This window comes from Streptomyces sp. NPDC028298 (assembly GCF_055565895.1).
On record NZ_JBVHTL010000008.1, the window covers coordinates 113,593 to 171,263 of the forward strand.

General features: G+C 71.1%; 47 protein-coding genes (2 of these 47 only partly in view). 28 read left to right on the top strand and 19 right to left on the bottom strand.

Going from position 1 to position 57,671, the window contains the following annotated elements; all coding sequences use genetic code 11:
• Positions 1 to 154 carry the 5' end (the start) of a beta-L-arabinofuranosidase domain-containing protein gene (locus tag ACZ4TO_RS31170; protein ID WP_468025960.1) on the bottom strand. 2,246 nt of this gene lie to the left of the window's left edge, so the window shows 154 of its 2,400 coding nt (coding positions 1-154); the start codon lies at positions 152 to 154; its stop codon lies off the left edge, out of view.
• Between the two features lie 249 nt (positions 155 to 403).
• Positions 404 to 1,270 carry a LamG domain-containing protein gene (locus ACZ4TO_RS31175; protein ID WP_468025961.1) on the bottom strand — a complete coding sequence of 289 codons (867 nt, stop codon included), beginning with the start codon at positions 1,268 to 1,270 and terminating at the stop codon, positions 404 to 406.
• Between the two features lie 635 nt (positions 1,271 to 1,905).
• Between ACZ4TO_RS31175 and ACZ4TO_RS31180 the strand changes: the two genes are divergently transcribed.
• The 3 genes from ACZ4TO_RS31180 to ACZ4TO_RS31190 all read left to right on the top strand — a co-directional run bounded on the left by ACZ4TO_RS31180 (position 1,906) and on the right by ACZ4TO_RS31190 (position 6,666).
• Positions 1,906 to 3,249 (top strand): nucleotide sugar dehydrogenase, encoded by a 1,344-nt coding sequence (locus ACZ4TO_RS31180; RefSeq protein WP_382778573.1) that lies wholly within the window; start codon positions 1,906 to 1,908, stop codon positions 3,247 to 3,249.
• On the top strand, positions 3,246 to 4,901 hold the full coding sequence (locus ACZ4TO_RS31185; RefSeq protein WP_468025962.1) for a glycosyltransferase family 2 protein: 1,656 nt from the start codon (positions 3,246 to 3,248) through the stop codon (positions 4,899 to 4,901). The genes ACZ4TO_RS31180 and ACZ4TO_RS31185 overlap by 4 nt, the downstream gene beginning before the upstream one ends.
• Before the next feature lie 109 nt (positions 4,902 to 5,010).
• Positions 5,011 to 6,666, top strand: coding sequence for a polysaccharide deacetylase family protein (locus tag ACZ4TO_RS31190; RefSeq protein ID WP_468025963.1), 1,656 nt, complete (start codon positions 5,011 to 5,013; stop codon positions 6,664 to 6,666).
• 84 nt (positions 6,667 to 6,750) lie between these two features.
• Here the strand turns inward: ACZ4TO_RS31190 and ACZ4TO_RS31195 are convergent, their stop codons facing one another.
• Positions 6,751 to 7,656, bottom strand: coding sequence for an ABC transporter substrate-binding protein (locus ACZ4TO_RS31195; RefSeq protein ID WP_468025964.1), 906 nt, complete (start codon positions 7,654 to 7,656; stop codon positions 6,751 to 6,753).
• A 131-nt stretch (positions 7,657 to 7,787) separates the two neighbouring features.
• A complete protein-coding gene (locus ACZ4TO_RS31200) occupies positions 7,788 to 8,594 on the bottom strand; it encodes an inositol monophosphatase family protein (RefSeq protein ID WP_468025965.1) in 807 nt (268 codons plus the stop codon).
• A 182-nt stretch (positions 8,595 to 8,776) separates the two neighbouring features.
• On the opposite strand from ACZ4TO_RS31200, the gene ACZ4TO_RS31205 reads away from it, so the two are divergent.
• From ACZ4TO_RS31205 to ACZ4TO_RS31225, 5 genes are all read left to right on the top strand, one after another.
• The gene (locus ACZ4TO_RS31205) at positions 8,777 to 9,643 is read left to right on the top strand and encodes a DUF4132 domain-containing protein (RefSeq protein WP_385041445.1); all 867 of its coding nucleotides are present in this window, start codon (positions 8,777 to 8,779) and stop codon (positions 9,641 to 9,643) included.
• The gene (locus tag ACZ4TO_RS31210; protein ID WP_468025966.1) at positions 9,640 to 14,541 is read left to right on the top strand and encodes a DNA-binding protein; all 4,902 of its coding nucleotides are present in this window, start codon (positions 9,640 to 9,642) and stop codon (positions 14,539 to 14,541) included. The genes ACZ4TO_RS31205 and ACZ4TO_RS31210 overlap by 4 nt, the downstream gene beginning before the upstream one ends.
• Positions 14,542 to 14,802: 261 nt before the next feature.
• Positions 14,803 to 15,963 carry an ATP-binding protein gene (locus ACZ4TO_RS31215; RefSeq protein WP_382778579.1) on the top strand — a complete coding sequence of 387 codons (1,161 nt, stop codon included), beginning with the start codon at positions 14,803 to 14,805 and terminating at the stop codon, positions 15,961 to 15,963.
• Positions 15,960 to 19,910 carry a vWA domain-containing protein gene (locus ACZ4TO_RS31220; RefSeq protein WP_468025967.1) on the top strand — a complete coding sequence of 1,317 codons (3,951 nt, stop codon included), beginning with the start codon at positions 15,960 to 15,962 and terminating at the stop codon, positions 19,908 to 19,910. The genes ACZ4TO_RS31215 and ACZ4TO_RS31220 overlap by 4 nt, the downstream gene beginning before the upstream one ends.
• Positions 19,907 to 21,982 (top strand): hypothetical protein, encoded by a 2,076-nt coding sequence (locus tag ACZ4TO_RS31225; protein ID WP_468025968.1) that lies wholly within the window; start codon positions 19,907 to 19,909, stop codon positions 21,980 to 21,982. Before ACZ4TO_RS31220 ends, ACZ4TO_RS31225 begins: the two co-directional genes overlap by 4 nt.
• Here ACZ4TO_RS31225 and ACZ4TO_RS31230 read toward each other — a convergent pair whose 3' ends face one another.
• The 3 genes from ACZ4TO_RS31230 to ACZ4TO_RS31240 are packed head-to-tail and all read right to left on the bottom strand — an operon-like array spanning position 21,983 to position 25,310.
• Complete coding sequence (locus tag ACZ4TO_RS31230) at positions 21,983 to 22,432, bottom strand: response regulator (protein ID WP_382778582.1); 450 nt, start codon at positions 22,430 to 22,432, stop codon at positions 21,983 to 21,985.
• Positions 22,429 to 24,039, bottom strand: coding sequence for a sensor histidine kinase (locus ACZ4TO_RS31235; protein ID WP_468025969.1), 1,611 nt, complete (start codon positions 24,037 to 24,039; stop codon positions 22,429 to 22,431). The genes ACZ4TO_RS31230 and ACZ4TO_RS31235 overlap by 4 nt, the downstream gene beginning before the upstream one ends.
• A gap of 53 nt (positions 24,040 to 24,092) precedes the next feature.
• Entirely contained in the window at positions 24,093 to 25,310 is a 1,218-nt protein-coding gene (locus ACZ4TO_RS31240; protein WP_382778879.1) for a PP2C family protein-serine/threonine phosphatase, read from the bottom strand.
• A 177-nt stretch (positions 25,311 to 25,487) separates the two neighbouring features.
• On the opposite strand from ACZ4TO_RS31240, the gene ACZ4TO_RS31245 reads away from it, so the two are divergent.
• The 5 genes from ACZ4TO_RS31245 (at position 25,488) to ACZ4TO_RS31265 (ending at position 29,545) form a co-directional block, all read left to right on the top strand.
• Entirely contained in the window at positions 25,488 to 26,225 is a 738-nt protein-coding gene (locus ACZ4TO_RS31245; protein ID WP_468025970.1) for a TOPRIM nucleotidyl transferase/hydrolase domain-containing protein, read from the top strand.
• Between the two features lie 171 nt (positions 26,226 to 26,396).
• Positions 26,397 to 26,831 (top strand): hypothetical protein, encoded by a 435-nt coding sequence (locus ACZ4TO_RS31250; protein WP_468025971.1) that lies wholly within the window; start codon positions 26,397 to 26,399, stop codon positions 26,829 to 26,831.
• 105 nt (positions 26,832 to 26,936) lie between these two features.
• Entirely contained in the window at positions 26,937 to 27,902 is a 966-nt protein-coding gene (locus ACZ4TO_RS31255) for an NAD(P)H-dependent flavin oxidoreductase (RefSeq protein WP_468025972.1), read from the top strand.
• Between the two features lie 376 nt (positions 27,903 to 28,278).
• Positions 28,279 to 28,884: a hypothetical protein gene (locus tag ACZ4TO_RS31260; RefSeq protein ID WP_385041417.1), complete on the top strand. Its 606-nt coding sequence runs from the start codon at positions 28,279 to 28,281 to the stop codon at positions 28,882 to 28,884.
• Between the two features lie 124 nt (positions 28,885 to 29,008).
• The gene (locus ACZ4TO_RS31265; protein WP_468025973.1) at positions 29,009 to 29,545 is read left to right on the top strand and encodes a 2'-5' RNA ligase family protein; all 537 of its coding nucleotides are present in this window, start codon (positions 29,009 to 29,011) and stop codon (positions 29,543 to 29,545) included.
• Between the two features lie 57 nt (positions 29,546 to 29,602).
• On the opposite strand, the gene ACZ4TO_RS31270 is transcribed toward ACZ4TO_RS31265, so the two are convergent.
• Both ACZ4TO_RS31270 and ACZ4TO_RS31275 read right to left on the bottom strand, forming a co-directional pair.
• Positions 29,603 to 31,015: a serine/threonine-protein kinase gene (locus ACZ4TO_RS31270; protein ID WP_468025974.1), complete on the bottom strand. Its 1,413-nt coding sequence runs from the start codon at positions 31,013 to 31,015 to the stop codon at positions 29,603 to 29,605.
• Positions 31,016 to 31,136: 121 nt separating this feature from the next.
• The gene (locus ACZ4TO_RS31275) at positions 31,137 to 31,403 is read right to left on the bottom strand and encodes a PadR family transcriptional regulator (protein ID WP_468025975.1); all 267 of its coding nucleotides are present in this window, start codon (positions 31,401 to 31,403) and stop codon (positions 31,137 to 31,139) included.
• A gap of 107 nt (positions 31,404 to 31,510) precedes the next feature.
• Here ACZ4TO_RS31275 and ACZ4TO_RS31280 point away from each other — a divergent pair, with 107 nt between their 5' ends.
• From ACZ4TO_RS31280 to ACZ4TO_RS31290, 3 genes are all read left to right on the top strand, one after another.
• Positions 31,511 to 31,984, top strand: a complete 474-nt coding sequence (locus tag ACZ4TO_RS31280) for a carboxymuconolactone decarboxylase family protein (RefSeq protein ID WP_382778591.1) — start codon at positions 31,511 to 31,513, stop codon at positions 31,982 to 31,984.
• A gap of 44 nt (positions 31,985 to 32,028) precedes the next feature.
• Positions 32,029 to 32,952, top strand: a complete 924-nt coding sequence (locus ACZ4TO_RS31285) for an RNA polymerase sigma-70 factor (protein ID WP_385041405.1) — start codon at positions 32,029 to 32,031, stop codon at positions 32,950 to 32,952.
• 147 nt (positions 32,953 to 33,099) lie between these two features.
• Positions 33,100 to 34,386 carry an MFS transporter gene (locus ACZ4TO_RS31290; RefSeq protein ID WP_468025976.1) on the top strand — a complete coding sequence of 429 codons (1,287 nt, stop codon included), beginning with the start codon at positions 33,100 to 33,102 and terminating at the stop codon, positions 34,384 to 34,386.
• Here the strand turns inward: ACZ4TO_RS31290 and ACZ4TO_RS31295 are convergent.
• Positions 34,381 to 35,226: a virginiamycin B lyase family protein gene (locus ACZ4TO_RS31295; RefSeq protein WP_468025977.1), complete on the bottom strand. Its 846-nt coding sequence runs from the start codon at positions 35,224 to 35,226 to the stop codon at positions 34,381 to 34,383. The genes ACZ4TO_RS31290 and ACZ4TO_RS31295 overlap by 6 nt on opposite strands.
• Positions 35,227 to 35,634: 408 nt before the next feature.
• On the opposite strand from ACZ4TO_RS31295, the gene ACZ4TO_RS31300 reads away from it, so the two are divergent.
• Positions 35,635 to 35,892, top strand: coding sequence for a hypothetical protein (locus tag ACZ4TO_RS31300; RefSeq protein ID WP_382778595.1), 258 nt, complete (start codon positions 35,635 to 35,637; stop codon positions 35,890 to 35,892).
• A 99-nt stretch (positions 35,893 to 35,991) separates the two neighbouring features.
• A complete protein-coding gene (locus ACZ4TO_RS31305; RefSeq protein ID WP_468025978.1) occupies positions 35,992 to 36,549 on the top strand; it encodes a pyridoxamine 5'-phosphate oxidase family protein in 558 nt (185 codons plus the stop codon).
• Positions 36,550 to 36,580: 31 nt separating this feature from the next.
• On the opposite strand, the gene ACZ4TO_RS31310 is transcribed toward ACZ4TO_RS31305, so the two are convergent.
• Complete coding sequence (locus ACZ4TO_RS31310) at positions 36,581 to 37,855, bottom strand: outer membrane protein assembly factor BamB family protein (protein ID WP_468025979.1); 1,275 nt, start codon at positions 37,853 to 37,855, stop codon at positions 36,581 to 36,583.
• 107 nt (positions 37,856 to 37,962) lie between these two features.
• On the bottom strand, positions 37,963 to 38,874 hold the full coding sequence (locus ACZ4TO_RS31315; RefSeq protein ID WP_468025980.1) for a helix-turn-helix domain-containing protein: 912 nt from the start codon (positions 38,872 to 38,874) through the stop codon (positions 37,963 to 37,965).
• 95 nt (positions 38,875 to 38,969) lie between these two features.
• On the opposite strand from ACZ4TO_RS31315, the gene ACZ4TO_RS31320 reads away from it, so the two are divergent.
• Complete coding sequence (locus ACZ4TO_RS31320; RefSeq protein WP_468025981.1) at positions 38,970 to 40,505, top strand: alpha/beta fold hydrolase; 1,536 nt, start codon at positions 38,970 to 38,972, stop codon at positions 40,503 to 40,505.
• 97 nt (positions 40,506 to 40,602) lie between these two features.
• On the opposite strand, the gene ACZ4TO_RS31325 is transcribed toward ACZ4TO_RS31320, so the two are convergent.
• Positions 40,603 to 40,956: a hypothetical protein gene (locus tag ACZ4TO_RS31325; protein ID WP_382778600.1), complete on the bottom strand. Its 354-nt coding sequence runs from the start codon at positions 40,954 to 40,956 to the stop codon at positions 40,603 to 40,605.
• 121 nt (positions 40,957 to 41,077) lie between these two features.
• Positions 41,078 to 41,893, bottom strand: coding sequence for a DUF427 domain-containing protein (locus ACZ4TO_RS31330; protein ID WP_468025982.1), 816 nt, complete (start codon positions 41,891 to 41,893; stop codon positions 41,078 to 41,080).
• A 404-nt stretch (positions 41,894 to 42,297) separates the two neighbouring features.
• Here ACZ4TO_RS31330 and ACZ4TO_RS31335 point away from each other — a divergent pair, with 404 nt between their 5' ends.
• The 6 genes from ACZ4TO_RS31335 to ACZ4TO_RS31360 all read left to right on the top strand — a co-directional run bounded on the left by ACZ4TO_RS31335 (position 42,298) and on the right by ACZ4TO_RS31360 (position 48,125).
• Positions 42,298 to 42,837: a toxin-antitoxin system, toxin component gene (locus ACZ4TO_RS31335; protein ID WP_468025983.1), complete on the top strand. Its 540-nt coding sequence runs from the start codon at positions 42,298 to 42,300 to the stop codon at positions 42,835 to 42,837.
• Between the two features lie 4 nt (positions 42,838 to 42,841).
• Positions 42,842 to 44,053 (top strand): MAB_1171c family putative transporter, encoded by a 1,212-nt coding sequence (locus ACZ4TO_RS31340; RefSeq protein ID WP_385041384.1) that lies wholly within the window; start codon positions 42,842 to 42,844, stop codon positions 44,051 to 44,053.
• Positions 44,054 to 44,135: 82 nt separating this feature from the next.
• Positions 44,136 to 45,371 carry an MAB_1171c family putative transporter gene (locus ACZ4TO_RS31345; protein WP_468025984.1) on the top strand — a complete coding sequence of 412 codons (1,236 nt, stop codon included), beginning with the start codon at positions 44,136 to 44,138 and terminating at the stop codon, positions 45,369 to 45,371.
• 103 nt (positions 45,372 to 45,474) lie between these two features.
• The gene (locus ACZ4TO_RS31350; protein WP_468025985.1) at positions 45,475 to 46,872 is read left to right on the top strand and encodes an FAD-dependent oxidoreductase; all 1,398 of its coding nucleotides are present in this window, start codon (positions 45,475 to 45,477) and stop codon (positions 46,870 to 46,872) included.
• A gap of 27 nt (positions 46,873 to 46,899) precedes the next feature.
• Positions 46,900 to 47,349 carry a GNAT family N-acetyltransferase gene (locus tag ACZ4TO_RS31355; protein WP_468025986.1) on the top strand — a complete coding sequence of 150 codons (450 nt, stop codon included), beginning with the start codon at positions 46,900 to 46,902 and terminating at the stop codon, positions 47,347 to 47,349.
• A gap of 362 nt (positions 47,350 to 47,711) precedes the next feature.
• Positions 47,712 to 48,125: a pyridoxamine 5'-phosphate oxidase family protein gene (locus ACZ4TO_RS31360; RefSeq protein WP_468025987.1), complete on the top strand. Its 414-nt coding sequence runs from the start codon at positions 47,712 to 47,714 to the stop codon at positions 48,123 to 48,125.
• A gap of 103 nt (positions 48,126 to 48,228) precedes the next feature.
• Here the strand turns inward: ACZ4TO_RS31360 and ACZ4TO_RS31365 are convergent, their stop codons facing one another.
• Positions 48,229 to 49,059, bottom strand: a complete 831-nt coding sequence (locus tag ACZ4TO_RS31365; protein ID WP_468025988.1) for a transglutaminase-like domain-containing protein — start codon at positions 49,057 to 49,059, stop codon at positions 48,229 to 48,231.
• Positions 49,060 to 49,388: 329 nt separating this feature from the next.
• Between ACZ4TO_RS31365 and ACZ4TO_RS31370 the strand changes: the two genes are divergently transcribed.
• Positions 49,389 to 49,802, top strand: a complete 414-nt coding sequence (locus tag ACZ4TO_RS31370; protein ID WP_468025989.1) for a hypothetical protein — start codon at positions 49,389 to 49,391, stop codon at positions 49,800 to 49,802.
• 207 nt (positions 49,803 to 50,009) lie between these two features.
• On the opposite strand, the gene ACZ4TO_RS31375 is transcribed toward ACZ4TO_RS31370, so the two are convergent.
• Both ACZ4TO_RS31375 and ACZ4TO_RS31380 read right to left on the bottom strand, forming a co-directional pair.
• On the bottom strand, positions 50,010 to 51,116 hold the full coding sequence (locus ACZ4TO_RS31375; RefSeq protein WP_468025990.1) for a UDP-galactopyranose mutase: 1,107 nt from the start codon (positions 51,114 to 51,116) through the stop codon (positions 50,010 to 50,012).
• Between the two features lie 9 nt (positions 51,117 to 51,125).
• Positions 51,126 to 51,518, bottom strand: a complete 393-nt coding sequence (locus tag ACZ4TO_RS31380; protein WP_468025991.1) for a hypothetical protein — start codon at positions 51,516 to 51,518, stop codon at positions 51,126 to 51,128.
• Positions 51,519 to 52,029: 511 nt separating this feature from the next.
• Between ACZ4TO_RS31380 and ACZ4TO_RS31385 the strand changes: the two genes are divergently transcribed.
• Positions 52,030 to 54,618: a tetratricopeptide repeat protein gene (locus tag ACZ4TO_RS31385; protein ID WP_468025992.1), complete on the top strand. Its 2,589-nt coding sequence runs from the start codon at positions 52,030 to 52,032 to the stop codon at positions 54,616 to 54,618.
• Here the strand turns inward: ACZ4TO_RS31385 and ACZ4TO_RS31390 are convergent.
• The gene (locus ACZ4TO_RS31390; protein ID WP_468025993.1) at positions 54,615 to 55,562 is read right to left on the bottom strand and encodes a phosphotransferase; all 948 of its coding nucleotides are present in this window, start codon (positions 55,560 to 55,562) and stop codon (positions 54,615 to 54,617) included. The two genes, ACZ4TO_RS31385 and ACZ4TO_RS31390, sit on opposite strands and share 4 nt — an antisense overlap.
• 177 nt (positions 55,563 to 55,739) lie before the next feature.
• Positions 55,740 to 56,993 (bottom strand): glycosyltransferase family protein, encoded by a 1,254-nt coding sequence (locus tag ACZ4TO_RS31395; RefSeq protein ID WP_468025994.1) that lies wholly within the window; start codon positions 56,991 to 56,993, stop codon positions 55,740 to 55,742.
• A 537-nt stretch (positions 56,994 to 57,530) separates the two neighbouring features.
• On the opposite strand from ACZ4TO_RS31395, the gene ACZ4TO_RS31400 reads away from it, so the two are divergent.
• Positions 57,531 to 57,671: the start of a hypothetical protein gene (locus ACZ4TO_RS31400; RefSeq protein WP_468025995.1), read on the top strand. The gene runs 741 nt beyond the window's last position; only the first 141 of its 882 coding nucleotides appear in the window; it begins with the start codon at positions 57,531 to 57,533; the stop codon falls past the right edge of the window.

Sequence of the window (57,671 nt, forward strand, 5' to 3'; positions counted from 1 at the left end):
TTCCGGGCGGCAGCTTCTGGAACGCGTCGGCCGGCGCCGTCCCCGCCGCCGGCCGGGTCGCCGCGGCAGCGGCCCCCGTGTACGTGCCGCCGAGCGCCGCGGCGCCCAGTGCGCCGGAGCCCAGGGCGAGGATTCTCCGTCTGCTCACTGACATGCAGGTGACCTGCCTTCCGAAAGGGGTCCGCTCGCAGTGCGACAACGTTGTCCGACTTCTACAACGTTGGAAATTGCGCCGCGGACATGACAGCACGCCGGGGTCCGGCTGTCCAGGCGTCGTCACGGACGATCCCGGACCGCTCGACCGAAGGCCCCGCCAGAGGCCGTCGGGGTCCGTCAGGCTCCGTCAGGCTCCGTCAGGCTCCGTCAGGCTCCGTCAGGCTCCGTCAGGCTCCGTCAGGCTCCGTCAGGCTCCGACGGCCGATTCCCGGGGATGCGCCTTCATGGCCCGATGGTGGGCGGCGAGCCGGGACTGGGGCACCTCGGAGTCGTACACGGCCACCTTGCCGATCGCACCCTTGAAGTAGGACTTGGTGCCGGCGGTGCCGATCCGCATCGGGGCGTCGGTGTTGCTCGGGGTGATGTCGTACTCGTCGAGGGCGTCCTGGTCGCGGAGCACCCCGTCCTTGTAGACCTTGACGTATCCCGTCGGGTAGGCGCGGCTCTTCTCACGGGTGTTGACGACCAGCGCGTAGTGGATCCACCGGCCGGGGCTGACCCGGTCCTCGAAGTACGAGCCGGCGCCGAGTCCGCCGCCCCGGTTGAAGACGTATCCACTGATGCGGTTGGCACGGGCTTCGGTGTTGTCCCGCGAGTACATACGGGCCAGCCACTCGGTCCGGGCATCCGAACTCGACACCTTGCCGAGCCAGTTGACGTACCCGGCGCCCGCCGTCCTGGTGAACGTCAGCGTGTCGGGCCGGATCCAGGCCTCCACGGTCAGTTCACCGGTCGTGGTGACGGAGAGCCGGTCGTCGTCCGGGATCTCCACGTACTGGGAGGTTCCGTCGAACAGGGAGGCCCTGTCTCCGTTGGGCATGGAGGTGACGCCGGGCGCGTGGTGGTACGCGGGCTCGAGGGCGGCTCCGGACTCGCGGGCCCCTTTCCCGGCGCCGAGCGACAGATAGAAGGCCGGGGAGTCGGCTCGTACCGCGTCGTCGTACGAAGCGGGCGGACGGGTGGACGGGGTTCCGGCGCCGCACGCCGTCTGGGTCGTCGCGGCGACGGCGACCAGGCCTGTCAGCAGGCACGCCGTGCGTCGTCTTCGCGTCATCACGGATGGGTCCGTCGCTCGACGGAAGAATGCCGCAACACCATCTCTGCGAAAGCGAGTTGGCGGCGAGGTACTGCCCTTGGGCCACAAGTCATGGGGATTTCCTGCTTGTTCCGCGTTCACAGCCGGCCCGGACGGCGGGCACGGCACTTCGCGAGGGTGAAGACCACTCGCCTGATCCGGCGCCCGGTCGCCGTTCACCGGCGCTGCGCCTCATCCACGGAATACGGCTCCGCGAATACCGCCATTCTTCCACATATCGCCTCGCCGACCGAGAGCGAAAATCCTGGCATTCCCGACGAGAGGCCGAAGACCGCGCATAAGCGGCAAAGTGACGCACGCCACTCCCTGCGGTGGTGAAACTGACTGCTACATCACACCGACCCGCCCGTGAAACGACTCCACCGAACCTCAAAGTCGAGGTAAAGCGCCTGCTCGGAGGGTGGATAACAATTCCGTAAGAGCCGCGAGATAGCACATCTAGTAACTTTTCCAGCGTTTGACCAGAATATGGACAATTGGGATGGTTGAAGCGTCACAGAACATTGGCCGAGCAGGACTACAGGTCCCCGCCGCGGCACTACGTGCGCGCCAGTCGGTGTGCATCCCCGAGAGTCACCTCTGGAGCGTTCACCATGCCCACGAACACCCTCCCCACCCCTCAAGGACTGCACCTCGGCGCCGCTTTCGAGACCCTCAGCGGTCACGCCGCCCTGGACGCACCGGAGGTGGGGGCCGTGGCGGTCGTGGGCCTCGGCTACGTCGGTCTGCCGACGGCGCTCGGCCTGCTGGCCGCGGGCACCGAGGTGATCGGCATCGACGCGAGCACCGAACGGCTGGAGGCCATCCGGGGCGTCGACGTCGACCTCCTGCCCAGCGACCTGGAGCGCCTGAAGGAGTTCAACGGCGACCCGCGCTTCACCCTCACCGACGACCCCGCGGCACTCGCCGACGCCCGCACCGTCCTGGTGTGCGTACCGACCCCGGTGGACCGGCACCTCGCCCCCGACCTGCGCGCACTGACCGCCGCCGCGGCCACCGTCGTCGAGCACGCCGTCCCCGGCCAGTTGCTGATGCTGACCTCGACCACCTACGTCGGCACCACCCGTGACCTGCTCACCGAGCCGCTGACCGAGCGCGGCTTCACCGTCGGCGAGGACATCTTCGTGGCCTTCTCGCCGGAGCGGATCGACCCCGGCAACGCCCATCACACCCAGGACACCACCCCGCGCGTGGTCGGCGGCGCCGGCGAGGAGACCATCGACCGGGCCATCTCCGTACTCTCGCGCACGGCTTCCTCCGTGTACGTGCTGCCCTCGCCCGAGGCGGCCGAGATGACCAAGCTGTGGGAGAACACGTTCCGCGCGGTCAACATCGCGCTCGCGAACGAGTTCGCCGACAACTGCCGTGTCCTCGGCCTGGACCCGATCCCCGTCATCGAGGCCGCCGCGACCAAGCCGTTCGGGTTCATGCCCTTCTACCCCGGCCCCGGGGTCGGCGGGCACTGCATCCCGTGCGACCCGCACTACCTGCTCTGGCAGCTCCGCGCCGAGCGCAGCACCTCCCCGCTGGTCGAAGCCGCCATGAACGCGATCGCCGGCCGGCCGCGCCAGGTCGTGCGCCGGGTGCGCGAGGCACTGGGTGAGCGCGGCAAGCCGCTCACCGGCGCCCGGATCCTGATCGTCGGCATGGCGTACAAGCCGGGTGTCGAGGACCTGCGGGAATCGCCCGCGCTGGAGATCTTCGACGAGCTGGTCCACGAGGGCGCCCAGGTCCGCTTCACCGACTCGATGGTGCGTGCCGCGCGGGTGGCCGGCGGGATACAGGAGAGCGTTCTCGTGCCCGAGGACCACGCGTGGGACCTGGTGCTGGTGCACACCGTGCACCCGGGCGCCGACCTCGCCTGGCTGAACGACCGGAACGACGTCCTGGACGCGACGTACCGGCTGGACTCCGTGGACGCCCGGGAAACCCTGTGAGCGACCTGCACCCGCCGGGAGCCGAGGACGCGGCCCTCGCCGCGCCCGGGGCCGCGCTGCCCGGGGCGCCGCGAGGCCGCGTGCCAGATCAGGCGACCGCGGCCGAGTCCCGTGACATGTCGGTCGGCCCCGAGGGCGCGACCCTTCCCGTGGCCACCGCCTCGTGCGGACTGATCCTGCCGAACCCGCGTCCCCGGGCTTCCGTGCCGCTGCCGCAGGTCCGCTCGTCCGCCGTCGTGGGCAGGCCGCCGGGCCCGCTGACCCGCTGGACGAACCGGATGCAGACCGATGTGCGCTTCGCCGTGCGCCGGGTGCTGGCGATGTTCTGCCTGCTGCCGCTGGGGCTGATCCTGGCCCGCGAGTTCCCGCTCGTGCCGGAGAAGCCGCTCGTCATCGGCTACGGCATCACGGTGCTGGTCGGCACCATCGCCATGCTGCAGATCGCGTACAGCCGCTACGACGACCCGTCGGTCCGTACGCTCCGCAGGCGCCCCAAGGACCTCGCGTCGTTCCCGTCCCTGCCGGCCGTGCCGAAGGTGTCCTTCCTCCTCGCGGTCAAGGACGAGTTCGAGTACATCGAGAGCTGTGTGCGCTCGATGGCGGCCGGCGACTATCCCGACCTGGAGATCATCGTGATCGACGATCTCTCCGAGGACGGGACACGGGAGATCCTCGACGGGCTCGCGGAGGAGCTGGGCATCACCCTGCTCAAGCTGGAGAAGAACCTGGGCAAGAAGCACGCCCTGGTCCGGGGCGCGAGCATCGCGACCGGCGACGTGCTGGCGTTCACGGACTCCGACTGCGTCCTGGCGCCCGACGCCCTGCGCAAGTGTGTCCAGGCGCTGGTCGACCACCCCGAACTGGGCGCGGTCAGCGGCCACTGCCGGGCGCTGAACGTCGACGAGACGCTCTTCACCCGGGCTCAGGACGTCTGGTACGAGGGCCAGTTCCGGGTGGCCAAGGCGGCGGAGTCGGTCTTCGGATCGGTCACGTGCGTCTCCGGTCCGCTGGCGGTCTTCCGCCGGGACGCGGTGTACAACTACTTCCCCGCCTGGGCGGGCGACCGCTTCCTGGGCGCCCCCTTCCGGTTCGCGACCGACCGTCAGCTCACCGGCTACGTGCTGGGGCAACTGTGGGTCGGCAAGAAGCTGAAGAAGCAGTACGCCGACTCCCCGTTCGTCACCGCGCAGGACTATCCCGAGCGCAAGTGGCGTATCGGCTACGTCCAGTCGGCCAAGGTGTGGACCAACGTGCCCGAGCATTTCCGGCCGTTCATGAAGCAGCAGATCCGCTGGAAGAAGAGCTTCATCCGCAACACCTGCTTCACCGGCACCTTCATGTGGCGGCGCGGTGTCGGCCCGTCCTGTCTGTACTACGGACATGTGCTGTGGGTGATGGCCGCGCCGTTCATGGCGGTCCGCCACATGATCCTGTCCCCCCTGCAGGGCGGGATCTTCGTGAGCGTGCTCTATCTGTGCGGCGTCGTGCTCAAGGGCAGCATCTGGGGTCTGGCCTTCAAGATCGACAACCCCGGTGACGCCCGCTGGCGCTACCGGCCGCTGATGAGTCTGCTGTCGGCGCTGCTGCTGTCCTGGCTGCTGCCCTACTCCCTCGCGACCATCCGTCGCGGTGTCTGGTCGAGGACTCGGTGATGAGGAACTTCCTGCGGCGCAAGTCCGTCCGCGTCATCACCGATGTCGTCGCCATCGTGGTCGTCACCGGCATCTATCTGATCGTCCTGTCGCGAGGGAGCGTGCTCTGATGGCTCCGTGGCGCGAGCCCGCCACCGTCGTCGTGCACGACCACGGCAACGGTCCGGAACCCTGCTTCCGTGGTCACTACGCCGACACGGCGGCCCACGACCGCGGTCGTGGCCGCCGTCACGGGTGGGGCCGGGGCTGGACGCAGTGGCCCGTCCGCGTCCTGCTCGGAGCCCTCACGCTCTCCGTGGTGGTGGCGTCGGGTGCCGCGGGCATCGAGCGCTACCTCAGCCGCAAGTACATGTCGCCTCAGGCCCCGCTGACCCAGGCATCCGTCACGACCGCGGACAAGGCCGGCTGGACGCGACAGGGCGGAGGCCTGCCGGACCACGCTCCGCCCGTCGTATTGACGTTCCACGACGTCAACAAGACCAGCAAGAGCCCGTACGCCCTCACCCCGAAGGCGTTCGACGCCCAGCTCACCGCCCTGGAGAAGGCCGGCTACCGCACGCTGACCGCGAAGCAGTTCACCGCCTACATGAACGGTGGTCCGGTGCCCCGGCGTTCGGTGCTGCTGACCTTCGACGACGGCACCGACGGACTGTGGAAGTACGCCGACCGCATCCTGGCCAGGCACAAGATGCACGGCACGATCTTCCTGATCACCGGGTCGATGGACAAGCACCGCCCCTACTACCTCACCTGGCGCGAGATCGAGCGGATGAACCGGTCGGGCCGATGGGACTTCCAGAGCCACACTCGGGCCATGCACAGCGTCAAGCAGGTGGACGGCGCAGGCAACACCGGCGCACCGCTGATGAACCGCCTGTGGCTGGAGGCCGAGGGACGGCGGGAGAACACGGCCGAGTACCGCGCCCGGGTGCTCCACGATCTCGCCGGCTCCGTCAAGGACATCGTCGGCCACGGCATGCCGACGCCGACGATGTTCGCCGTCCCCTTCTCCGACGGACCCGGTCAGCAGGACGCCGACTCGACGGACTCTCAGGCCAGGCATCTGCTCAAGGAACTGTTCCCGCTCGTGATGACGGACCATTCGAGCGTTCCGCTCACGGCCAGCCGACGGTCCGCGACGGCGGGGCTCGTCCAGCGTGTCGAGGTCTACGCCCGGACCACTCCCGACCAGATGCTCACGGACGTCGCGAAGAACGTCCAGGTCCCGGCCGACGCGCACCGGCCGCTGGCCGAGCCGGAGAACTGGGGAGGACGCCAGACCCGTACGAGCTTCGACGTCTTCCTCGGCAAGGCGCCCGCGTCGGCGCGGACGCCCCGGTACGCCAAGGCGGACTACCGGCCGAACAGCAGCGTGGACTGGACGGACTACAGCGCCACCGCGCTGCTCGGGTCGCTGGGCAACGGCACCAACCAGGCCGCGCTGGGGGTCCGGACCAACAGCAAGGAGCCGGTGACCGTGGTGATCACCAGGAACCGGGCGACCCTGCTGGTCAACGGCTACAAGGTGGCATCAGGACCGCTGGACCCGAAGTCCGATCACACCGTGACGGTCAAGGTCGGGCGCAACACCACCACGGCGTACGTCGACGGCGGGGTGAAACTGAGCCATGTGTCGGACCAGCCGTCCGATCAGCTCTCCGGCGGCGTCACCATCCGGTCCGGTATCAACCGGGCCGGGAACCAGTGGCCGGTCTTCAAGTCGCTCGACGTCTCACCGCTCGAGGGCGCGTCGCGCCACGGATGACCCGGCGGCCGTACGGCACTTGGTGGGTTCGTCGCGTTCCGGTGTGACCGGGACGGACGATCCCACCCCGTGTCGGGTGCCCTCTCAGGTGCCGCTGTTGATCGTGGCGTCGGTCACCACGCCCTCGCTGACGTTCCACCTCTTCAGGACCTCCATGTAGGAGCCGTCCCGGATGGCGGCGTCGAGGGCGGCCTGGATCGCGTCCCGCAGCCGGGTGTTCGAGCTGAGCACCGCGATGCCGTACGGGCCGGCGCCGATCTGTTCGCCGGCCATCTCGAAGTCCTTGCCGCCGCCCGCCGTCTTCACCGCGTAGGCGACCACCGGGAAGTCGGCGACGTCGGCCGCCACGGCGCCGCTCTTGAGGCGGGCCTGTGCCTCGTCATGGGTGTCGTAGGCCTCGATGTCCATCGGTTCGTCGCACCTCTGGGACTGGAGCAGGTCGTACGTGGTGCTGCCGCTCTGGACGGCCACCTTCTTGCCGCAGAGATCGGCCAGTGTCTTGACGTCCTCGGGGTTGCCCTTCTTCACCATGATCGACGAACCGGCCTCGAAGTAGTCGACGAAGTCGATGTCCTCGCCGATCTTCTCCCCGGTGGCGGGGTCCAGCCCCTCCTGACGGTCCTTGGTGTCGGTCATCGCGGACATGACCACGTCGTAGTGCCTGGCCCGCAGGCCGGTGAGCAGGGTGTCGAGCGCGCCGTTGACGAACTGGAACCGCACGCCCAGTTGCCTTCCCAGGACGGCGGCCAGGTCGGGATCGACGCCGGTCGGCCGGCCGTTCCGCACGAACTCCATCGGTGGATAGAGCATGTCCGAGCCGACCCTGACGACCCCGGACCGCTTCACCGACTCCGGAAGTTCGTCGTGCAACGGCGCCTCGGCCGTGCCGGACGCGGAGGGCGAGGCCTTCTTCGGGGCGTCGTCGCCGCAACCGGTCAGGGCCAGGGCGGCGACGGTCATCGCCCCGAGCGCGGCGAGGCGTTTCCTCATCCGGACAGCTCCTCTCGGGCGCCCTGCCGGGCCGCGAACCGGCACGTCACACCCGTAAGTGATCATCACCTCTCATTAGGTCATTTCGTCACTTTTCATGTCAACGTCCTGAGGTCGTTCCGGGGTGTCGTTCACGCATGCGGCCGTGGCTCTCCGATCATCGACATGAGCAGGCGGTGGGTCCCGGCGTCGGCGGCCACCACGAGTCCCCGGCCCGACGGCCCGATCGGGCCACCGTCGATCCCAGTGACGACGCAGCCCGCCGCCCTGCACAGGGCGATGCCGGCCGCGAAGTGCACGCTCCCGGACAGATCGCCGCCGTCCGTCACGTACGCGGCGCGCTTGCCGGCGGCGACCCAGGCCAGGGCCAGCGTGGTGGATCCGACCCGGGGCCGGAAGCGTTCCACGAACTCGGGCCGGGCCAGCAGGTCCACGGCGCGGAATCCGGGCGCGCCCGGGAACGGCGGGTCCAGGTTGACGTCCACGAGCCCGGTGGCGGACGAGGGCACCAGCCGGGCATCGGCACCGTCGCGGCGCACGCACGCGGTCTCACCGTCGGTGAAGTAGATCTCGCCGCCGAACGGGTCGGCCACCGCCGCGGCACCGCCGCGCAGCGCCACGTTGACGGCCACCAGCAGGGTGCCGACCGCGTAGTTCAGCGTGCCGCACAGCGGGTCCACCAGCCACTGGCGCTCGGCTCCCGCGGCACCCTGCGGCCCGCTCTCCTCACCGAGCACGGCGTCATCGGGCCGGGCCTCCCGAAGAATGTCGAGGATCCTCTTCTCGGCCTCCACATCGGCGGTGGTCGCGAAGTCTCCGCCGCCCTTGTCGATGCGCGTGAGACGCCGCCCGTACAGGGCCCGCACCACGTCCGCCCCGGCGCCGGCCGCGACGGTCGCGACCGCGGCATCGTCAAGTCCCGCATACGAGTCGCTCACCTCCGGCACGATATCGGCGGGGGGCGCGGGTCGGGTGCGGCCGCCGGGATCTGTGGGCCCGCGGGGCCGATTGTCAGTGGCCGACGCTAGCGTTCGCTGCATAGTCGCACTCCGCCCGGGACGCACTGACCTGGGTGAACTGTGCTCTGATCCGGTGTTCTTGACGCGGAAGGCTGTGGCTCGTGGGGTGGGTGTCAGCGGGTGACGGGTATGAAGTCGCCCTTGTGGAGGGGCGGGTGGCGGCGCGTGCCACCTCGGGCCGGTCGGCGGGGCGGCAGCTCAAATCGCTCCCGCGCGCGCTGAAGGACCACCCGGAGGTGGACCGGCTGCGGCGCTTCGCCGAGTGGCTGGACCGCCACGCCACGGCGTGTGGGGCACAGGTCGACGCCTGGATGGTGTCGTCGCTGCCCGTGCCCACCGGCCTGCTGGCCCGGGTGTGGCCGGACGAGGCCTGGCAGTCCGCGCTGCGCGATCTGGTGGTGGTCGGCGACGACCCCGACGACGTGGGCTTCCTGCGCGGCGCCACCGACGCCGGCGAACTGATGCTGGTGAACCTGGACGGCGAGACTGTCCGGATGGCCCCGCGCACGGTCACCCTGCCGCACCCCGTGCTCCTCCCGGACCTTGACGATCTGCGCGAGTTCGCGGCCGAACTCGGCATCGTCCAGCGCGTCGAGCAGATCCACCGGGCCACCTGGCGGCAGCCCGGGGACCTGCGCGCCAAGGCCACCGAGGTGAGGGACTTCGCCGGGGGCTCGTTCCGCTCCCGCTTCGCGCTCGCCGCCCGGGCGAGTTCGCTCGGCTACCGCGTGTCCGGCGGATACGCGACCGCCCGCGTGCGGGACGGCGGACGCGGCCTCGAATCCTCGGTCTGGATCGGGGAGCCGTACTGGGACAGCGAGGTCGAGACCGGGGCGCTCACCTGGCGGGACCAGGACGGCCGCGCCCTGCCGCTGGGCGAGGTGGGACCGGTCGCCTGGTCGGAGGGGATGCGCATGGCCGCGGCGCTGTACGCGGGCCGCGTCATCGAGGAGGGCAAGAACGCATGAGCGGGGGGACGCAGGTGTCGTACGAGGAACTGCTGACGGCGGGCGCGGTGCTGCCGCCCGGCACGGAGGGGGCCGGCGAACTGGGGGTGCCGCTGACGGCGCGGACGTACCGTCACCCAGGCCTGGACGACCGGGTGGTGGTCCGGCTGGTCGCGGGCGAACTGGGCGCCGCGGAGGACCTGGCCGCCGGGTTCCTCGGCCTGGAGCAGGACGCCGAACCCGTCGTCGTCGGATTCGGGCCGCGCCAGTCGCTGGGCTTTCCCGAATGGGTGCTGGTGCACCACCCGAAGGACGGTCACCACGCGCTGCGTGTGGTGCCGGACCTGGAGCGGGCCGGACGCCAGGCCAAGTCCCGTCCGAAGGCCGCACTGGACGCCTTCGTGGAACTCGGGGAGCGGCTGGCCGCGTCGGTGCCGCACTTCCTGCCGACCTTCTACGAACAGGCCGGACGCGTGTTCCTCGCGGAGGAGAACGCGACCTACGCGGCCCAGCTCTTCACCCGGGCCCGCAAGGCCGAGGCGGAGCACGGTCTGACGGTGCAGGAGGAGCGGCTGGACGCCGTGTTCCTGGAGTTCGCGCTCGCCGGGGCCCTCCCGGTCAAGGTCCTGTCGGCCTACGCGAGGGAGCTGGCGGCGCGTGTGCCGGCCGAGGACGCGCTGCGGCGCTTCACCCGGCTGTGCCTGCGCCGGACGGCGGGCGGGCTGCCGCCGTCGGCGCAGATGGCCAACGACCTGCGCAAGCTGGCCCGCGCGGCCGGCCGGGACGCGAACCTCGCCGAGCAGGAGTACGTGTCCGAGCTCCTCACCCTGCCGGCGACGCTGCGCGCGGCGGCCGGCTGGTGGAAGGGACACCGCACGGCGCTGGTCGCCCTGGCCGCGCGCGAGCCGCGGGCGCGGGGCACCCTGCTCGATCTGATGCCCGCCGCTCACGACAGCGACATGCCCGCGATGTGGCTGGAGCTGCTGGAGGCCTCCGGAGCCACCGCCGGACTGTGGGACGCCTCCCTGCCCGACGAGCAGCGGCCGCAGGACGGTGCCGCGGGCTGGCTGGAGCGGTTCTTGAACTACCGCCGGCGGGCCCGGTCCTGGCGCGACTCCAGTCGCATGGCCGAGCTGTATCCGCTGGTGGAACGGACGGCGGACCGGCTGCGGGCCGAACTCGCGGCCTCCGGCGCCTCGTTGAGGGTCGTCCACGATCTCGATCTGATCGACCTGCTGCTGTCGCTGGACGTCCCGGTGGCCGCTCCGCGGAAGGGCGACGCGCTGCTGCTGACGCAGTGGTCCCTGGGCGAGGGCCGCCGCGACCTGCTGTCGGTGGCCGCGGACAACCGCTTCCACGGGGCCTTCCGGCGGGGCGCGGACCGGTTCGGCAACGACGACCAGTCACTGCGGGCGATCGCCCTCCTCGCGTCCTCTCCGGGCGGCGGTCCCCTGCTCGCGGACTGGGTGCGTACGGTCGTACGGCGCTTCACCGCGGTCGGCCTGCCGCAACTGCCCGATGCGCTGGCCCGGCTGAAGTGGCTGCCCGCCGAGGCGCTGGCCCTGGCCGAGGACGAGGTGCGGGCCGCCGCCGGCACCGACCTCGCGCCGGTGCTGGCGCGCACCCTGCGGGCGGGGCTCTTCGACGAACTCGGCTGGCCCGCCTGGGAGGACGCGGTCGCGTCTCTCGTCCCCAAGGCCGACGTGGAGGACGTGGTCGTCGCCGACGCCTGGCCGCACCTCGTCGTGGCCGGGGCCGCCCAGGCGCGGGTCATCGGCGCCGAGGGCACGCTGCTCACCCACGACCTTCGGATCCCGGCGAACGACACCTGGGGCGATCCGGGCTTCCACCACGTGGACGGAGAGCTTCTCGTCTACTGGAACGACCGCACCGAGGGCCTGCGCGGCTACTGGCACCCGCGCCCCGACCGCCTCGTGTCGCTGGAGGGCGCCCGGAACACCCGCGGCACCCGGATGGACTGGTACCAGGGCCACGGGCCGATCACCCTGCCGTTGGCCGACGGCGGCCGCACGACCGGCGGCGGCGTCCTGCACGCCGGGGACACCACCCTGCCCGAGGAGCGGCAACTGCTCTGCGACGGCGTCTCGTACTGGGTGTGGTGCGCGGACGGCGGCGCGCACGACTGGCACGAGTACGACCCGGCGACGGGTGAGCACGGCCGCGCGAGCAGGCCCGCCTTCTTCACCGACTCCCTGCGGGACGCCCCCGAGGGCAGCACGTTCGCAGGGGGCCGGCTGAGCCCGTCACCGACCGCCGGCACCCGGCCCGCCTCCGCGCCCGTGGACGGTCTGGTCGGCCTGCGCGTGGTGACGCTGCCCGACGGCTCCGTGCGTGCCCAGGATCTGGCCGGGCGCACGGTCACCCTGCCCGCGGACGTCGGCCGGCCCTCGACGCTGGTGGTCTTCCCCGGCTCGCAGGAGGCACGGGCGATCGTCCGCGAGAGCTGGAGCCTCGCCATCGTGGACGCGGACGGCGTCGTCACCTCCGTGGCCAAGACCGACCGCGCGCCCGGAGCGTTCGGCGAGGGCTCGCTGCTGCTGCCGCCGGTGCAGTACTGGGAGTGCCTGACGGCGCGCGACCCCGAGGGCTCCGCGGCACTGCGGAACGTTGACCGCGACACGGCGGCGGCCCTGCTGTCCGCCGCGGGGGACGAGGACAAGGACGTCCTCCTCCAAGCGATCCGCTCCCGCCTCCCCGTCACCCACGACGCGCTGGTCGCGGGGATCGCCGGGGTCGTCCGGCACGCGGGCGGTCAGCAGGCCGTCCTGGACGCGGTGGCGGCCCGCCTCACCCGCGCCCTCGACGGCGGCCCGCAGGAGGAAGGCCCGGCCGGACCGCCGGACACCGTGCTCCTCGACGCCGCGAACGGCCTGTGCGGAACGACCCGCTCCTGGTGGAACCGGGACGACGAGGCCGACACCGTCTTCCGCGCCCTGCGCGAGATGAAGCGGGCGGCCGGGCTCTCCGGCACTCCCGCCACCGAGGCACCGGCGGGGCTCCTCCACCTCGACGGACGACGGATCCCCGTCGGCCAGCCGCATCTGGAGACCCTGCTCGACCGCGTGCCCGCCCTCGCCTTCCGCACGGCGGCCCTCACCACCCCCGACGACCACCGTGCGGCCCTGCGGGCGCTGCTCGCCGAGGTCGACGCCCTGGACCTGGCCACGACCGCCGAGTCCTCGCACTGGCGGGCCGTGGAACTGCGCCTGGGGGCGGGCGTGCTGCGCACCCCGTCGGGCGAGTGGCGCGAGGGCGCCTGGAACGGACTGCTGCCGCTCGGCGGCGGTTCCTTCATCGCCGTGGTGGGACGTGTGTCGCAGGGCGAGGACGGCTGCGTCTTCACCGGCTTCTTCCACGATCCCGCCGGCCGCTTCGAGACTCCGGAGCCCTACGAGCTCCACAAGTCGGCCCCGCTGGGCGTGGACCCGTACGCGGGCCGCCTCGGCGCGTTCCTCGCGGAGCTGTCCGCGCGGGGTCCGGCGCCCTGGTTCCCGCGGGCGGCCGAGGAGTTCGCGCGGCTGACGGGCGTCACCGACACCATGGCCCGGCTGATCGTGGCCGGTCTGCCCCAGGTCGACGTCTACGAACGGTCGTTCCTGACCGCGCAGGCGTGCGCGGCCATCGGGGTGAAGGCCGCCGCGGCGGCCGTCGCCAAGGAGGAGCTGCACCAGGTGGATCCGGTGATCCGTGCCGCGGTCGTGGCCGCGCTGCTGCCCGCCGAGCCGGCCCGCCTGTGGACCGAGGGCCCGGACTGGGCCGCCGCGGCCGAGGTCTGGAACGCCAGGGTGGGCCGACGGGCCGCCGTGCCCGAGGAGTTGCTCGCTGACGCGATCCGCGCCTTCAAGCACGGCCAGTGGAACGTCCGCCAGGCACTGCCCGCGCTGCTGGACCCGGCCGGTGAGCCCCGGCTCACCCGTGACCTGGAGTGGGCGGTCGACGGTGACCGGGTCAAGTGCGTCGACCAGGACGGGGCCGGATTCGGCGGGCCGGTACTGACGGGCTTCGTCGGACTCGCCGCCTGGCTCGCCCACCGGCTGCCCGCCGGCGATCCGATCCGCGCCGCGCTGCCCGCCGCGCTCGACGTCGTCCGCGACCGGCTGTCCCACCCCGGGCTGATGCTCGACCTCAACCAGTACGTCAGCCTCACCGCCTTCCGGAAGACGGCGGGCGCACCGACCGAGGTCGGCAAGGGTTACGAGCGCTACGGCGCCGTCGTCCTCGCCACGCACGATGACCAGCCCTCCCCCGCCCTGCGGGTCTCCCTGCTCGACGAGGCGGGCCAGGACCCGTACCTGCCCGCGCTGCGCGTCGACGGCCAGCGCCCGTACCAGGTGGAGGTGGCCCTCCGCCTCGCCCGCTCGGCCGGCTTCGAGGCACTGCTCGCCGATCCCGGCGACCCGCAGGCTGGCGAGCATTCCGCGGACGGCACCTGGTGGCCCCAGGACCCGACCCGATCGGTGCCGGATCTGGTGACCGAGACCGCCAAGGAGTACGACCTCGGTGAGGACGCCGCCGCGCTATACCTGATGCTGCTCGCCCTGCCCGACCCGACGGACCGGATGACGGCCCGCTGGACGGGGTGGAAGCCCGCCCGGCTCAAGGCGGCCCGCGCCGAACTGGCCGCCACCGACCTGGTGGTGGAGGCCAGTCGCACCCGGGCCGGACGCTCGCTGTTCCTTCCCGGCGGCTGGGTGGTGCCGAAGGCTCCACGCGTTCCGCTGGAGCAGTGGAAGCGGCCGCTGTACAACGACCTGCTGTGGCAGGAGGAGGCCCTGCTCGCCGTGATCGTGCCGACCGAACCCGTCGCGGACCTGTACCGAAGGGCCTGGCAGCGGGTCCGGGAGGGCGACGGGCCCCGCTTCGAGGAGTTCGCGCTGCGGACGGGCCGCCGCCGCTGACCCACCGCCGGGGCCCTGGCCGCACCGACCCGCCCCCTGGGCCCCGGCGGGGCCGACCCGACACCGGGGCCCGGGCAGGGCCGGCACGGGGCGGGGCTCCGGCGGCCTCAGGCACGGGCCCCGCCACCATCCGGCGCCCGCGACGCACCCGGCCGTCGAACGCCCCGTACACCTCCGCACCTCACGACCCGCCTGATCACCGCACGCCCCGGACACCATCCGCAACTCACCCCACACGTACCCGTCGAGCAAGGAACACGCATGACCCCGACCGACACGGCGACCGCCCTTCCGGCACGGCAGACCCTGCCCGCCGAGGAACGCCACGCCACCGAACTCGCCTTCCTCGCCGCCCACGACACGGGCCCCCGCCCGCCCGGCTGGCGGCTGACGCCGCGCGCCGTCATCACCTTCGTGTGCGGCAGCGGTGGCGAGCCCCTCGTCCTGCCCGAGCGCCACGACACGCTGCCCGACAAACTCGTCATCGCCCCCAAGTTCGTCGGCGAACGCGCCCTGGTGGAACGGTGTGTCGTCACCCTCGCCGGGGAGCGTGGTCTCCTGCTGGTCGGTGAGCCGGGCACGGCCAAGTCGATGCTCTCCGAGCTGCTGTCCGCCGCCGTCTCCGGCACCAGCGCGCTGACCGTCCAGGGCACCGCGGGCACCACCGAGGACGCCCTGCGCTACGGGTGGAACTACGCCCTGCTGCTCGCCCAGGGCCCGACGCCGCAGGCACTGGTCGACTCGCCGGTGCTGGCCGCCATGCGCGCCGGGCGGGTGGCCCGCGTCGAGGAGATCACCCGCTGTCTGCCCGAGGTGCAGGACGCGCTGGTGTCGATCCTGTCCGACCGGCGGATGAGCGTGCCCGAACTGGCCGGCACCGACGACGCCCAGGTCGCGGCGGCCCCCGGGTTCACCGTCATCGCCACCGCCAACCTGCGCGACCGCGGTGTCTCGGAGATGTCGGCCGCGCTCAAGCGCCGCTTCAACTTCGAGACCGTGCACCCGATCGCCGACGTCGACGCCGAGACCGCGCTGGTGCGGCGGCAGGCCGTCGCGGCCGTGGAGCGGGCGGGCGCCGCCTTCGGCGTCGACGACGCCGTCCTGGACGTGCTCGTCACCGTGTTCCGCGACCTCCGCGCCGGCCGGTCGGCCGAGGGCTGGGACGTGGAGCGGCCCGGCACGGTCATGTCGACGGCCGAGGCGGTGCAGGTCGCGGTCTCCCTCGGCGTGGCCGCCGCGTACCTTCCCGGCGCCGACTCCCTCGACCTGGTCCCCGGTCACCTGCTGGGCGTCGTCCGCAAGGACGACCCCGCCGACCACGCACGCCTGCTCGGCTACTGGGACGGCCCGGTGCGCCGCCGCGCCGAGGACGGCTCCGCGCTGTGGCGCAGGCTCTGGGACCTGCGGGAGAACCTCCGGTGACGTACACCCAGGAACCACGGGCGGCCGTCGCCGCCCTCGCCGACTCGGTGGCGCCGTACCTGCTGGGGGTACGGCACCACAGTCCGGCGCTCGCCTCGGCGGTGCCCGCCCTGCTCGACGCCTGCGCGGCCGAGGTCGTGTGCGTGGAACTGCCGGCCGACTTCCAGGCGTGGCTGCCTCATCTGGCCGCGCCGGGCACCCTCGCGCCGGTCGCGCTCGCCGGGGCCGGTGAGAACGGCAGGCTCGGCTTCTATCCGTTCGCCGACTTCTCCCCGGAGCTGGCCGCGGTCCGCTGGGCGCGGGACCGGGGAGCGGACGTGGTGTGCTGCGATCTGCCGATGTCCGATCCGCGGTGGAACGCGGACGGTCCCTACCCGCCGGGTGACACGCCGCCGGCCCCTGCCGGCGACACGCGCTCCGCCCTCGCTGGTGACACGCGGTCCGCCCCTTCGCGTGGCACGCGGTCCGCCCCTTCGCATGGCACGCGGTCCGAGGTGGCCGAGGAGGTTGCCGTCACCCCTGCCGTCTCCTTCGGGAACGCGCTCGCCGCGTCCGGGACCGGCCGTGACGGTGACGATCTGTGGGACCGATGTGTGGAGGTCCTCGCCCCGGGATCCACTCCCGAGGCGATCCGCCGGGCCGCGCTCGGCGTCGGCTGGGCGCTGCGCAGCGACGCCGAGGCCTCGGGCGGCGCTCCGGCGCTCGACCTGGCCCGTGAGGCGTACATGCGCGAGACCATCGCCCGCACGGCGGTCGGCGGGCGCCGGGTCGCCGCCGTCGTCGGCGCGTTCCACGCCCCGGCGCTGACGGCGATCGCGCCGGTGGCGGACGTGGGGCCGGGCGCCGATCCGATGCCGGGTTCAAGCTCAGGTTCAGGTTCGACCTCGGGCTCAGGTTCAGGTTCAAGCTCAGGTTCAGGTTCGACCTCGGGCCCAGGTTCAGGTTCAGGTTCGAGCTCAGGTTCAGCTTCCGGTTCCGGTGACGCCGACGGGGTCTCGACGCAACCCGGACTCGGCGCTCGGACGAATGCCACAGAGGTCGCCCGTCTCCGCACGAACGCCGCGGAGGTCGTCACCTCGCTCGTCCCCTACGCCTTCGATCTGCTGGACTCCCGCTCCGGTTATCCGGCGGGCATCCGGGACCCTCGCTGGCAGCAGGCCGTGTTCAGGGCCGGCGGCGACCCCGAGCGGGTGCGGGAGGCGGCCGCGCGTGCGGTCACCGACGTGTGCCGGGAACTGCGTGCGGCCGGGCACCCGGCCGGTACGGGCGAGGCCGCCGAGACCCTGCGGATGGCGGACGACCTCGCGCGCGTCCGCGGACTCGCCGCACCCGGACGGGGCGAGGTCCTCGAAGCGCTGACGAGCGTGATGGGCCAGGGCGAACCACTGGGCCGCGGCCGTGCTCTCGCGCGGGCGCTCGAAGTGGTCCTGGTCGGCACCGAGCGGGGCCGCGTCGCACCGGGCACGCCCCGCTCGGGGCTCGGCCCGTGCGTGGAGGCGGAGGTCGCCTCCCTCCGCCTGCCAGGACCCGACGACCCCGCGGCGCGTGAGCTGCGGCTCGATCCGATCCGCTCCGCTCTCGACGGCCGCCGCGAAGTCCTCCTCCAGCGTCTCGCCGTGTGCGGCGCGGGCTATGGGGAGACCGTGGCGGTGGCCGGTACGGGCGACGGGTCCGCCCTCACCACGCGCTGGCGGGTGTCATGGACGCCGGCCGTCCCCGTACGTCTGGATCTGGCCGGGATGCGGGGTGTGACCCCGGCCCTGGCCGCCGAGGGCACCCTGCGGGAGACCTTCCGCCGGGAGTCCGCGGACGGCGGGCCCACCTGCGCCCTCGTCCTCGCGTCCCTGGGCGCCGCCGCCCGCTGCGATCTGCCCGCGCTCGTGTCGGAGCGGCTCGCCGATGCCGCCGAGCTGTTCCCGGCCGCGGCCACGCTTCCCGAACTCCTCACCGCGCTCGACCTGTTGGAGGCCCTGTGCCGCGGCCATCTGCCCGGCACCGATCCGGACACCCGGCAGGCCGCCGCCGAACTGGCCACGGATCTGCTGGAGTCGGCGGTACGCACCCTGCCCGGACTGGCGGGCAGTGACCGTCCGGAGGACACGGCCGCGCTGATCGAACTGGCCTCGCGGGCCGGTGAACACCGCCTCGGACTCCGGATGGACGACGCGCTCGGCACCCTCGCCCGCACCGGCTCCCCACTCGTCCAGGGCGCCGCGCTGGCCGCCCGGGTGCTGCTCGACCTCGACGACGCCACCGTCCTCGGCGCCCGGACCGCGGGCTGGATCGACACGGCCACCGGCCCGGAGTCACGGCAAGCGCTGGGCCGCCGTCTCGGCGGGCTGCTCAGCGGCGCGGCCGCCCTGCTCCAGTCGGCGCCGACGGCGCTCGACCCGCTCCTCGACCGCGTGGACACGCTCGGCGACCAGGACTTCCTGGACCGGCTTCCCGCCCTGCGCGGAGGCTTCGACACGCTGACCCCGGCGGGGCGCGACCGTCTCCTGCACACCGTGACCGAGCGGCTCGGTGACCGTCCCGACCTGTCGCTCACCGCCGCACCGCACCTCCTGGCGCTGTGGACGGCCGCGGACGCGGCGGGACGCGCGGCCCTCCGCGCGCTGGGTCTGGCCGCCGACACGGACCTCGCCGCAGCGGGCGACTCCGGGATCGGCGCGATCCCCGGCCCGCCCGAGGCCGGGCCGGCCGCGTCCGAACCCATCGCATCGCCGCTCGCCGCGCCCGCCGCACCGTCGCGCGCCGCGATCGCCGCAGCCCCGCGCTCGGCAACCACAGCGGCCTCCACAGCGCCGTCCGCCGATGTCCGGATCACGCCCGCCGACCGCTGGCGGCTGCTTCTCGGCCGCGAGACCGACAAGCTCCCGAAGAACGCCCGCCGGTACGCGCACGCGCTCGACGAGCTGTACGGGACCGGGCGCGGTGAGGGCTCCTACGACCTCGGCCGGGAAGGCGGCGCCTCCGGACAGGGCGGCGGCCGGGAGGCGTCCTTCCCGACGGCCCGCGAATGGGCCGCGGAGCTGGAGGCCCTGTTCGGGGCACAGGTCAGGGAAGAGGTGCTGGCCCGCGCCGCCGACCAGGGCCGCAGCGACGTACTGACCGAACTCGACCCGGCCTCGGTCCGCCCCTCGGTCGACCTGCTGACCTCCGTGCTGTCGCTCGCGGGCGGAATGCCGGAGAAACAACTGGCCCGGCTGCGCCCGCTGGTGCGGCGTCTGGTCGACGAACTGGCCAAGGAGCTCGCCACCCGGATGCGCCCCGCCCTCACCGGGCTCGCCACACCTCGCCCCACGAGGCGGCCTGGTGGCCGGCTCGACCTGCCGCGCACCCTTCGGGCCAACCTCGCCCACACCCACCGCACGGCCGACGGACGAACCGTGGTGGTGCCCGAGCGGCCGGTGTTCAGCACCCGCTCGCGCAAGGAGGCGGACTGGCGCCTGATCCTCGTGGTCGACGTGTCCGGGTCGATGGAGGCCTCCGTCATCTGGTCGGCGCTGACGGCGGCCGTCCTGGGGGGCGTGCCCACTCTGTCGACGCACTTCCTCGCGTTCTCGACGGACGTGATCGACCTGACGGACCGGGTCGACGACCCGCTGTCGCTGCTCCTGGAGGTACGGGTCGGCGGCGGCACCCACATCGCGGCCGGGCTGCGTCACGCCCGCTCCCTGGTCACCGTGCCCAGCCGGACCCTCGTGGTCGTGGTGAGCGACTTCGAGGAGGGCTACCCGCTGGGTGGACTCCTCGGCGAGGTCCAGGCCCTGGCGACCTCCGGGGTGCATCTGATGGGCTGCGCCGCTCTGGACGACACCGGCACCCCACGCTACTCGGTGCCCGTCGCGCAGCAACTCGTCGCGGCCGGCATGCCCGTCGCCGCGCTCAGTCCCCTCGCCCTCGCCCGCTGGGTGGGCGACCGTCTCCGCGGAGAAGCCCGTTGAACCCCGAACTGCCCCCGGTGGCACCCGATGTGGTCGCCTCCGCCGTGGAGGGCCTGACCAGCAGGCTGCGCAAGAAGCTGGACGCCACGATCACTTCGTACGCGGCCCTGCCGGTCGTCGCGGACGGCGTGGTCCGGCGCGTTCGGTGCGGTGAGGACGCGGAGGTCGCCCTCACGCCCGGCGCGTCCGGCTCGGTCACGGACGCGGGTCAGGTGGTGTGCAGTTGCCTGCTCGCACCCCGGTGCCTGCACCGGGCCGCCGTCCTCGGCGCCTGCCCGCTGGCCGACCCGGAAGCCGAAGCGGAGACCGCGGGCGGCGGGGAATCGGTGGGTTCGGAGACGGTGGCCGACGGGGCCTCCGACGCCGCGCCCACTGCTGCTCCCGTAGCCGCTCCGACCGCTCCTCCCGGCGCCCCTCCGTCCGCGCTTCCCGTCGCTTCTCCGGCCGCCCCTCTCGGTGTCTCCGCGGCCGGCGCTCCCGGCGGCTCGCGCACCGCCGCTCCCACCGCGTCGCCCGCCGGGGGATCCGCCGGGGGATCCGCCGGGCAGCCCATCGCCGGAACCGGCATCGAGGCCGAGGAGGTTGTCTCCCTCACCGAGGCCCAGCGGGCCGCCGCGTCCGAACTCTGGTCGGCGGCCGCGGCGTTGCTCGCCGCCGGGGTGCCCGCCGCGGGCGCGGTCCCCCAGGCCGAGTTGCTGCGGGCCGCGCACACGGCCCGGCTCGCCGGACTGCACCGCGCCGAGGCGGCCGCGCTGCGGGTCGTACGCGGGCTGCGTGGCGCGCGTGCCCGCCAGGACGGCCACCGGCTGGCCGACCTCGTCGCACAGGTACGGGAACTGCTCCTCACCACGGCCCTGTTGGGCTCGCAAGCCCCGGGGTCCGCACTGATCGGCACCGCCCGTCGCGCCTACCGGCCGGGCGGCAGCCTGCGCATCCACGGGGTGTGCAGTGAGCCGGTCATCGCCGCGACCGGCTACAGCGGCGTGGTCACCCATGTCGTCGCCGAGGACGGCCGCTGGTACTCGGTCGCCGACGTCAAGCCGGGCGGACCCGCTCGTGCCCAGGGCGCGGTCACCGCGACCGTGGCGCTCGGTTCGGGGAACCTCGATCACGCCCAGCTCTCCCGCGGCGGGCTGCTGATCTCCGGTGCCACGGTGTCCGCGGACGGCCGGCTCGGCTCCGGAAAGGGGGTGCGGGCGACTCCGCTCGCGGGCGGGTCGTGGTCCTCGGGGCCGCTCGCCGCCCTGTTCGGGCGTCCGCTCGCCGCGACCGTCGCCGAACGGCTGGGCGCGGCGCCGGACGCCGACCCGGAGCGCGCCGAGCAGGCGGCCCGGGAGCTGGTCGGCTGCGATCTCGTCATCGTCGGAGCGGCCGGGGACCACCTGATCGCCCGGGAGCTGCCCGCCGGACGGCCGGACAGTGAGGGCATCCTGATGCGGCTGGCCCCGGCCGCCGACCACCCGGGGCTCACCCACACGGCCAACTTCCGCCGGCTCGCTTCCCGGCCGGGGCTGCGATTGCGGGTCGTCGGCCGCCTGGACCCGGACCGCGCCGCCACGCTCCGACCGCTGGCCGTCGCGCCGCTGCCGGGAACGGAGGCGACGCTGCGGCTGCCCGCGGAATGGCAAGGGCACGCAGACCTGGGCTACAACCGGCTGGAGGGCTCCCACTTCCCGCCACAGGATGTCGTAGAGGCCGCCGCGGTGTCCGCAGTGGACGGGGCGGCCCACGAAACGCCGGATCCGCTGGCGCAGGCCCCGCTGTGGCGGCTGCGGCGACTGGTCGAGGTCGCCGTGTCGGGCGGCCGCAGAGCGGTGGCGGAGCCCGCGCGCGACGGCGACCTGCGCGGGGACGGGCCGGCCTTGCGGCGCGGTGGTTTCCCGACGGCCGCGGATCTGGCGGCGGGCCTCACCGAGGAGGCCGACCGGCGCACGCGTGACGTCTTCGGCCGCGCCGGCGGGGCCGATCCGGACCGCTACGCCCGTGCCTGGCTCGCCGCGGCCGTCTATCTCGCGGGCGTCGAACGAGCCTTGGTCCAGGCGACCTGGCAGCCGGCGGCCGCCGGTTCCTGATCAGCCGTTCTGGCGTGGCAGGCGCACCACCTGCACGAAGAAGTCGTCGATCTGGCGGACGGCCGCGATGAACTGGTCCAGGTCGACGGGCTTGGTGACGTAGGCGTTGGCGTGCAGTCTGTAGCTGCGCAGGATGTCCTCCTCCGCGGCCGAGGTGGTGAGGACGACGACCGGGATGTGGGAGAGGGCAGGGTCCGACTTGATCTGCTCCAGGACCTGACGGCCGTCGTACTTGGGCAGGTTGAGGTCGAGGAGGATCAGGTCGGGCCGGGGCGCGTCGGCGTGGGCGCCGCGCCGGTAGAGGAAGTCGAGTGCCTCCTCGCCGTCGCGCACCACGTGGAGCGTGTTGCCGATCTTGTTGTCCTCGAACGCCTCCCGGGTCATCAGCTCGTCGCCCGGGTCGTCCTCGACGAGGAGGACGTCGATGGGGGTGCCGGCGGGAGTTGTCATATCAGGGCCTTGTCCTCGGTGCCGTCGTGAAGGGTGTCCGCCGTGTCGGCGGACGGGAGGGTGAAGCAGAAACGTGTGCCGTCGGTGTGGGTGGTGTCGATCCAGATGCGGCCGCCGTGGTATTCGACGATCTTCTTGCACAGCGCGAGGCCGATGCCCGTCCCACCGTAGGCATCGCGGGCGTGCAGCCGCTGGAAGATGACGAAGACCTTCTCCTCGAACTCGCCGGGGATCCCGATGCCGTTGTCGGTGACGCAGAAGCGCCAGGCGCCGGAGTCCTCCGGGTCGCGCGCGCAGGTGATGTTGATGTGCGGGGTGCGGTCGGGGTGACGGAACTTGACGGCGTTGCCGATCAGGTTCTGCCAGAGCATCGTGGCCAGGGTCGGATCCCCGACGACCTGGGGGAGTTCGTCCGGCCGGTCGATGCGTGCGCCGCTGTCGGTGACCGAACTGTCCAGGTTGGCCAGTGCCTTGTTGAGGGCCTGGTCGAGATCGATCGGCAGGCGGGCGTCGTTGACCCGGCCGACGCGGGAGAAGGTGAGCAGGTCGTTGATGAGGATCTGCATGCGCTTGGCGCCGTCGACGGCGAAGCCGATGTACTGCCCCGCGCGGTCGTCCAGTTGGTCGCCGTAGCGCTTCTCCAGCAGTTGGCAGAACGAGGCGACCTTCCGCAGGGGTTCCTGCAGGTCGTGGGAGGCCACGTAGGCGAACTGTTCGAGTTCGGCGTTGGAGCGGCGGAGCTCGACGGCCTGCGCGTCCAGGTCGGCGGTCTGCCGGGTGAGGATCTCCCGCTGCTCGCGGGACGCGCCCAGTTCGGCGACGATGCGCTGACGCATGTTCTCGACGTCCCCCGCCACGGCGGTGAGATCGACGGGCCCGCCGCCGGCGATGACATGGTCGAAGTCGCCCTGCGCCACCCGCCGGGTGGCGATGCGCAGGTCGTCCAGCGGACGTGTCACCAGGGCGCGGATCAGGAACGTCAGCACGACACCGGTCAGCAGGAACACCACCACCATGGCGGTGAGCACCGCGTCGCGGATCTTCCGTGAGGACTCCAACTGGTCCTGGCCGTCTTCGACCGCCGCCGCCAGTCCGGCGATCTGCTCGGCCGAGGCGCCACGGATACGGTCGAAGGACTTCTTGCCGCGTTCGGCGGTCGACGAGTCGATCGTGCGCGGCTTGCCCGGTGTGATGCTGCCGACGAGGGGTTCGGCGTAGGTCCGCCGCCAGTCGGCCGCCCGCTTCTCGACCCTCTGCAGATCGCCGAGCAGTTCGGAACGGTCGCCGATGAGGGCACGCAACCGGGCGACGGCGTGTGCCTCGTCCTGCTGTCCCTGTTCGTAGGGGGCAAGGAACTGTCGGTCCGCCGCGATGGCGTAGCCACGGATGCCCGTCTCCTGGTTCACCAGGGCCGCCTGCAGCCGGTACGCCTCCGTCTGCGCGGGCTTGACGTCCAGGAGCAGATGGTCGGTGACCGAGGCCGTCCGCTGGAGCAGCGCGCCCCCGATCACGGCGCCCACGATCACCACCAGGGACATGAGCGCCAGTACCAGCCTGATCCAGCCCTGTACCGTCAGCCGACGTCCGGCCCATCGTGCGCCGGTCATGTTCCGTGTCCCGTCCTCGAAGTCAGTTTTCTCACGCTCGCCGTTCACCGGTGTCAGCGCCAGCGCAGATAGAGCACGGCGACGTCGTCGGCCAGCCCGCCCTGCGCCTCGGCCAGGGTCTCGGCCCGGTCGATGAGTCCGTCGACGAACGCCTCCGGAGGCCGACCGGCCAGCTCACGGGCCATCGTCAGCAGTCCTTCCTCGCCCAGCCGCTCCGTGCCGCGGCCCACGCGCCCCTCGAAGAGGCCGTCGGTGAACAGCACCATCGCGGTGCCCTCCGGGAGCGGCACCTCCTCCACGGGCCAGCGCGCCCCGCCCGGAACGATGCCGAGCGCGGGGCCGCCCGGGACCTCCACCCACTCGACCCCTCCGGTCCCGCACAGCAGGACGCCGTGATGACCCGCGCGCACCATCCGGGCGCTCCGCCGGCCGGGGCCGACACTGAGGATGACCAGGGTGGCGAAGACCCCGCTCTTGGCCCGCTCGGCCAGCAGGATCTCCTCGAGCCGACCCACCTGGTCGGCGCCGGTGACACCGCTGAGCACGAGCGTACGCCAGGCTATGCGCAACGCGACCCCGAGGGCCGCCTCGTCCGGACCGTGCCCGGAGACGTCACCGATCAGGGCGTGCACGGTGCCGTCGGCGGTCTGCACGATGTCGTAGAAGTCACCGCCAAGGAGCGCGTGTGCCCGGCCGGGGCGGTAGCGGGTCACGACCTCGACGCCGTCCCCGCGCAGCAGCGGGCGCGGCAGCAGGCCGCGTTCCAGACGGGCGTTCTCCCGAGCCTGCATCTGGCTGGCCTGCAGGGCCACGGCGTCCCGCTCGGCCTGCTTGCGCTGGATCGCGTAGCGGACCGCCCGTCCGAACAACTCGGGCTCGACCCGGCCCTTGACCAGGTAGTCCTGCGCTCCCGCGGCCACCGCCGCCAGACCGGTCCCCTCCTCGGCGAGTCCGGTGAGGACCACGACGGCGACGTGCTCGGCGCGCTCGCGCACTCTCGACACCGCTTCCAGGCCCTGCGCGTCCGGGAGGTGCAGGTCGAGCAGTACGCAGTCGGGGACCTCGGACGCGAGCACGTCACAGGCCTCGGCCATCGACCGTACCCAGCGCAGGCGCATGCCGAGCGCGCTGTCGGCGACCATCTCCTCCACGAGCAGCGCGTCGCCCGGGTCGTCCTCGATCAGCAGCACTGACGGCTCTTCCGTCCCCCAGGCCGCGGCGCGCTCCAGCTCGGGCGAAGCCACGCCGGCAGCCCCGGGCTGCGACGTCATCATTGAATGAACCCCCACACCCGCCACCACTCCGCCGCTTCATGACGGACAACTCCGCGAGCATACTCACGCCCGCACGAACGTACGCGGGGAGGACTTCGAGGAGGACTTCATGGTCGGGGCGCCGCCGCCGGAAATTCGATACCCCGCCGGGCGGGAAGGGCTCAGACTCGGCGCATGACCGACATGGGGACGTTCCGGGAGACGGTGACCACCTGGGCGGCCGGCGGCACCGGGGACCTCGCGCGCGAGTCGGCGGCCGCTTTGTCCGTGAAGACGGTCGTGCTGCTCGAAGGGCCGAGCGATCTCGCGGCGGTCGAGGCACTCGCCGAGAGCCGCGGCCGGGACCTGGAGGCCGAGGGAATCTGCGTCCTGGCGATGAACGGCGCCATGAGCGTCGGCCGCTTCGCCCGCATCCTCGGCCCGACGGGCCTGGGCCTGCGTCTCACGGGACTGTGCGACGAGGCGGAACGGGGTTACTACGCCCGGGCCCTGGAAGAGAACCCACCAGAGCGGGAACAGAACGCCGCGAAACGGGATCAACATGCCGTGGCACGGGATCAGCATGCCGTGGAACGGGAACGAAACACCATGGAACGGGCACGGAACGCCGTGGAAGGCGACGGGTCACGGCGAAGCGCGTTCTTCGTCTGCTCGGCCGATCTGGAGGACGAACTCATCCGTGCGCTGGGAGTGCCCCGGGTGGAGGAGTTGATCCAGGCGGAGGGCGATCTACGGGCCCTGCGGACCTTCGTCCGCCAGCCCGCCCAGCACGGCCGCTCCCCCCAACGGCAGTTGAGGCGTTTCCTCGGCACGAAGAAGGGCCGCAAGATCCACTACGGCCGCGTCCTCGTCGAGGCCCTCCCACCCGACCGTGTACCGGCCCCGCTCGACGCGTTGCTCGCCGACGTGTGACCGCTCCGTTCGGCGCGCGCACGCGTGAGGACCGACCGGCCCGCGTCCATGCTCGCCCCGTCCTCGACGGGCCCGGGACGAGAGCTGGTGATCCCTCCGGTGATCCCTGGCGCCAGGAGCCCGGCTTCTAGAGTGAGGTGTCAGGGCTGAGCGGCAGGGCGGGGAGGACGCGTGACGGAGATCGAGGTTCCTGGGCCGGAGCCGGACTGGGAGAGCGCGCCGTCGTACCAGGGTGGGAAACGAAACCCCGCGTTGCAGGCCGGCATGTGGGAGTACGCGGCGAGCTCGTTCCGGCTGGTCGCCGGCCTGTCGCCGTCCCTGGAGGTCCTGGCCGCGCGGCTGCGCTTGGACATCGAACAGAGCTGGGAGGATCTGGGCCGGGTGGAGGCGGCCATGTTCAGAGTCAAGAGGATCGATTTCGCGCTCAGCCGTCTGGAGGGCAACCCCTACCCCGATGTCTTCGTCTGGGTCCACCGCGCTCAGTCCGATGTCGATGCGGCGCTCGGCATCCTGCTCGACGCTCTCGGTATCGGCGAGGAAGCCGTCACCTTCCGGGACGACGGCGTGGGCGGATTCGTCGACCCGCGGAGCGCTCCCCGGCCCTGACGCCTGGAGGCCGCCGTCCTCGCGGCTTCGCGAATGCCGGGACCCGATTCTGGCGGCAGGTCCCGCAAGCACATGATGGCGGCCGAGAAGGGGATGATTGCCGTCATGGCCCTGTCGACCGCGTTCACGGCGTTGTTCGGTGTCGAGCATCCGATCGCCCTGGCTCCCATGGGTGGATCGGCCGGCGGTGAGCTGGCCGCGGCCGTCTCGCGTGGGGGCGGACTCGGTCTGCTGGGTGCCGGAGGGGGTGATCCGGACTGGCTCGCGCGTGAGCTGCCGATCGTCGCCGGGGCCGGGAAGCCGTGGGGTGTCGGGTTCCAGACCTGGGCGGTCCGCCCGGCCGTGATCGAGCAGGCCCTGGAGTTCGGTCCGGCGGCCGTGATGTTCTCGTTCGGCGATCCCGGCCCGTACACCGAACGGGCCCGTGAGGCCGGTGCGGCCGTGATCGTCCAGGTCACCGATCTCGACGAAGCCAGACGGGCATTGGACGTCGGGGCGGATGTCGTCGTGGCGCAGGGCACGGAGAGCGGCGGGCACGGCGCCCGGCACGGACGGTCCACCCTTCCGTTCGTACCCGTCGTCGTGGACCTGGCCGGGGGCGTACCGGTGCTGGCGGCGGGCGGGATCGCGGACGGCCGGGGTGTCGCGGCGGTTCTGGCTCTGGGCGCCGCCGGGGCGGTCATCGGCACCCGTTTCCAGGCCACCGCCGAGGCCCTCGTCGATCCGTCGACCGCGAAGGCGCTCCTGGACGGGCGCGGTCAGGACACGGAGCGCAATCGGATCCTGGACATCGCCCGGAGCTCCCGATGGCCGTCGAAGTACACGGCTCGCACACTGGGTCACCCGTACCTCGACCGTTGGCGGGGCCGGGAGACGGAACTCGCGGCGGATCCCGAGGCGGCACGCCTGGCGTATGAGGCCGACGTGGCGAGCGGGGACGTGCCCGCGCAGCCGGTCTGGGCGGGCGAGGGCGTCGACCTCGTCACCGACCTGCGGCCCGCGGCCGAGCTCGTCGCCACCCTCGCGTCCGAGGCCGGTCAGGCACTGGCCCGCGCGGGACGCAGCACGTGACCGAGGCGGTCAGGCACTGGCCCGCGCGGGACGCTGCACCTGACCGGGGCGGCGCTTGGGCGCCGGAGCAGCCGCCACCGCTGACGGGAACCCCACTTCCCTCCTAGCGCACCACGCCAGGTGCGACTTGACGAAAGACGGGAAGTCGTACTGACGGAATGTCACCATTGCCGCGAGAAACCGTCCGAGTCCGCCCCTCAGCCCCCGGGGAGAGCCACCGTCGGCCTCCGCCCTGGTTGGCCCCTACTCCTTTGACCGCTGCCCCCTTGACCGCAAGCCCCCTTGACCTCTGCCGCCTCGACCGCCGGCACAGTGCCACCGCTCGCCCCAGCTCGCCCTCTGCTCGCTCCCCCATCGCCGGAACAGGAGCACGCCCATGCGCCTTTACGCCCAGACCCCAGCGCGTCGGAGCCGTCAGGTGGTCGCCGACCTGATCGCCGTGGCACTCATCGCGGCCGCGGTGAAGTTCGCCCTGGTGGTCCACCACGCGATCATGCTGCTGGCCGAGCCGGGGCGAGAGGCCCAGAGCGCGGGCAACAGTCTCTCCAACGGTCTCGACGACGCCGGTGACGCGGCTTCGAAGGTGCCGCTCGTCGGCGACACCCTGAAGAAGCCGCTCCGGTCCGCCGCCGACGCGGCCACCGGCCTGTCCGACGCCGGGCAGTCGCTGGAGGACCTGGTGGGGCGCGTAGCCCTGCTCGCCGCGATCGCCCTGATCGTGCTGTCGGTGGCGTTCGTCCTGGTGCTGTGGCTTCCGCCGCGCGTTCGCTGGATCCGGCGCAGTGCCACCACCCGTCGCCTCCTGGACGCTCCCGGAGGCGCGGACCTGCTCGCGCTGCGCGCCCTGACCGGACCACAGCGCGCCCTCACAGCAGTCCCCACCCCACCGGGCGGCCTGGCCGACGCCTGGCGCCGCGGCGACCAGCGGGTGATCGCGGACCTGTCCAGGCTGTCCCTCAGGCAAGCAGGCCTGCGACCGTGACGACGGCGCCGGCGCCGGCGCCGGCGACAGCGACAGCGACAGCGACAGCGACAGCGACAGCGGTGCGGAACGCCAACCTTGGAAATCGGTCGCGGACCGCCTCGTCCGCCGCTAGACAGGGACGATGACAGGCAACGACTCCAGCACCAGTCAAGTAGCCCAGTCCGGACTGGTGGTGACGGTTCCCGAGGCGGAGGCCGCTGTACGAGCGTGGCGGGACCGGCTGGATCCGTCCGTCCCTTCCGGCATGCCGGCCCATGTCACGGTGCTCTTCCCCTTCCTCCCCGAGAGTCGCTTCGACGGCGACACCTTGGCCGCCATCGCCGACGTGATCGGGCGGCACAAGGCCTTCGAGGCGCGGTTCGAGGGGTGCGGTCGCTTCCCGGGGGTTCTGTATCTCGCCCCGGAGCCGGCCGCCCCGTTCCGCGCGCTCACCGAGGCCGTCGTGGACCGGTGGCCCGAAACCCCGCCGTTCGGCGGCCAGTTCGCCGAGATCGTGCCGCATCTGACCATCGCCCAGGGGCAGGACGACACCATCCTGGACGAGGCGGAAGCCGGGCTTCGAGACGGACTCCCCATCGTCACCCGCGTGGCGTCGGTCGATCTGATGGTCCATGACGGATCACGCTGGCGGCAGCGGGCGTCATTCGCGCTGGGGTGATCCGGGAAGAGGAGGGACCGGCCAGTTCCACGCGCGATCAAGGACCCTCGACCGCTTTCACCTTACTTTTCCCTTCACCTTCTTCGTCGCCTTCTCGGCCTGGCCGGGCGGCCGGCGAGCTTCTGACTTCGCAGCGCCGTGAGCTGCTGCGCCGGGCAGACCTGCTTTGCTCGATCTTGCGGGTACCGAGGCCGCGGACGAGTCTGGCGCTGCGCCGACGCCAGATGCGTGCATCGAACCGTCGGAAGCGTGTCCGTCACTTCGCCCCGGCACACCGTCAGCGGGGCGGCCGGTGCCGGTGCGTTCGGAGGGAACCTTCCCGGCAGGGGCCGTGGTCTGCTTCTTCCGCCCGGCGTCGGGGACGCCGGTGATCCCGGTCCCGCTTCGATCATCGCCGTGTGATGTGGAATTGCCGGAGACGCCAAGAGCAGTCACCAGGGCTGCGGCCAGAGCGACGCCGACACCGACGGCCAAGGGGCCCTTCCGCACCGCCCTGGTGCGCGCAGCCACCTGTTCCCTGCCGCCGGGCAGCGGGTTGCCGTGTGTGCGGCCCCCTGCGCGAGACCGCGTGTGGCTGATCACGGAACTCTCCGCGTGGTGCAAGGGGTTGACCGCGAGTTGCCCTGTTTCCGTCGACTCGGCCAGTGCGCGGGCGCAGTCGTCGGCTGTCGGGCGGTCGTTTTCGTCCAGGGCTGTCATGGCCCGCACGAGGTCGGCGAGTTGTGGTGGAAGATGGCGGGGCAACGCGGGTTGCCGGTGCAGGCGCGCGATCGCCGCTTCCAGCGGGGCGCCGTCGTACTCGAGCCGGCCGGTGAGGCATTCGAGCAGTACCAGACCAAGGGCGTAGATGTCGGCGGGCCGGCCGACGGGCTGTCCGAGGACCTGCTCGGGTGCGAGGTAGGCGGCCGTGCCGATCAGTGTCCCAGTGGCGGTCTGCGTGGTGGCGTCCAGCAGTCGGGAGATGCCGAAGTCGGTCAGGTAGGGCCGGTGAGAAGCATCGAGAAGGATGTTGGACGGTTTGACGTCTCGATGGACGACGCTCTCCTCGTGGGCGTGAGCCAGCGCGTGGGCGACACCGGAGCCCAGTGCGGCGGTGTCCTCGAAGGTCAGCGGACCTGCGGTGATGCGGCGCCTCAGCGTGGTGCCTTCGACGAGTTGCATGACCAGGAAGACACGACCGTCGTGCTGTCCGGCGTCGAAGGCGGTGACGAGTCCTGGGTGGTGCAGGCGGGCCAGGATCGCGGCTTCGCCCTGAGAGGTCTCCTCCGTGTCGAAACCGGTTTCGGGCCGGAAGACCTTGACTGCCACAGACCGCCTCAGCCGCAGATCGAAGCCGCGGTGGACATCCGCGGCACCACCCGAGCCAAGAAGGCCGTCCAGACGGTACCTGCCGTTGAGTATGTCGGCCGAGCATCGGGACGCCACGGCCCGAGCCGATTCACGAAGCCTCATTTCCCTCTCCCACCGCATCGAGGGGCGGATACCCCTGGCGAGCCGTGGCCGACGCGCCGCCGCAAGCAGGTACCCGCAAGGAGCTGGATTACCCGTCACGGTCGTGCGAGTCGGTGCATAGGCCATCGTTCGCGGACGCTCAACCGACCGGACCACCAGGTAGCTCGGCATCGTCCTCCGCAGCTACTGCGCCGACCGGACGCGTGGCCGCCCAGCCGGGCAGCGGCTGCTTGCGGGCGCGACCGGCACGCGCGAGGGCCAGGCGAGCCTGTTCGGCGCCGTCCTTGGCGATCCGGTAGAAGCGACGACGCGGTCGGCCGGCTTCCTCGTGGACGGTCGGGTCCTCCCAGATGCTGTCCACCCAGCCGACCTGTTCCAGCCGGGCCAGGATCGGATGGCCGTACACGCGTGCCCCGCGGGTCGATGTGACGCGGGTCGCATCCGTTCGTGTCACAGGTGGGCGGGCTGCCTCGTCTCGGGGATGTAGCCACCGCCGAACACGAGGAGTCCACGATGGAAGCGCGACTGAACTACTTCGCCGACCCGACCGCCGGCAAGGCCCTCAAGCACCTGATGGCGGCCGGGAAGGCGCTGAAGGACTCGGCGTTGCCGGCCGCGACGCAGGAGCTGGTGTCGCTGCGGGTGAGCCAGATCAACGGATGCGCCGTCTGCATCGACATGCACACCAAGGAGGCCGCGGCCGCCGGTGAGACCTCGGTGCGGCTGAACCTGGTCGCGGCCTGGCGGGAGGCCACGGTCTTCACGGAGGCCGAGCGCGCCGCGCTGGAGCTCGCGGAGGAAGGCACCCGGGTCGCGGACGCGGCCCAAGGGGTCGGCGACGAGGTGTGGGCGCGTGCCGTCAAGCACTACGACGAGGGACAGCTCACGGCCCTGGTCATGCTGGTCTCCTTCATGAACACGGCGAACCGGCTGAACATCATCGCCCGGCAGCCGGCCGGCGACTACGAGCCGGGACAGTTCCACTGATCGGCGACCGGGGCAGGGCAGGAGCGAGGGAAAGGGGAACAGGCATGAACAAGGCCGAGGAGTTCGAGGAGCTGCGGGCGCTGCTGTTCTCGATCGCCTACCGGATCCTGGGCAGCGTCAGCGAGGCCGAGGACGCGGTGCAGGAGACCTGGCTCCGCTTCGACCGCTCCACGACCCTGCCCACCTCGGCGAAGGCCTTTCTGTCGGCCACGGTGACGCGGGTGTCGATCGACGTACTGCGCTCGGCGCGCGTACGGCGGGAGGAGTACGCGGGAACGTGGCTGCCCGAGCCGCTGCTGAGTGATCCGTACGAGGATCCGGAGCGCTCGGCGGAACTGGCCGACTCCGTGTCGATGGCGGCGCTGCTCCTGCTGGAACGGCTCAGCCCGCTGGAGCGGTCGGTGTTCGTGCTGCGGGAGGTGTTCGCCTTCGGGTTCGACGAGATCGCGACGGCGGTGGGGCGTTCGGAGGCGGCGTGCCGGCAATTGCTGGTGCGGGCGCGCCGCCACATGAAGGCCGGCCGGCCGCGGTTCGAAGCGGACCGCAAGGAGCGCCAGGAACTGGCGGAGCGCTTCTTCGACGCACTGAGGGACGGAGACGTGGGCGCCCTGCGCAGTCTGCTGGCGGCCGACGTACAGATGGTCGGGGACGGCGGGGGCAACGCCCCGGCTCTGGCCCGGACCGTCGTCGGCGCGGAGAACGTGGCCCGGCTCCTGGCCGCCGCCTTCCCGGTGCTGGCCCGGGTCGACGTCACCTTCGAGCCGCACGAGGTCAACGGGCAGCCCGGGGCGGTCTTCCGAACCTCGGACGGCAAGATCCTGCACACGCTGGCGCTCGATGTGCTCGACGGTCGGATCCAGGCCATCCGCTCGGTGCTCAACCCGGACAAGCTCGGCCACCTGGGCCCGGTCGCCGACGCCTGGGCCGTCCACCGCGAGGTGAAACAGGCGCGCCGCCGGACGGACTGACGCCCCGGTCCGCCGGCGGCGCGGCATACCTCGCGTTCGGTCCGGGCCGAGGACGGTGGCGGTTGAGCCGAAAACGATTCGCCCCGGCCGGAGGGTGGCGGTTACCCTGCGCGACGTGAACGACCCCCGCGTGACCCACCGTCCCTCATGAGCCTGACCCGAACCTTGATCGACGTCCGCCCATTGCGTACGTCCCCGGCCTTCCGGCGTCTGCTGATCGGCCGGACCGTTTCCGTACTCGGCAGCTTCATGACCATGGTCACCGTCATGTACCAGGTCTGGGACATGACGCACAGCACGGTCTGGACCGGCGCGGTGGGGCTGGCGCAGGCGCTGCCGATGGTCGTGTTCGGACTGTTCGCCGGTTCCTGGGCGGACCGCGGCGACCGTCGGCGGATCTACCTGTCCGCGAACGTCGGTCAGGCGGCCGTCTCGCTGCTGCTGGCGGTACAGGGCTTCACCGGGCATGTTCCGGTGGCGGGCGTACTCGCCCTGGTCGCCGCGCAGTCGTTCTGCTCGGCCGTCGGTGCCCCGGCGGCGGGCGTGTTCGTGCCGAGGCTGCTGCCGAAGGAGCAGGTGGCGGCCGGGCTGGCGCTCCAGCAGATCAGCGGTCAGGCCATGATGCTCGTCGGTCCGGCCCTCGGCGGCATCCTGCTCGGCTGGGCCGGCATCGGACCGTGCTACCTCGTCGACGCCCTGTCCTTCGGGCTCTCGTTCTACGGAGCGTTCGGGCTGCCCGCTCTGCCGCCCGAGGGCGAACCGTCCCGGGCCGGGCTGCACGGGGTGCTGGACGGACTGCGCTTCCTGGCCGGGCACCGTGCGGTGCGCGGTGCGCTGATCACCGACCTGGCCGCCACCGTGCTCTCGATGCCGACCAGCCTGTTCCCGCTGGTCAACGCCGAACGGTTCGGCGGCAGTCCGCGCACCCTCGGTCTGTTCCTGTCCGTGCTCGCCGTCGGCGGCATCGCCGCGTCCGCGCTGTCCGGGACGATCACGCGGCTGGGGCGTCCCGGGCCGGTGATGCTGTGCGGGGCCGGGCTGTGGGGTGCGGCCCTGGCGGCCTTCGGCCTGGTGCGCGACCCGTGGGCCGGACTCGCGCTCCTGGTCGTGGCGGGCGCTGCCGACGCCCTCTCCGTGATCGCCCGCAGCACGATCGTCCAGACGCACACGCCGGACGCCCTGCTGGGCCGGGTGACAGCGGCCGAGACGATCGTCGGCCAGGCTGGACCGAACTTCGGCAACCTGCGCGGCGGCGTCGTGGCGGGCTGGACCTCGGGGGCCACCGCCCTGGTCAGCGGCGGCCTCCTGTGCCTGTTCGCGGTTCTCTGGGTCGGCGCGAAGACCCCGGAACTGCGTGGCAGACCCATGCCCGAGGCCGACGCCGGCGACACCCCGCTCAAGCCCGTGGACATCCCCGTGGCGGAGGGATCATGACCGGCGGGGCCGCTTGTCGGTCGGCGGGAACGCGAGACCGGTCGGGGTGTTGAGCCCGGAGGCGGGGAGCGTGACCTGACGGCCGCCGGTCTCGCCGACTCGTACCACCCGGTTGTTGAACCCGTCGGCCACGTACAGGCCGCCGCGGCCGTCCAGGGCGAGGCCCAGCGGATCGCTCAGTCCGGTGATCGGCACCGTGCTCTGCGCACCGCCGGCCGCGGACACCTTGACGACACGGTTGTTGCCGCTGTCCGCGATGTAGAGGTCGCCGGCGGCGTTCAGGACGAGGCCGGTCGGCTGGGACAGGCCGACCGTGGGGACCGTGGTCTGGCCGCTGCCGTCCGCGGCGATCCTGACCACGCGGTCGTTGACGAAATCGGAGATGTACAGGTCGCCGCCGGTGCCCAGGGCCAGGCCCCAGGGGTGGAGCAGTCCCGTGGTGGGGACGGTGGTCTGCCCGCTGCCGTCGGAGGGGACCTTCACGACGCGGTCGTTGAAACTGTCGGCGATGTACAGCGTGCCGTGGGCGTCGACGGCGAGACCCAGCGGGCGGGAGAGGCCGACGGTCGGGACGGTGGACTGCGCGCCGCCCTTCTCCTCCAGCTTCAGCACCCTGTTGTTGCCCGTGTCGGAGACGTAGAGATCGCGGGCCGCGTCCCACGCCAGACCGGTCGGGCGTACGACACCGTCGATGGGCACCGTCGTCTGCCCGTCGCCCATCGCCGCGAGCCGCACCACACGGTTGTTGCCGTAGTCGGAGACGAACAGCGGGGGCCTGGCGGGTGAGGGCCCGCTCTCCTGGGACGCGCCCGCAGGTCCTGTGGGCAGTGCGCAGAGCACGAGGACTCCCGTGACGGCGGCGAGCCGACGGGCCCACCCCGCACGGCCGTCGGCCGGTGCGGACCTGCGTGTTCGTGCTTGCGTCGCCCTGTTCCTCACGGTTCGCCCATCTGTTCTCGACGGCCGGCGCGTCGCCCGGCCGTCCGCGGACAAGATGATCGATGCCTTCCCCCGACGCGCGGCGCATCCCACCGCCGTCGCCCGCTCGGCCGACCGCCAGGTGCGAGGAACCGACGGCTCTGGGGTGCGTGGAGCCGCAGACGGCAGGGAGCCCGAGGAAGAGCAGACCGCCGGGGGTGCGCGGAGTCGCGGACCGCCGGGGCGCGGGGAACCGCAGACCACCGGGGTGCGAAGAACTACCGTGCGCCTGCGCGACGGGTGCCGTGCGAGACGCTTGAATACCGGAGCGTGACTACCGAATCTCAGCGTTTCACCGTCCTGCTGGTACCCGAGTACGTCGAGCACACGGACGCCACCTCCGTCCAGGAGGCTGCCGTGCGGTCGGCCGACGTCGAGGCGACCGGAGAGACGGGCGAGACGGGCTACCCGCGCTACGCGGGCGAGGGCGTCGTGGCCGACATCGACCCCCGGACGCGCACGGTCGAGGCGGTTCTCGTCGACGGCTCGGAGCTGGACTACGGACTCAGCGCCATCGTCTCCCCCTGATCCGGCCACCGGGGCGCGTGATCCGACGAGAGAGCGGCCGCGGCGATGAATTCGGGGCGGCCGAGGAGTCGTTGTCAGGAAGAGGAAGGGAGTTCCGTCATGCCGACACAGGAACCCGTGCAGCAGCCCGCCACCGAGCTCGACGCCCGCTACAGCTCCGCGCTCTCTCCCCGCCCGGGAGCGGCGGACGTCACGGCCACCGAATGGGCCGAGGCCCTGCGCACGATGGAGGCCGCCGAGATCTTCTGGGTGTCGACCGTCCGGCCCGACGGCCGGTTGCACGTCACCCCCGTGATCGCCGCGTGGCACGAAGGAGTGTTGTACTTCTCGACCGGCCCGGGCGAGCAGAAGGCGAAGAACCTCGCTCACAACCGTCACTGCGCGCTGACCACCGGCGCGAACTCGCTCACCGAAGGCCTCGACGTCGTGATCGAGGGCGAGGCCTCACCGGTCTCCGATCCGGCCGTCGTGGAAGAGGTGATCACCGCGTACGAAAGGAAGTACGGGCCGCACATCACCTCCCCGGAGGGAACCTTCCACGGGATCGGGGACGCGTTCCGCAAGGGAAACGCGGTGGTGTACGCGGTCGCTCCGGCCACCGGTTACGGCTTCGGCCGGGACGACGGGGTCTACACCCATACGCGGTGGGCGTTCTGAGCCGCCTCCTCGACCTTCCCGCTCGGGTCGCTCACGTCACGATCCATACCTCGTGCGACGACTCGAGCAACCCGACACGGACAGCGCCGTCACCGACCTCCTCGACCTCGAGGTCGGTCAGCCGCATGTCGTCCGGCACGGTCAGGTGCGGCAGACGCAGCCGGTGGAGCAGCTTTCCGCTGTGGACGTCCAGGACGAGCAGGTCGGCCTGGAGGTCCCGGTCCTCGTACTCTTCGAGGACCGTCGAGTTCTCCACGACGTAGACCCGTCCGTCGGCGATCCTGGCCCAGCCGAACGAGAGGCCCGCCGCGGCCCGGCGTTCCCAGGCGCGCTCGCCGATCCCCGTGTCGTAGGCCGTCAGGACGGTGCTGTGAGCACTGTCCGGCGGTACGTCCTCGCCTGCGGAGATGACGACCCCCTCCCGCGCGTCCATGGGAAACCACTCGTCGCTGGTGAATTCGGCCCGCGGTTCGGCACCGTGCCGGCCGACGTCCAGGAGTTGGACGCGGGCCGCTTCGCCCACGTTCCCGGAATCCGTCGGGGAGTCCGCGACCAGGGTGTGGTCGTCGGCCTGGTGGACCTCTTGCCGCACCGCACGGGTCCACAGGGTGGCGCCGGTGCGGTTGTCGACACCGATCACGACACCGGCCATGTCACCCGAGGTCGTGCAGCTCAGTTCCACGACGGTCAGGTGCTCCGGAAAGTCGTACGCGTTCCAGGGCCCGGGGTCCTCGCAGGACCGGGGTTGTCTCAGCCGCCACAGTTCGTCTCCGTCGCGCTCGGAGAAGGCGGCGACACCGCCGGGGGTCTGCGCGACGACCTGGCCCGCGCCGATGTGAAGGTCCTGGAAGCCGTTCCGCGAGAAGTCGGTGCGCCACCGTACGCGCCCGGTGCGCAGGTCGATGCCCACCAGCTTCCCGTCCTCGAACCAGGCCACCACCGTGTCGGCCGACACCTCGACCGACGCGAGGTCGCCGTGGTGGTCGCGGCGCTCGTAACGCCAGTACTCCTCGCCCGTACGCACGTTCAGTGCCATGACGGCGGAGTGGGTGGAGTCGACGGCCAGTCCGTGGACCAGTGCTTCGGGGCGGTAGGACCGGTGCGCGGCATGTGTCGGTGCGGCCGGTGCCTCCGACCCCAACTGCGCTGGAAACGGCCCCTGGTTGCCGGTCACCAGATCCCGTTCCATGTACCAGTCGATGAAGGAGTGCCAGGCCATGGCGATCAGGAGGAGCACCGCGAGCATCATGGCGCGCCGCTGCGCCGTCGGGTCCGGTTGCCCCAGCAGACGTATCTCTCCCGCCACCGCTCTCCCCCACCGTCAACCGGCGGAACCCCATGGTCCGTCGGTCCCGTGATCTTCGCGTCCCACTTCCGGAGAACACAAGGGACGGAACCGGGGGGATGCCAGGCTCAGCCCGCCCGGGCGACCTCGTCGTCCAGTGCGGAGCACAGCCAGTCGTGGATGGCGCCGGGGGTCGGTTCGGGTGAGGCGGTGATCTCGGCGGTGAGGTTCCAGTAGTGGTCGATACGGGGGTCGGCGGCGAGTTGCCCGCTGAGCCCGCGGCGGAATGCGGGCGTGTCCCGTGCGTCTCGGGAGCGGGCGTAGGCGGAGACGAAGCAGTCGAGTGCGTCGCCCGCTCGCGGTGTCCGGTGCGCGCGCAACTGGGGCGAGGCCAGCGCGTACGCCTCGACGAGACCGTCGTAGAGCACGGCCGGACGGCCGCCGTCGGGCTGATGCGCCGCGGGCTGGCCGTTGTCGGTGCCGGGGCACGGGGCGGTGACGAAGGCGTGCAGCCGGGTGAAGGCCAGCACCTGGGCCGGTGTCGGGCCTTCGGGGAGTTGCGGGACGGAGTGTTCCACGATCGCGGAGACGAGCCGGGCCGGGAGCCGCGGCGGCAGCCAGCGCCGCCAGAAGCGGGCCAGTGGCGCGGTGCTGGGCGGTACGGACACGGCGCCGATCAGCCGCAGACGAGCGGCGCGTTCCTCGGGGGCGCAGTCCCGGAGCAGTTGGAGGGCCGCTTCCTGCCAGCGCAGGGCGGTGAGCCGCGAGCCGATCTGCCGCAGCTGCCCCGCGACGACGTCCTCCAGGGTGTCGTCCTGGTCGAGGATCCGCTCCACTTCGGGCACCGGCAGGTCGAGGGTGCGCAGCGAACGGATCAGGTGCAGGCGGTCGAGCGCCTCGGGGCCGTAGCGGCGGTGACCGCCCGAGCTGCGGGCGCCTTCGGGCAGCAGGCCACGGTCCGAGTAGAAGCGGACGGTCTTGACGGTGACTCCGGCGCGCTCGGCGAGCTCTCCGATGCTCCACATGGTGTCGGGGGACACGGACTTGAACCTCCCTCAGGGGGAGTTCCTACCGTACCGGCGAGCGCGGAGCGCCGGTACGCCCGGCCCGTGGAACCCGGTACGAGGAGACAGCGATGACGACCTTCATCCTGGTGGCAGGCGCCCACACCGGCGGCTGGATCTGGCGGGAAGTGGCCGCAGGGTTACGGGAGTCGGGGGCGCAGGTCCATCCGGTGACTCTCAGCGGCATGGGCGACCCCGGGCGTCCGGCCGGACCGGGCACGGACCTCGAGACGCACATCGACGAACTGCTTCTGCTGATCGACGAGTTGGATGCGCCGGAGGTGGTTCTGGTGGGTCACTGTTACGGCATCCACCCGGTGCTCGGCGCCGCCGACCGACGTCCTGAGCGGGTCGCCCGGATCGTCCATCTGGACGCCGGCATGCCACAACACGGGGACCAGGCGCTGGCCTTGGTGCCGGACGAGACGGTACGCGCCCGGTTGCTGCACCGGTCCGGTGCGGGCGGGGACGACTGGCTGATCCCTCCGCCGCCGTCGCCGGAGGCGTGGCAACGCTGGGGCAGCGTCGCCGGCATCCCGTCGGCCGCGCTCGCCCGGCTGGCGGAGAGCGCCGAACCGCAGCCGGCGGGCACGCTCATCCAGCCGCTGCGCCTGACGGGGGCGGTCTCCGCGCTGCCGGCGACCGGCGTCCTGTGCACCGGGAACGGTTCGAGCATCGCGATGGTCGAGGGCTTGGTGGGGTTGGGGGACCCCCGGTTCCTGGCACTCACCGAGCCTCGTGTGACCTTCTTCGAACTCGACACCGGACACTGGCCGATGCTCTCCCGTGCGCAGGAGGTGGCCGCGATACTCCTCCGGGCCGCCGCGGGCGAAGGCCATCGGGTGAGGGCCGCGGTGAGCGAACGGCCCGCGCACCTCGGGCCGTTCCTGCTCGACGTACCGGAACGGCGCCGTGAGCGGATCGGGCGGGTCGATCTCCACCTCCCTGGTGACGTCGCCGGCGAGCCCTCGGGAGCCGAAGGTCCGTGGCCGGCGGTCGTGTTCGTGCACGGTGGTCCCGTTCACCCCGGTGTGCGGCCGACTCCGCGCGACTGGCCGGGCTTCGTCGGCTACGCGCGCCTCGTGGCGGACCTGGGGGCGGTCGGCGTGACGCTGGACCATCGGCTGCAGGATCTGGCCGACTTCGGGCGGGCCGCCGAGGACATCGCCGAGGCGGTGGACCTCGTACGGGCCGATCCGCGGGTCGATTCCGACCGTGTGGCCCTGTGGTTCTTCTCCGTCGGCGGCCTGCTCTCGGCGGACTGGCTCGCGGCGCCTCCTCCATGGCTGCGGTGCGTGGCGGCCACGTATCCGGTCCTCGCTCCCATGCCGAACTGGGGGCTCGTCGATGCCCGGTTCCGCCCGGCGGTCGCCGTTCGAGGGGCGGAGGGGCTGCCGTTCGTGTTGACCCGGGTCGAGTCGGAGCGCACCGAGATCGCGGAGACGGTCGAGGAGTTCCTGACCGCCGCCAAGGAGTGCGACACCGCGGTCGAGGTGATCGACGTGCCCCTGGGCCGGCACGGCTTCGAGACGACCGATCGTTCCGAGGGGGCCCGCGATGCCGTGGAGCGCGCGGCGCGGTCCGTCCTCGGCCACCTGCGCGGTTGATCGCTCGCCGCTTCCGCCCGGGCAGTTAAGGCCGAGGCCGCGGTTCGAGGCTGCCCGGCATCCAAGCACCGGCGAAGAGGGGCTGGTTGCCGAGGAATCAGTGGTCGGGTGTCGCGGGATCCGGCTTCCCGCGGAGCCGCGCCTTGCGCGTGAGGCTGACGAGAGCACCCGTGACGCCCACCAGTGCCGTCAGGACGGCGACGGGCCCGGCCGCGCTGTCGTCGACGGAGGCCACCGCGACGGTCAGTGCCCACAGGGCGACGCCGCCGAGTACCCAGGGCCGGGCGGCGAGTTCGCCTCGTACGCGCCACTGGTGGAAGAGGAGACCGAAGCCGCCCATGCCGAGCAGCATCACCGTGACGAAGCCCCGTTCCGGCCAACTGTGCAGGCGCAGCGCGACGGATACGACGATGGACCCTACGCCGATGACTCCCCCGATGATCTGGCGCATCCGTGCACCACGCATCCCGGCCCCCCGTCCGCCTTCGCCGTTTCAGCGCCGAAGCGTAATCCTCAGGTCGCCGCGTGGAAAGATCCGCGTCCGCCCCTGAACCGCCTCCCCGCCTCCGGGCTCACTTCCGCGTCCGCTCCGGGACCCTTCGGGTGAAGGGGGTGACGGGGCGTTCCAGGGCTTCGCCGTCGACGGTGATGTCGACCGCCTCGTTGTAGAAGGACAGGAGGTCCTTGATCGGGCCCACCGCCGGCAGCGGGTCCGGGTAGCTCCAGACGATGTTCGTGGCGTGGGCGGCTCCGTTCCGGAACGACCAGTAGCCTGCCGTGCCCTTGTAGGGGCAGCCGGTGTGGTGGCCGGTGGGGACGAACAGGTCCATGCGGATGTCCTCGCGCGGGATGTAGAAGCGCGTCGGCAGTGCCGTCTCGAAGAGCAGGACCGGGCGGACGGTGTCGGCGACGAGCGTGCCGTCGATCTCGACCCGCACATGCCGGGTGCTGGCCATGGCGTCCACCCGTTTGTGCGGGTCGCGCGGGTGGATGAAGATCTCTTCCTCCTCCTCGTACCAGTGGTCGAGGCCCCGGCCGACGCGGCCGAACCATTCGAAGGCGATGTGTCCGGCCAGGTCGGCGCCGGGGAACGTCCAGGCCGCGTTCTCCTGGAGCTCTCCGCCGATCTCGAGGTCGTAGAAGATCCGTGATCCGGTGTGCGTGCCGGTCGCGGGGTTCTTCGCGGGGCGGAGCAGGTCCTCGCGGACCTCCGCGCGCGGGAAGGCGTACAGCGGGACCGGTACGGTCGGCTCCCACACGAGGACGGGGTGCCTGCTGTCGACGACGGTCACCTCGCCGCGCACGCCGCGCACCCAGCGGTCGCTGGGTTCCCACAGAAGTCCCTCGGGGGTGGTCCGGACGGCTCGCTCGGTGGGGAATGGGGTCATGACCGGTTCTCCTTCGGATCTTCCGGGCGGTGACTCGGCACATCGGGCACGGTCGTCCTCGTCCCTCGCGAGCCGTCCAGGGGGGCCGGAGACCCGCGGGGCGCGCCCGTCCGCCGCGGCCGCCGGAGCCGTTCGGGCCACCTGGACGACGGCTATATCCAGTCATCCGGCCCAGCGCTCACGGGTCTGCTTTTATCGGACTTGTTCAGCATCATATGCCCCATCGCGATGTCGCCTTCGGATGCTCGCCCGTGCACGGCAAGCGCGGGTTTGGCATATTGCGTACGGAGGCCGACCGTGCCGTCGTCCCGGATCGGCGCCGACCTGTACAGAGCGAAGAACGCTGACACGAAGCCGCAGGCTTCTCGCACTTCCTGGGGAGAACAGTGCGCAAGGTAAGGGTCATGCGTCGTCTGGTCGACGAGCTGGTCACCGGTGTGGAACTGCCGGTCCCCTCCGAGCCCGACGCCCTGTTCGACGCCTTGATCCGCCTGGTCGGCGCGAAGACCGGTCGCGAACTCGTCGTCCTGCGCAAGGAGTTCCCGCATCGGACGGCCAGTGGTCTCTGGCTCGATCTGCCCGACCGCGACATCATCGTGATCGACGAGCGTGCGACACCGCTCCATCAACTGGCGATCTTCTTCCACGAGGTCTGGCATCTGCTCGACGGCGCGTGCGGCAACCACGCCGTCGGGCACTCCGTGGCCACCCGGATGCTGGCCACCCGCCCGGATCTGCCCGAGCTGGACGAGACCGTGCGCCGGGTGGCCGCGCGCACCGAGTTCAAGCACAGCGAGGAGCGGGCCGCCGAGACGTTCGGCCTGCTGGCGGCCACGCGGTTCCGCGTATGGCTGGAGAGCGAGCCGGGCGGTGCGGCGACGGGTCGCGACGACATCGCCGGACGCATCAACGCGTCGCTGGGAAACCGTCGTCGGCAGGTCTGAACCCGTGGACTCCTTCGACTACTACATACCCGCCGCCGCTCTGTGGATCTGCCTCGGCGTGAAGATTCCGGATCTGTGGAGAGCCTGGCGGGACCCGCTCGTCCGGTCGGTCTGCGTCGTCATCGCCGTGGGGGGCGCGGGATTCTTCTTCGCGGCGCCCCCGACGATCGCCGCCGTGAACAGGATCAGCGGGGTCCCGAACGCGTCGAGTCTGCTGGTGTACATCATCATCAGCGGGTTCAGCGCCTCCTGCCTGCTGCTGATCGTCCACTGGCGCGGTGGCTCGCCCGAGCACGTACGGCGGGTCTCGCGACACTGGCTCCTCGGATACACACTGGTCGTCGCCGCGCTGGTCGCGCTGTTCGGCCTGGGTCACGCTCCGGTGGAACGTCGAACCGATTTCGACACGTACTACGCGTCGACGCCCTACATCGGCGAGATGATCATGCTGTACCTGCTGGCGCACATGACCGCCGCTCTCGTCACCACGATGATGTGCTGGCGCTGGGCTCTCCAGGTCCACGGCTGGCTGCGTGCCGGCCTGTGGATCCTGTGCGTCGGCTGGCTGCTGAATCTCTCCTTCAGCAGCCTGAAGCTGGTCGCGGTGGCCGCTCACAGGACCGGCCGGGACTGGGACGTTCTCAGCACCACCTTCTCCCCACTCGTCTCGGCCATGGCCGCTCCCTTCGCCATCGTCGGATTCCTGCTGCCCCTGGTGGGCCCCTGGGCGGTCGGCATCGGACGGACCCTTGTCGCCTTCGTACGGCTCGGGCCGCTGTGGAACGAACTCAGTGGCGCCAGCCCCGGCACCTCCCTGGCCGCGCCCATCCGCTGGTACGCCTCGCCCCAGGTGCACCTGACCCGACGCGAGGCGGGCATCCAGGACGGGCTGAGCCTCGTACGTCCGCAGCTCGACGACGACGTCCGGGCACACGCGCAGTCGGCCGCCGAAGCCGCCGGCAGCAGCGGCCCTGAAGCCGTTCTCGTCGGTCAGGCGGCGATGATCCGCGCGGCCGCGCAGGCCACCCGCCAGGGCCGCACCCGCGCACCGCACGCTCCCGGGGACTCGGCCGTCCCGACCGCGCGAGCCGCTCTCTTGGGGGTGTCCCGTGCCCTGCGCAGCTCACCCGTCGCGGCCGCCGTCCGCACGGATTCGGCGGCGCCGCCCCGTCCTGCTGTCGAACACGTCGAGGATGGCGAGAAATCATCCACATGAGCCCATCCGCAGCGCCCGCCCCGGGTCCCGACCGGGCCGCCGCGAGCCCGCGCCCGGTCCGCACCCGGAAGGGCCGTGATCGATGAACGGCAGCGGCTTGGTCTTCTACATCCCCGGCGCCATCCTGCTCATCGCCCTCGCGATCAAAGTCCCCTCGCTGAGGGAGACATGGCGCGACCCCGCGATCATGCCCAGCAGCGCGATCCTGCTGATCGGCTCCGCCGTGTGCCTGTTCTCCGCGCCCCCGACGATCACCGCGGTCAACGCGTTCACCGGGATATCCAACTTCTCCGGACCGCTCGTGTACTGCGGCATGTCCGCGCTGAGCGCCGCCTACATCGTCCTGATGATCGTGTGGCGGGGCGGGCCCCTCCCGGAGGTCAAGCGGCGGATGCTCCTGGTGGTGGCCCTCTACACGGTGGTGATCATCGGGATCGTCGTGCTGTTCGCACTGGCCGACGCGCCCGTCGAGCGGACACGGGACCTGGACACCTACTACGCCAACACCCCGTACATGCGCGAAATGATCCTGCTGTATCTGGCGTTTCACACCCTCGCCACCGTCATTCTGACGGGCATGTGTCTCGGCTGGCTCCGGATGGTCACCGGAATCACCCACACGGGCCTGACCCTGATCGTGATCGGCAGTTGCTTCGACCTGTCCTACCAAGCGGCGAAGTACGCCTCCCTGGCGGCCCGTTGGACCGGCCGTGACTGGGACTTCCTCAGCACCGACGTGTCACCGCCGCTGGTCGCGCTCGCCGGCGTCCTGGTCGCCACCGGCTTCGCGCTGCCCCGCCTCGGCCCGCCTCTGGCGGACAACGCGCGCGCCTGGAACCGCTACCGGCTCCAGAAGCCGCTCTGGGCGGAGCTGCGCGACCTGCGGGGTTCGGCGACGGCGGAGTTCCGCTGGTGGACCTCGCCCGTGGTACGCCTGACCCAGCAGGAGATCACGATCCTGGACGGTGTCCTGGCCTGTGGGCCCTACCTGGACCTGGAGATCCGTGACGCCGCCTACGCCGAGGCACTTCGGCAGTCGGCCGCACCGGCGGAGTCCGGCCGGGCGCGGCAGACGGTGCTGGAGGACGCGCGGGTGGTGGCGGACGCCGCCATGCTGGCCGCGGCACGCATTCATGTGACGGAGCGTCACAGTGCTTACCGCACAACCGAGGTGAGCCTGCTCGAAACCGTGGAACGCCCCCACACCAGGGTCCGGCTCGCCCGGGCCATCGGGTCCTCGCCCATCGTCGCGGCGGCCCGTCGGCGCGCGGCCCTGCGCGACGTGCGGCAGGAGGGATCCCAACCGCCGCGGTCGTGAAGGTACGTTGTCTCCCCGCAGTTCGAACTTCGGTGCTCCTGGCGGCAACTGCCTGACAGGAGCCGTCACGGCCGGACGGCCGCCAGAAAGGGTGCTTCCGCCAATGCCCGAGAGAACGTCCGGTCGCCGGCCTGCCGCTCTCGTGATCGGAGGAGGGATGACCGGCATGCTCACGGCGGCCGTACTCTCCGGCCACGCGGACGTCACGGTCATCGAGTCCGACGTCCTGCCCCGACTGCCCGCCCCTCGCAAGGGACTGCCTCAGGCCCGCCACGCGCACCTGTTGTGGTCGGGTGGGGTGCTGGCTCTGGAAGAACTGCTGCCCGGCATCACGGATCAGCTCGTCGCTCGCGGCGCCCGCCGCGTGCCGATCATGTCGGGCATGGTCAGCAAGGCTCCCTCCGGACAGTGGTTCAGGCGGTTCGAGAACGCCCACCACGTCAACCTCGTGTGCAGCCGCGACCTGCTCGACTCGACGATCCGCGCCGAGGTCCTCCGGGGGTCCGGTGTGACCGTGCGCGAGCGGACCGAACTCCTCGCCCTCGAAGGCGGCTCCGGCCACGTGACGGGGGTGCGCATACGCGGCGCCGAGGGAGCGGAGACCCTGTCGGCCGACCTGGTCATCGACGCTACGGGGCGGGCGAGCCGCGCACCGGTCTGGCTGGCCGGCCTCGGGCTGCCGCCGGTCCAGGAGAAGGTCGTCGACGCCGGTGTCGGCTATGCGAGCCGGATCTACCGCGCCCCCGCCTCCACGGGCGAGGACTTCCCCATCGTCAACGTGCAGGCGGATCCCTCGCGGCCGCCGGGCCGGGGCGGCATCATCCTCCCCATCGAGGAGGGCCGCTGGCTCGTCACGCTCTCCGGCAGCAGGGGAGGCCAGCCCAGCCGCGAGAACGACGAGTTCGTGCCCTTCGCCCGTTCCCTCGCCCATCCCGTCATCGGCGACCTTCTCGCCAAGGCCGAACCACTCACCGATGTCGTCACGACTCGCAGTACGGCCAACAAGCGGCGCTACTTCGAGAAGGTGCCCGGGTGGCCGTCCGGCTTCGCCGTTCTGGGGGACGCCATCGCCGGATACAACCCGGTGTACGGACATGGCCTGACCGCTGCCGCGCAGAGCGTCCTGGAGCTCAGGAACGTGCTCGCGAGGCAGGACATCGGCTCCCCGGAGACGGCCCGGCTCATCCAGCGTCGCGCGGCACGCCCCGTCGGGCAGGCCTGGGATCTCGCCGTGGGCCAGGACGCCCTCTACCCGGGTGCCACGGACGAGGCGCCGAGCGGACTGGAACGCGCTGCCGCCAGGTTCATCGACCGCGCCGTCGACGCCGGGGCGCGCAACCCCCACGCCTTGCGGGTCCTCCTGGACGTCATGAGCATGGAACGGCCCCCCGCCCGGCTCCTCGCCCCCGACATGCTCTTTCGTGTCTTCCTCGGCCGGAAGAAGCCCCTGCTGGACGGCCCTCCGTTGACGGAGGACGAACGCAAGGCCGCGGGTCTCTGATCCATCCCGCGCGATAGTCTGATGATCATGGTTGATTGGGATCTTCGTCCGGCGTCGCTTCGGGACGTCGATGCGGTGGTCGAGTTGCGTGCCGTGGTGATGCGGCCGGATCTGGAGCGGCTCGGGCGCTATGACCCGCAGCGCGTGCGTCAACGACTGCGGGACGCGTTCGACCCGTCCCACACCTGGGTGATCGAGGTCGGCGGCAAGTTCGCCGGCTCCGTGGCCCTGCGTCCGGCGGAGGACGCCCGGTGGTTCGAGCACTTCTACCTGGCGCCGCATCTCCAGGGGTGCGGGATCGGCTCGGGCGTGCTGAGCGAGTTGCTGGAGCGGTGCGACCGCACCGGTGCCCGGGTCCGGCTGAACGTATTGCAGGGCAGTCCGGCCCGGAGGCTGTACGAGCGGCACGGGTTCGTGGTCGAGGCGGAGGATCCGGTGGACGTGTTCATGGTGCGGGAACCTCTGCCGGTGGGCTAGCGGGGGTGGCCGGGCCCGTGCCTATGGGCGGGACCCTGCCCGTGGGCGAGCCTCTGGCTGGGGGCAAGCCCGGGTAGGTGGCCGAGCCCGGGCTGGTGAGCGAGCCTCTGTTCGTGGCCAGGCCCGGGCTGGTGGGCGGGCCCGTCCGACGGGCAGGCCTGTAGGACGGGCGAGCCCAGGCCGGTGGGCGGGCCTGTAGAGGGGGCGAGGCCTGCCGACGGGCGAACCTGGGTGGGCGAGCCCGGGTGACTGGGGCGGGAGCCCGTTCTCGGGTCGTTCGGGCTCGGGCAGGCCCTTCGGCTCCCCCTCAGTAGGGCCGACCGGCCCTATTCGGTCCCGGTGCGGGCAGGGACGATGGCTGGATGTCCCAGGAAGACACGATTCACGAACTCGACCGGCAGGAGTGCCTCCGCCTCCTGGCGAAGGTCCCGGTCGGCCGCGTGGTGTACACCCGGCAGGCCCTGCCCGCGGTCCTCCCGGTCAACTTCTGCCTGGACACGGACGGCTCCGTTCTGTTGTGCACCTCGTCGGACTCGGAACTCGCCCGTGCGATCGACCGTGTGGTGGTCGCCTTCGAGGCGGACGAGTTCGACGCCGAGACCCGGTCCGGGTGGAGCGTCGTCGTCACCGGCCGCGCCACCCTCGTGACCGACCGCGCGGAGCACGAACGGCTGGCGCAGGTCGGCCCGACCTCCTGGATGCCACTGCGGAACGCGGTGTTCGTACGGATCGAATCCGAGATGGTCACCGGCCGGGAACTGAGGGGACCCGCCTGACCCGGTAGCCGTCGCGCAGACCTCACACCCCCGGCCCGTGGCTTCCGGCGCCGGCCAGTCCCTCCCCCGACCGTCTCCGCGTCCCGGCCCGGTGCTCCGGACGTCAGGTGATCATGTGCGGTGGAACCGCGAGTTCCTCCGTGGCCGACAGGCCCGCCAGCGTGGCCGGAACTCCGGCGGCGCATGCCTCGGCCACCTTGTCGATGAGCAGGTCGTAATCGGGGCCCGTCGTGCCCTCGTAGGCCTCGGTCATCCGGCCCCACTCGTCCCAGGGCAGCATTTCCAGCTTGCGGAGCGCGGCGAGGTCGCGGACCGCGTTGCCGCTGATCTCGGCGGGGCCCCAGGCGTGGTCGGTGCCGAGCACTCCGAACCGGGCCGGATCGATGAGGCCCTCGCGGTGCCGTGTCCACGCTTCGCCGCCCGTGAGGAACTCGCCCGGCGCGAGGTCGTCCGGGCGCTCGACGAAACCGTGGCCCAGGTGCTCGGTGTCGACACGTACCCAGCGCTGTTCGGCTGCGTGCCAGTACTCGGTGATCCAGTGGTCGAGTCCGCGCCCCTCCTGGAAGCACATGCCGAAGCCGCACCTGGCCCGGGAGGGGATGCCCCGTGCCCGCAGGAACGCGCAGGCGAGGGTGGCGAAGTGGCGGCATGTCCCCACCACCCGCGTCTCCGGTGTCCGGGCACGGTGGAGCGGAGCGGGATCCAACTCCGTCAAGGTGGCGACCAGTGCGCTCACCGGCCGGATGTTCTTCTCCGCGAGCCGCTCCTCGGGAACACCGAGGGCGGCGGCGTCGGTCGGCTGAACGACGAGGCCCTGTACGGCGGCGCACACCCCCACCGGGTCGTCCGGCAGGCCCCTGATGAGGCCGAGCTGGTCGGGGGTGAAGAGGGTGAGCGGACCAGGCCGGGCGTAGTCGAGCATGTCATCGGTCATGACGGGGGATCGTAGAACGCTGGTGTGACACCAGGAGGGAATCGCGTCCCGAACGGGAGGAGCCGGGATCCCTGCACGTCTACGCCAGCCGCGGCCCCTACCTCTGCATCCCGCCCGCGCACAGCCGCATGCCAGGCGGCCGGGCCTGGCGGATGGTCTCGACGGACCGGGCAGAGGTAACCCCGATCCATCTGCTCCCGCCCGACGCGGACGGGAGATGGTACGCAACTCCCGATGCACTGCGTGCATCGGATGCCATCATCGACGCCGGCGGCCGCATGACAGCCCTTCGCCCGCGTCTACGTACCTATCCCACACCCGGTACCACGTTGGAGGTCTACTTCCTGCCCGCCGCCGCGACCGACCCCGAGCGTGTACGGCGCCGCTGGTGGCGCAGACCGCGGCTGCCCCGTATCGAGGGAGGTGTGTTCCATCTGGACCACCGGGTGGACCAAGTGGTGGCCGCAGAAGACTCCGAGCCCGGCCGCTTCTATGCCGTCAGCGGCAGCCTGCTGACGGGATTCTCCCTGGAGTGGAAGGAAGAGTCCACGCAGGAGCCATCCGACAAGCCCGGCGACCGCGGCGCTAGCTCGGCGCCGCCGGAACTCGCTGCCGTACTGCACGAGGACAGCGAGAGCTATGACGCCGGCGCACGCATCCGGCATGTACTGCCCTGCCCGGGCGCAGGGATTGCCCTGTTCACAGATGACGGCGTCACCTTCATCACAGCTGGGTCCCGCTGAGAGCTGGGACCGGTGCCCTCCGTGCTCCGTCGCAACGCAGTTCCCGCTGCTCGCGCACGACACGTTGATCGGGTCATGTCGTCGCTCAACGGGAAGCCGGAGATCGGGGCGCGGCACCAATCCTGACATCCTTGATCGAGCTTCTGCGTGGCACGGTGGCAAGCCCCCGGAAACTCCCGGCTGTCCATGGGAGTCCGTGCGGCATCATCAGCTCTCCTCTTGGGCCGCAACCCTTTCTGCGGCGCGTAGTCCCTGCAGAATCGCGACATCCATGTTGATGTACGAGTAGGTGGCCAACCGGCCGGCCGTGTGAATGGGATTCCGGGACTGGCCGAGGAGTCGGTGTTCCAGCTCCCGCTGCGTCCGCTGGTTCTCGCCGACCGCGTCCAGAACCGGATAGTGTTTGGCCTCCGCGCCGGGGTACTCCCTCAGTACGAGAGTGCCGAGTCGGTCGTGCAGTTCGGGGAGTGCCCACTTAGTCTCAATGGACCGTGTCCACGCAAGGTTTGCAGAGGGTTCGTTGACGACCATCGCAGGTTGAGCGAGGGCGGTCTCCGGCAGGTACACGGGTTGCAACCGCACCCCTCTCCATTGAAGGGCACCGGGCTCACCGAGGAAGTCGTCCAGCGCGGACGTCACGATCACCGGCCGACCCGCTTGCGATACTTCCGGCAGATCCTTGAGTGTGATCCGGCATCCGAGGTGAACGACCGCTCGGCGGAGGAGTGCCTCGACGAGGCCCCCGTAACCTCGGCGGGGCCACCCCTGGTAGGCATCCCGGAAGAAGTCATGGCAACCGTCGTTCCGAAGCTCCACACGGCCCCTGGCAACGGCTGCCGAAAGGGTGCGCGGATGTCGCCCCCACTGCTTTTCCGTGTATCCGCGAACGCTCTCGCCGTACAACGTCGGCCCGAGCACGGAGACGCAGTACGACTCGAAGTCGGAATCGTCCACAGCTCCGGGCCGGTCTGCCAGCTCCAGCGCGATGTCAGTGAAGTCCGCCAACGCACACAACTCGGCCCTCTGCGGCGGCCACGAGACCAGACGGCCCCGAAGCCGCGTGAGGACGCGATGTCGATACGGAACGAATTCGACCGTACTCGAAACCAAGTCCCAGACAGAGCGGTGATCAGTGTGGAAGATATGGGCTCCATGAGGCTCGTAAGGGATGCCCCGGAACCACTCCGTACGTACATGACCGCCCACCACGTGCGCCTGTTCGTAGACCTCGACCGAGAACCCGCGTCGGGTCAGAAGCCAGGCCGCGGCCGCGCCAGCCAGGCCAGCGCCCACGATAGTTGCCGTGCCGCCCATCGCCGATAGTCAGCTGTTGAAGGTGTTTACCTGCACATTGCCGCCCTGGTGGTTCACCTGGAGGCCTGACGAATTGTCGATGCTGATCGTGTATTGCCCCTGCCCGGGGCCTGTCGGATCGAGAAGAGTCATGAGGTGCTGCGCCGCTTCCATAACTGCTGGGTCGTTCAGCGCTCCGCTCTCCTGCAGGGCGGCCGCGAGCGTCGTGCGCCCCCTCTCCGGGCTCTCGATGCACTCGTCGATCACGGCCTCCGCCCTACTGTCCCCCTTGAACCATCCCACAATCAGGCCACGCAGTCGGGCGTAAGCGTCTTGCACCGCCGCACTCGCCGTGTCTTGCAGCCCTTGCGCACCCCCGGCCACAAGGGCTCCTATCACCACTGATGCCGCCTCAATTTCCATGTGTGTTTCCCCCGTTGCCGCGAAGCCTTCGGTTCTGCCCGCAATGCTAGCGAGGCTCAGGCGACGAGGTACCCGGAGTGGAAGCTATCGCCGTGCGCTCCTGACGCGCTCTTGTGAGCCGCGCGCACCACCGATTAGCGTTGCCGCTACCGTGCGCGCCAGATACCTGGCAGCGTGCCAACGGCTACCAAGTGTCGAAGGCTCGACGAGCATGACGTCTGGAACGAGTAGGGCCCGCCCGGATTCTTCCGACGATGGCTACAAGGCGTCGTCCGTCAGTCCTGCCCCGCAGCCTCTTCCTTCCTCGGTACCTGTCTTCTCCGCGGACAACGCCCAGGGTGCCCAGGTCAATGGCTCGGGCGGCAACACACAGATCAACATCCACGGGGTTGCTTCGCGTTCGGATCTCTGGCCCGTCGTCATCGGCCCACTCCCTGCTCTTGCTTCGGCGTTTCAGCCACGCTCGCGGTTGCGGGACAGGCTGGCCACCAGGCCCTTCCCGGTCCCAGGCGTGGTGCCGACGCAGGTACTGGTTGGAGGTGGCGGTGCCGGCAAGTCTCAGCTCGCAGCATCGTTCGCCTATCGAGCGCTCGATCCGCAAGGCGACAGGAGAGACTTGGTCATCTGGGCGACCGCGGTATCGCGTGAGAGCGTCCAGTTGACCTATGCGGAAGCGGCACGTCGCCTCGCCATACCTGGCACCACGGGGGACGATGTAGTGCACGACGCTCAAGTCCTGCTGGCCTGGCTGACTGGCGGAACCAGATCATGGCTGGTCGTTCTCGACGACATTGCCGATATGCGCGACGTGGACGGCCTCTGGCCGCGCGGGCCTGGCGAAAGGGGCCATGTCGTCGCCACGACCCGGCGAAAGGAGCCCGCACTGAGCGGTGGAGCCAGGAGCGTAGTCGATGTGAGGACGTTTCGGCCGGATGAATCGGTAGCCTACGTGCGTCAGCGATTGTCTTCATCCGGGTTCGGCCACTTGTTGGACGCCTCGGTCGAAGACCTCGCCGAGGCACTGGGGCACCTGCCGCTGGCGCTCTCGCACGCGGCCGCCTACTTGATCCGCAAGCAGCGCTTCACCTGTGCCGACTACCTCCAGCGCTATGTCGAGGAGTCGGCGTCACTGGCAGAGCTATTGCCCGGGTGGGCGGATACCGAGGCTTACGGGCGTCCCGTCGCCGTAACCTTGACACTCGGTCTGGAGGCGGCTGACGCCACACCCCCTGCGGGCGCCGCCCGAAAGGTGCTGCAGATGGCCGCATTGCTCGATCCGGCGGGGCACCCGATGCGCCTGTGGGACACGCGCGCGGCAGCAGCGCACGCGGCACGAACCGATTCTTCCGGTGACGCCCTCTCCGAGCATTCTCCAGAGGACGTCTGGGAGACATGCCTTGCGCTGCATTCCTATGGCCTGCTCCATATTGACTCGGCCAGCGGTCCTCGCGCCGTGGGCGTCCACGCGGTGACAGCCCGCGCGGTGCGGGAGTCCGCGGATCCGGACGATCTCGGACAGGCTGCGCGGGCGGTGGCAGACGGGCTCACGGAGATCTGGCCAGCCCACACCTATGTCGATGCCGACCTGGTGGCGGTACTGCGAGCCAACGCCGAGGCGCTGTCGCGGGTCGCGGGGGATCATCTGTGGACGTCAGATCGGTTTGGGCTGCTTTACCGTGCTGGTGACAGCCTGTTCGACGCCGGCTTGCAGGCGGCGGCGATCGGGTACTGGACAAAAATGGCTGAAGCGGCCTCGTGCTTTCTCGGTCCCAACCGCCCCGAGGTGCTGGCAGCTCGAGGCAGGATCGGTCGAGCTCAGGGGCACGTTGGAGATCCCGCAGCCGCCGTGCGCACACTGCAGCAGGTAGCGGTGGAACAGTCCCAGCTACTCGGCCCGGAGCACCCCAGTACCTTAGCGAGCCTGCAGGATCTGGCCCGATGGCGAGGCCACGCTGGCGATGCGGGTGGGGCGCTGGCCGCGACGCAGGAGGTTCTCGCCACCCGGCAGAGGGTGCTGGGCCTCCTGCACCCCGATACCCTGGCGAGCCGGGCGACACTCGCCCGCTGGCGAGGTGAGACAGGTGACGCCACCGCCGCGGCGAAAGGTCTCGAAGAGGTCTTCGAAGACATGCTCGGCACGCTGGGCGCGGATCACCCCGCCACTCTCAAGGCTCGCAATGACCTTGGTTACTGGCGCGGGGAAGCTGGCGACGCGGCCGGGGCCGCCCGAGCGCTGGAAGCATTGCTCGAAGATCGCCTCAGGGTCCTCGGGCCGGACCATCCCGATACGCTCGACACGCGCAACAACGTGGGCTACTGGCGCGGAGAAGCCGGCGACAGTGCGGGCGCGGCACGTGCTCTCGAACAACTGCTGGTCGATCGGATGCGGATACTAGGCGCCGACCATCCGCACACCCTTGCCACCCGCAGCAATCTCGCGTACTGGCGGGGCAAGGCCGGGGATGCCGCCGGCGCCGTCGAGGCGTTCAGGGACCTGCTACGCGACCGGATCAAGGTTCTGGGGCCCGATCACCCGGACGTGCTCGACACCCGGGCGAATCTGGCCCGGTGGAGTGGTGAGGCTCACGGACCGACAGATGCTCCTGCCGCGTTCAAGGCACTGCTCGTCGACCGGCTGCGGGTCCTCGGTCCGGACCATCCGGACACCCTCACCACGAGGCACGAGGTTGCTCGCTGGAGCGGGCACGTGGGCGATCACGAGACCGCAGTGCGGGGCCTCGAAGGCGTGTTGCCTGACCGAGTCCGCGTCCTCGGCGCCGAGCACCCCGACACGCTGGCCACCCGGCACGAACTCGCCCGATGGCAGGCGGAGGCCGGTGACCTGGAGGCAGCTCTGACAGGACTGACGGCCGTGCTCGCGGACCGGCTGCGTGTACTAGGTGCCGAGCATCCGCACACGCTCGTCAGCTACGCCGAGCTGGGCCGGTGGCAGGCGGCGGTGGGCGACCTCGAGGTGGCTGCCTCCGCGCTGCGGAACGCTCTGGATGGCCGGTTGAGAATACTGGGTGAAAATCATCCGGAGACCCAGGCGACTCGGGCCGCACTGGACCGACTGCGCCAAGGCGGTGACCGTTCCTAGGCGAGCTGTGTGAACAGCTTGTCGAACAGTGAGATGCCGCAGAGGTACAGGGCCGTCGTCTCCTCCTGCGCTGAAGCGTGATGGGGCAGCATGGCTGTGAAGTGCAACGCGGCGTAGTACAAGGACTGGAGATACTGCAGCTCGTCGCAACTCGCCGCCAGCAGCTCCGCGACGCTGGAGTAACCCGGCACCACCTCCGGAACGAACTCGTACGCTGTCCCGTCCGTCCGGCGCAGCACGTACCTCCCGGCCATGACCGCCCCGTACCCGCCATCGACCGACTGGATGAGCTTTCCGTAGTCGTAGGTGATCGGCAGGAGGGGGCCGCCTCGGGGGTCGACCACGTCGGTAGCCCCTTCATGAACGAGGATGTTTCCGCAGTGCAGATCGCCAAATGTCATCCCGACCCGGTCGGGCGTCAGATAGGACACCAGGCGTGGATCACCGAAGACGCGGCTCAGGCAGCGTGACGCGCCCGGCAGCCCGATTCCGTTGATCGTGACGACATCCGCATCCATCAGCGTACGCAAGTAGGGGAACCTCCCGGCCTGCGAGCGGCGCAGTGCAAGACGCCGCTCGGTCAGCCGGTGTACGTGGGCTTGGCCGACGTGGAGCTGTGTGCGGCGAAATAACTCCATGTCGCTGTCTACGGCGCTCGCGATATGGCGTCCAAGCTGGCCAGTCGATTCACCGGCGAGTGCGAGGTCGTCCACGGTGGAGCCGTCGCCGAAGCGCTTCAGTAGAAGGAACGACAAGCCGGGTCCGGAGTGGCCGGTGATGAACAGACGTCTAGGCAGACCCCTTTGGGCCGCATTCTTGTACCACCGGATCTCGTCCCGCAGCGTGGGTGCACGCCCGAACTCCACCTTCACGACATACGTCTCGCCATCGGCATGGACGTAGTACAGCGTGGATGGTGTGTTGTGTGACCGCAACACTGACACGAGCCGGTCACCTAGCATCCCAATCAGGGCGGACTCTCCTCCGAAGGCGGGGCGCTGTGCCTGCTCCCGCAGCCTCGAGGACACAGCGGACAGTTCTCCGCGAGAGCGCAGCATGACGAATACCCCGTTTCCCCCGTGGACCATCGGCCCGACTACTGACTGCAGCTACTCGCGGCCCTACCGTCCGGCGCCCCGTACGAGTTCGACCAGATCAACGCGCCTCCGGGACGCCGACAGTCCCTCCGCCAGATCAGCTGCTGCGGCCCGGCGGCCGGGCTCCTCCAGAATCCGCCGCACACAACGTGAGAGCCCTTGCGCGGAGATGGGCAGGGACCAATGCCCGGCTAGAGGTGTAGACGGATGGACGGCGTCGTCGACCCGCCATTCGAGTGGGCGGCGGTACGCGGGGTAGAGCATCCCCGCGCCGTGCTCCTCGGCACGTACCGCCCACGCGGCCTCCGATGACGTCCAGGGTAGGCACAGCACCGGAACTGACCGCTCCAGCGCGTGCACCAAAGTGGTACCCCCATGGGTGATCACCAGGTCCGCCTCATCCAGCAGATCCAGATACCGTTGCGCTGGCACCATGCCCAGGAACGTCTCGCCGGTACGGAAGTAGCGGGCGTACCGTGCACCCCCCATCACGGCAAACTCCAGGTTGCGCTCGGCCCTCACCAGAGCTGCGAGAGCCCGTGGATAGGCGGAATCAGGCCGGTTGTTCCCCTCCGCCAGGTAGGAGACTACGAGCGGTCTGCGACGCGGTCGGCGTCGGGGTGGCGCCGGCGGCGTCATGACGGGACCGACGTACACGTCGTTTGCACGCTGCTGCACCGGGTCTAGTTCGGGACAGCTCGGGATGAGATTGAGGTCTCCCTCGAATGTCTCGCGTTCGTCCGTGTACGGAGCAAGGTTCCACTGTGCACGCGTGTGGTTAAAACTTCGTAGGCACTCCGGAAGCGGGCGGTCAGCGAGTTCCTGTACCTTCCACGCGCCGAGCGTGGGCCCAGAGCGTAGACCGTGAGCCATGGCAAGGGAGACCACTGGCACTCCAGCCGCCTCGGCTGCGATCCGGAGGGTGTCGTGGTAGTCATTGACGGCCACGTGGGGTCGGAACGCACGGAGGACCTCAAGCACTCGACCGGTGTTTGCCGTCACGAAATCTTGGTCGTTGAAGCCCAACGCAAGGCGCCGCTGTGCGTGCCGAAAGGCATGCGAGTACTGCGGTAGCCGCTTGGCCGGAAGCCGGCTCTGCGGACGGGTATCGACCTCGGCGATCTCCACCTCGGGAGTGAGCGCGCGTACCCGGGCGGCCTTCGCGCTACTCGAGATGATCAAACAACGGTCGCCGCGCTCTCGCAGGAGCGCGACCAGATGGGCCACCCGCGCCAGATGGCCTTCCCCGCCGTCCCAGAAGGACAGCAATATTCGCAAGGCTCACTCCCCCTATGCCGGTCGCCGGCTGACCGCTCACAGGATTCTGCCCGGATGTCACTGCCGTGTATTCATCAGCCGTGTTGGCGCTCGTGCCGCGCCAGGCCGCCTCCGGCGTGCTGGCTACGCCTGGGTATGCCGCGACGATCTACTCTGCGGCGAATGCGGTGTATACCGGCCGGTCTACGGCGCGAACGGTGAACTCCTGCTTGACGGCACCATCTTCTGACCGGACGGCACAGAAGGTCCGCCGCCAGGAGCAGGGCCACCGCCTCGTCAGAAGTCCTGCCGCCGGCGGCTTGCGAAACCAAGATATTCTATCCAGTATCGAACTATCACTTCCGGCGGCACCACAGCCGCCAGAAGCGACCAGCAGATCACGCGCCGAAAGGAGGCACTCATCATGCCAGCCGACGGCCCCCTCGAGACACGCTCACCGGCAACTACGGCCGGCACCGATGAGCATGCGTCCCCCGCTTCCAGGAACCACAGCTCAGACACCCTGTCGACACGCACTACGCCTCCAGGAGGAAGACGATGAGCGGCACCGATGAGAACGAACTCCTGGATGCTCAGCAGATCCATGCCGAGTTCGCACTCAGCCCTTCGCGCCTGAGCGAGCTGTACCGGGACCGCGACACGACCGGCTTCCCCGAGCCGGACGACGTCCAGGGCCGG

Bases quoted from the DNA above. Each gene is read 5' to 3' on its own strand.
- ACZ4TO_RS31175 (WP_468025961.1), bottom strand. From the start codon at position 1,270: ATGACGCGAAGACGACGCACGGCGTGCCTGCTGACAGGCCTGGTCGCC.
- ACZ4TO_RS31180 (WP_382778573.1), top strand. From the start codon at position 1,906: ATGCCCACGAACACCCTCCCCACCCCTCAAGGACTGCACCTCGGCGCC.
- ACZ4TO_RS31190 (WP_468025963.1), top strand. From the start codon at position 5,011: ATGGCTCCGTGGCGCGAGCCCGCCACCGTCGTCGTGCACGACCACGGC.
- ACZ4TO_RS31195 (WP_468025964.1), bottom strand. From the start codon at position 7,656: ATGAGGAAACGCCTCGCCGCGCTCGGGGCGATGACCGTCGCCGCCCTG.
- ACZ4TO_RS31210 (WP_468025966.1), top strand. From the start codon at position 9,640: ATGAGCGGGGGGACGCAGGTGTCGTACGAGGAACTGCTGACGGCGGGC.
- ACZ4TO_RS31215 (WP_382778579.1), top strand. From the start codon at position 14,803: ATGACCCCGACCGACACGGCGACCGCCCTTCCGGCACGGCAGACCCTG.
- ACZ4TO_RS31230 (WP_382778582.1), bottom strand. From the start codon at position 22,432: ATGACAACTCCCGCCGGCACCCCCATCGACGTCCTCCTCGTCGAGGAC.
- ACZ4TO_RS31235 (WP_468025969.1), bottom strand. From the start codon at position 24,039: ATGACCGGCGCACGATGGGCCGGACGTCGGCTGACGGTACAGGGCTGG.
- ACZ4TO_RS31240 (WP_382778879.1), bottom strand. From the start codon at position 25,310: ATGACGTCGCAGCCCGGGGCTGCCGGCGTGGCTTCGCCCGAGCTGGAG.
- ACZ4TO_RS31245 (WP_468025970.1), top strand. From the start codon at position 25,488: ATGACCGACATGGGGACGTTCCGGGAGACGGTGACCACCTGGGCGGCC.
- ACZ4TO_RS31255 (WP_468025972.1), top strand. From the start codon at position 26,937: ATGGCCCTGTCGACCGCGTTCACGGCGTTGTTCGGTGTCGAGCATCCG.
- ACZ4TO_RS31260 (WP_385041417.1), top strand. From the start codon at position 28,279: ATGCGCCTTTACGCCCAGACCCCAGCGCGTCGGAGCCGTCAGGTGGTC.
- ACZ4TO_RS31265 (WP_468025973.1), top strand. From the start codon at position 29,009: ATGACAGGCAACGACTCCAGCACCAGTCAAGTAGCCCAGTCCGGACTG.
- ACZ4TO_RS31270 (WP_468025974.1), bottom strand. From the start codon at position 31,015: ATGCGGTGGGAGAGGGAAATGAGGCTTCGTGAATCGGCTCGGGCCGTG.
- ACZ4TO_RS31280 (WP_382778591.1), top strand. From the start codon at position 31,511: ATGGAAGCGCGACTGAACTACTTCGCCGACCCGACCGCCGGCAAGGCC.
- ACZ4TO_RS31285 (WP_385041405.1), top strand. From the start codon at position 32,029: ATGAACAAGGCCGAGGAGTTCGAGGAGCTGCGGGCGCTGCTGTTCTCG.
- ACZ4TO_RS31290 (WP_468025976.1), top strand. From the start codon at position 33,100: ATGAGCCTGACCCGAACCTTGATCGACGTCCGCCCATTGCGTACGTCC.
- ACZ4TO_RS31305 (WP_468025978.1), top strand. From the start codon at position 35,992: ATGCCGACACAGGAACCCGTGCAGCAGCCCGCCACCGAGCTCGACGCC.
- ACZ4TO_RS31320 (WP_468025981.1), top strand. From the start codon at position 38,970: ATGACGACCTTCATCCTGGTGGCAGGCGCCCACACCGGCGGCTGGATC.
- ACZ4TO_RS31325 (WP_382778600.1), bottom strand. From the start codon at position 40,956: ATGCGCCAGATCATCGGGGGAGTCATCGGCGTAGGGTCCATCGTCGTA.
- ACZ4TO_RS31330 (WP_468025982.1), bottom strand. From the start codon at position 41,893: ATGACCCCATTCCCCACCGAGCGAGCCGTCCGGACCACCCCCGAGGGA.
- ACZ4TO_RS31335 (WP_468025983.1), top strand. From the start codon at position 42,298: ATGCGTCGTCTGGTCGACGAGCTGGTCACCGGTGTGGAACTGCCGGTC.
- ACZ4TO_RS31345 (WP_468025984.1), top strand. From the start codon at position 44,136: ATGAACGGCAGCGGCTTGGTCTTCTACATCCCCGGCGCCATCCTGCTC.
- ACZ4TO_RS31350 (WP_468025985.1), top strand. From the start codon at position 45,475: ATGCCCGAGAGAACGTCCGGTCGCCGGCCTGCCGCTCTCGTGATCGGA.
- ACZ4TO_RS31355 (WP_468025986.1), top strand. From the start codon at position 46,900: ATGGTTGATTGGGATCTTCGTCCGGCGTCGCTTCGGGACGTCGATGCG.
- ACZ4TO_RS31360 (WP_468025987.1), top strand. From the start codon at position 47,712: ATGTCCCAGGAAGACACGATTCACGAACTCGACCGGCAGGAGTGCCTC.
- ACZ4TO_RS31365 (WP_468025988.1), bottom strand. From the start codon at position 49,059: ATGACCGATGACATGCTCGACTACGCCCGGCCTGGTCCGCTCACCCTC.
- ACZ4TO_RS31375 (WP_468025990.1), bottom strand. From the start codon at position 51,116: ATGGGCGGCACGGCAACTATCGTGGGCGCTGGCCTGGCTGGCGCGGCC.
- ACZ4TO_RS31380 (WP_468025991.1), bottom strand. From the start codon at position 51,518: ATGGAAATTGAGGCGGCATCAGTGGTGATAGGAGCCCTTGTGGCCGGG.